The following is a 57671-nucleotide window of genomic DNA, read 5'->3' as shown; positions in this document are numbered from 1 at the left end:
GTCCACGAGTCCGGAGTCCTTGGTGCCGGTGCCTTCCTTGAAGATGCGGAAGTTGTCGCCGCCGGTGGCCAGGAAGTTGAATGTCCCGATCCGGTAGGGTTTCGCCGGGTCGATCAGTGCACCGTTGACCCGGATCGAGGTGATCCGGTCACCGGCGGCACGGGCGGCGTCGTAGGTGTAGTTCACGTTCTTGGACAGGCCCAGCTGCTGGTAGGCGCGGCTGGGGACCGTGCCGTCCGGGTTGGTCTGCCACTGCTGCTCCAGCAGGGTCTTGAACTGCGCGCCCGTGAGCGACGTGGTCCACAGATTGTTCACGAACGGCAGCACCGCGTTGGCCTCGGCGTACGTGATGGTGCCGTCAGGTGCGTAGTACAGCTCGTTGCGCAGGCCGCCCGGGTTGACGACGCCGATTTCGGCGGCGCCGAGGTCCGGAGCCTTCAGCGCATCCACCAGGGAGTCCGCCACCAGGTTGCCGAGGGTGGACTCGCTGGCCCGGTCATCGCGCACGGCCGGGGAACCGGCGAACGCCGTCGTGATGTCCGCGGTGACCTTGCCGACCGGCTGGTTGCCCACCACGGCGGCGTCGGCCAGGGCCTTGTCCACGATGGCCTTGACGGCCGCGACCCGCGGGTAGGCGGCCACGAGATCGGCCGCGGGCTGCGCGGCACTCGTGGTGCGCTGGACGTTGCCGGCCTTGTACCCGGTCACCGCCATGGTCTTGGTGTCGATGGTCAGCTGGATCTGGCCGATGAACTCGCCGTAGTTCCCGGTCTGGACGATCGGGCGGGTCTTGCCCGTGGGCTGGCCCGCCGCATCCAGGACGGGGGCGTCCCAGGCGTACTGCTTGTGGGTGTGGCCGTTGAAGATCGCCGCCACATCCGGGGTGACCTTCTGGACCATCTTGGCGAAGGGGCCGCCGGCGGCAATTTCCTGCTCCAAAGTGGCGCCTTCGGGTGCGCCTGACCCGGCGCCGTCGTGGTTCTCCACGATGATGACGTCGGCGAGCTTGTCCGCCTTGATCTTTGCCGCGACCCGGTTGATCGCGTCGACGGGGTCACCGAACTCAAGGTCCGCGATGCCCGACGGCGTGACCAGGGACGGCACTTCCTGCGTGACCGTGCCGATCACGGCGACTTTGACGCCGTTCATGTCCAGGACCGTGTATTCCGGCAGGACCGGCGTGGTGGTGCCCTTCGCATAGACGTTGGCGCCCAGGTACGGGAACTTGGCGTTGGTCCCGCCGGCGGTGACGCGGTCGCGCAGGTCAGCCCAGCCGCCGTCGAACTCGTGGTTGCCCACCGCGGAAGTGCGCAGCTCCAGCGCGTTCAGCACGTCGATGGTCGGCTGGTCCTTGGCGATGGCCGAGGCGAAAAGGGAGGCGCCGATGTTGTCGCCGGCCGAAATGAACGCAGTGGCGCCCGGGGCGGCAGCGGCGCGCAGCTTCTCGATGGTCCCCGCGAAGAACACGGTGTTGGAGTCGATGCGGCCGTGGAAGTCGTTGATGCCCAGGAAGTTCAGCTCCACGCTGGCCGGGGTGACGGGCAGGTCCAGGCCCACCACCACCGGATCGTGGTCGCTGGCCCGGAACTGGTCCGGAGCGTAGTAGTCGGTGACGTTGTTGTTGTAGCGGCTGTACTCCAGGGCCACGGACTCCACGGAGTTGATGTTCCAGATGTCCGCGCCGGTGACGGCGGCGTTGGCCGCCGGCGAGGCGAGGATGTGGTCCAGCGAGCCCACGAGGCCGCCGAACAGGTAGGAATGCTTGGCGGAACCGTCGGCGTTTGTCGCCTTCTCGTCCTGGTTGACGTACCCGGCGCCCGTGAGGACGTTGATCGGGTCCTCCTTGGCGTAGGAGTTGAAGTCGCCGATCAGGAAGACCTTGTCGGTGCCCTTGGACTTCTGCAGTTCGTCGGAAAACGCCAGCAGGGACTTGGCCTGGGCGGTGCGGGCGAGGTTAGAGGCGCCCTGGCCCTTGTCGGTGTCCTCCGGTGTGGCGGCGGAACCCTTGGACTTGAAGTGGTTGGCGATCGCAATGAATTTCTTGTCATCCGCGGCGCCCACGGGCTTGAAGACCTGGGCCATCGGCTTGCGGGCGCTCGCGAAAGCGACCGTGTCGTTGTGGATGACGGACTCGCCGATCGGTTCGGCGGCAGCCTTCTTATAGATAAACGCGGTGCGGATCATGTCCTCGTCGGCCAGCGGGGGTGCGTTGGCGGGCGTGCGGACGTAGTCCCAGATCCCCGGTGTGGCGATGTTCAGGGCATCCACCAGCTTGGCGAGCGCGTCGTCCCGGGTCTTGCCGAACTGGGCCGAGTTTTCGACCTCCATCAGGGTGACGACGTCGGCCCCGGACTTGGAGATGGCGGCGACGATCTTGTCCTGCTGCCGCTTGAGGTTCTCGGCGTTCGCGGCGCCGCGGACATCGCAACCGCCCTTGACCGTGATGGGGTTGCCGTCCCGGTCCGGGTAGAACGTGCAGCCGGCCACCTGGTCGCCGGTGGTGGGGAAGTAGTTCAGCACATTGAAGGAGGCGAGCTTGAGGTTCCCGCCAACGGGGGCCGGGGTCTCGGCCCGGGTGGCGCCGAAGCTGGCCGGCTGCACCGTGTCCGCGTTGGCCGCCGTCAGCTGGGTCAGGGGCTGGAACTTCCAGGCGCTGTTCGCGTAGCTGAGCACCACGTTCGTTTTGAACGTCACCGGCGCCCCGACCCGGACGTGATCGGCCGTGGTCAGGTACGGGAGCACCTGGGCCTTGGTGGCGGCGTCCTTGAGGAAGTTCGTGGTGGCGCCGTCGTCGAGCTTGATGCCGCGGGCGGTATTCGCCGCGACCGTGGCGGTGTACTCCGCGGAGCCGAAGGGCGCGACGGCGGTGGGCTGCTCCAGCGCGGTGGTGCCGCCAGCCAGGCCGATCTCGCCGTACTGGTTCAGCGAGAAGTTGTCAGCGACGGTAACCGGGCCCTGCGGGGCGAGCAGCATGCCCTCCAGGGATTCGCGGAACGCCTCGTCGGCGGGGAGGGCGAAGCCGGTGGCTTTGACCTCGGGGGCGGCCTCGGTGAGCTTCTTCAGATCGGCCGCCGCGGCGACGGTCAGCTGCGTCATGCCGAAGAATTCGCTGACGGCGCCGGTGAGTTCGACGTAGTCGCCGATCCTGACGGAGTCGACCGTGGACGGCGAGTAGACGAACACCGCGTCCGACGCCGCGTGGTTGGCGGGCGTGAGATCGCCGCCAGTGCCGGGGGTCTGGACGTAGTAGCCGGCGAAGCCGCCGGTGGGGAACGTCGCGGTGACGCGGCCACGCGTGGTGACGGAGGATCCTGCCAGCGGGCTCGCGGCGCCGGTGCCCTGGATTTCGGCGATGGTCTTGCTGGCGGGGGGAGTGCCCGGGTCCACGGGCGGGTCCAGGGGCGGATCCACGGGGCCCGCGGCGCCATTGGCGATCTTCGGCGTGATGGCTGCGTTAAGGGTGACGTCAGCGGCGTTGTTGTTGGTGTCCGCGCCGCTGCTGCGGTTCAGGCTCTTGACGTCGGTGTTGCCCGACGGCGCAGCGGCTGCCTGGGCCTCGAAGGTGTTGGAGGTGCCGTAGCCGAGGAGGTCCGCGACGTTGGCCGGTTCGATCACCGAGCCCGTCGGCAACGGGTTGAGCGCGGCGGCCTGTTTGGCCAGCACGATCGTGCCGCCGCCGCCGGCCGGGTTGAAGCCCGTGGCGGTGGCGTCGGCAGCCGGCAGTTCGGCGCCGGCCGTGCCGTTGCTGCCGCCCTTGAGCAGGTAGTAGCCCTTGGCGGGAATGCTGCCGGCCAGGGCTGCCACTGAACTCGGTGCCCCGGTGCCTGGGGCTGAGCGGTACTGGAGACTCCAGCCCTCCAGCGAGACCGGCGTGTCGGAGCCGTTGTACAGCTCGACAAACTTGTTCTTGAAGGCCGCGCCGGAACTGCCGCCGCTGAGGTAGGCCTCGTTGATGACCACCGGCGAGGTTCCGGTTGCCGCCGGCGAGGGTTCCGTGGCATTAGCCGGCACGGCCGCCAGTGGGGCTGCGATCAGCGCCGCCGCCAGTGCTGTGCCCAGCGCTGTTTTCCAGGGTGTTTGTTTCATCCGCTCTGACTCTCATTAGGGTGCCCCGGGTAAAGGGCGGTGCAGTTAATAGGCAGGGTGCAGGGCGTCCGCAGGGTGCAGCGGACAGTGGCCGGCCAGAACTCCTGGTCAAGTCGTGCCGGGCCGATCCAAACAGGGGTGAATGAACAACGTATGGACTACACGTGCATTCGGCGGGACGTCCCCCAGCGGGACGCGCCGCAGCCTTCCCGGAGCGGCTCGAAAGCCCCGGGAAATGGTGACTGGTGATGCGGGTGAGCGGTGTCCGGGTGCCTCCACCGGACGCTCCACAGCAGAATACCGGCCAGTAGCCCTTGGGGAAGGGTCTGGCCGGTATTTCCTACAACAATTTTTGTAATTAGGTGGGAAGAGCTTCGGGGCCTTTGCCGGTTAGGCAGTTAGGCGTCCGTGGCGGACTGCCCGCCCTGTCCGGTGTCAGCCACGATCTTGAACATCGCGCCGGTGGGGTCAGCCAGCGTCGCGAGCCTGCCGAACGGAGTGTCGTCCGGCCCGTCAATCACCTTGGCGCCGAGGGACACTGCCGTCTCGATGGAGGCATCGGCGTCGTCCACGGCGAAGTAGACCTGCCAGTTGGACGGGACCTCGGCGGGGAGGTAGGCCGACGCGTCCATGATCCCGGCCTTGGCCGCCGGGCCTGCGCCCAGGGTGGTGTAGCGGAACTCCGGGGTGTCGCTCATGACGTCGGTGTCCCAGCCGAACACGTCCTGGTAGAACTTGACGGCACCGGCGTAGTCCTTGGCGTGGAGCTCGTGCCACGCCGGGGCGCCGGGCTCGGCCGCCAGCTCATAGCCCTTCATCTCAGCCGGCTGCCACACGCCGACCGACGCGCCCGTGGCGTCGGCGATCATGGCCATGCTGCCCTGTTCGGGGACGTCCATGGGCGCCATGTAGACCTGGCCGCCGTGTTCCGTTGCAGCCTTGACGGTGGCAGCCGCGTCCTCCGAGCGCAGGTACGTGGACCACATGTCCGGCCAGGCGGCCTGATCCTCCTGCTTCTGCATCAGGCCGGCGACGGACTTGCCGTCCTTCCAGGCAGTGATGTAGCCACCATATTTTGCTTCGTCGCCGGTCTGGTACGTCCAGCCGAACAGCGCACCGTAGAACGACTTGGCCTTTTCAGCATCGGATGTCATGAGGTCGATCCAGCATGGTGCGCCGTTGGAGTGCTCGGGTGTGGGCATGGAAGCTCCTGCTCTCGGTGGCGGCCGTTGACGTGCGGCCGCCGGACTCTGGTTTGTGGTGGAGACGGGGTGGAGACACAGAGAGACTATGACGGGGCACCGACAGTTTCAATGCATAGCCGGTCAGAGCCGGCGCGGGAATGCCGAGCGCCGGCCGTACAGGGTGAGCAGCAGGGCAGTGATGCCGAGGGCGATCATGACGACCGGGAGCACCAGCCCGTCGAATGGCGTCAGGAGGAGCGCACCGAGAATGCCCGCGCCGAAGATGGCCAGGTTGAAGGCCACCGGGAGGAATGCATTCGCGACGTCGGCGTTGTCGCCTCCGGCGGTGGTGAGGGGTCCCTGGACTTGGGCTGAAGCGCCGCCGAAGGTAAGGCCCCAGAGCGCGGCGGCGATCAGGATGGCCATTGCCGATGCATGTCCGATCAGCAGAATGAGTCCGGAAGCGACGAACACGGTGACGCTGAGGTGAAGGAGGGGCCTCGGATGGCGGTCCAGCAGCGCGCCGGTGACGGCGACCCCGACGACGGACGCAATGCCGTAGACCAGCAGGACCAGGCTGGCGGAGAGGCCGGTGTCGGTGGCCCGGAGGTAGGGGGCGATGTAGGTGTAGATGGTGCTGTGGGCGAGCATCCAGGCGACGATGACGGCCAGGATGATGGCGACGCCGGGGATTCTGATCACCCGACCCAGCGGGAGCTGTGACGCTCGCGGTTGGCCGGCGGCGTCGGGGACGCATCCGAGGATCAGCGCAGCCACGATGACCCCGAGGACGGACAGGGCACCGAAAGACCAGCGCCAATCAAAAGCTGTTCCGATCCAGGCGCCGAGTGGGGTGCCGAACGCGAATCCGAGGGGCGCCCCGGTGGACACGATGGCCAAGGACAGCCCTGCGTGCCGGGGCGGGCTGATGCGGCGCCCGTAAGCGGCGAGCATTCCCCAGATGATTCCCGAGAACGCGCCCGCAACGAATCGTGACACCAGTGACAACGTCACATCGGGTGAGACTGCGGTGACCGTGGTGGCAAGCACGAGACCGGCGATACCGCCAAGCAGCAGCGGCTTTCTTCGCATGCCACGCGTCAGCATGATCGCGGGGATGGTGACGACGACCGTTCCAAGGGCGTACGCGCTGACCAGCAGACCCACCGTACCTTCGCCGGTGTGGAGGCCGGCGGCAATGACAGGAAGCAGGCCGGCGGGCATCGTCTCGGTGGCGACGAGGATAAATCCCATGGCGGCCAGGACCACGAGTGCGGTCAGGGGCAGTCTTTGCCGTGCATGGTCTTCTCGAGCGCTGTCCTCTGGTTCGCTGTCCTCTAGTATGCCGTCGCCTAATGCACTGGCTGCCTGTGCCGGTATCCGGGTGGGGGCGGTCGTCATGCGGTTCCTTTCGTGCGTGGCGGGAATGCCTCAGCGTTGGGGTTGGTCAAGCGCGGCTGCGCAGCCACAGGAAGTGGCGCCCCGCCCGACGGCGTCGACCGTTCCGCAGGCCGGGAAGCACTGCTCAACCCTCCGGCCAGTCAAGCCCGATTTCCGCGGGCGGGGGAGTCCCCGATGAGACGTGTACCGGGAGGGAACCCCTCGTTCGGCCGCAGCGATTTACCCTTGATGCATGGATAACCGGGGTGAAGTGCGTGAGTTCCTGATGTCGCGCCGTGCACGACTTACGCCGGAAGAAGCGGGCCTCGCGGCAGGCTCGAACCGACGGGTGGCCGGATTGAGGCGCAGCGAGGTTGCGGTCCTCGCCGACGTCAGCGTGGAGTATTACGCCAAGCTGGAGCGCGGTTCGATCGCCAGTGCGTCCTCGTCCGTGCTCGAATCCATCTCCCGTGCCCTCCGGCTTGACGACACCGAGCGTGCCCACTTGTTCGACCTGGCCCGCGCCGCAGACGGCGTCCCGACCTCTGGGCGGTCGCGCAAGCGCCCGACCGCCCAGTCCGGGGCGCGTCTGAGCCTGCAGTGGGCGCTGGAAGCGATCACCGAGGGCGTCGCATTCGTCCGCGACCCGTACCAGAACCTGCTCGCGACGAACGCGTTGGGCCGGGCGTTCTACTCCCCGGTGATCGGGGACGGCGGCCGAACCCCGAACCTGGCGCGGTTCCAGTTCCTCGACCCCGCCTCGCGCGATTTCTACCCCGATTGGGACTTGTTCGCTGAGATGTGCGTCGGCATCATGCGCGCTGAAGCCGGCCGCGACCCCCACGACCGCACCATGCAGGACCTGGTCGGCGAACTGTCGACCCGCAGTGAGACGTTTCGGACACTGTGGGGCGCCCATAATGTGCGCACCCACGGGTCCGGCACCAAACGCTTTCACCATCCCGTGGCCGGCGAACTCACGCTGGCATACGAGGAACTTGCGATCACCGCGGAGCCGGGACTGGTCCTCTTGGTCTACACCGCCGAGCCGGGCTCGCCCTCAGCCGAACGGCTGCACCTACTGGCCAGCTGGAGTGCAGGCGAAGACGCCACCACAGAACGGCGCCGGGCAACCAGCTGACGGGCGGGCACGTTCCGTGCCCGCCGGAGAGCGTGTTACCCGGCGCCGGAGTTGCCTTAAACGTAGTTCAGGCTGATGAGCAACGCCTTAAGCTGGGCGTATTGGTCGGTTGCCATCCAGGCTTTAGCGGCGGCCCGGGTCGGGAACGCGGGGTTGTTGAAAAGTACACTCGTGGTGAGCCCGCCGTTCCCCGTTGCCAGGAGCCCGCAGCTTGAGGTGACGCCTTTGCCGTGCTCCAGGTATCGAGGATCGCGGAGACCCATTCCGTAAAAATCGCGGGTCGACGAGGATTCCACGGCAAATCCAAAAACAGGTTTAGTGCCGTCCGGTGCGGTCATTCCCGGAGCCTGCACCGTGTCGAACACTTCGCGGGAGGTTGGCGCAGCTGCACAACCGGTTATGAAGCCATTTTGTAGTGAGAGCAGATCGTTGCCGGCGCCGTCGGAAACGATCGCTTCAACGCCGGGGACGGTTCGGGCAGGCGGGAGGACCGTGCGCACCGTCCAGGCCGACGGATACGAGAAGGAAATGTGGCCATCCGGGAAAGTGAACGTCTTCCGCGCGGCAGCTGCAGGCTTCGCTGACGGGGCGGACACCGCCACCGGGGGTGCCGTGCTGGCCGTCGGTGCCACCGGTGCCGCGCTGGCGGACGGTGCCGGCGTGGCGGCTGGTGCGGCCGTCACGGTCGGCGCGGATGCAGTCGTGGCCCCGGCGGTCGAGCGCGGAGCGGCAGCGGCTGGATCAGTTCCTGGCTGTGATGCACATCCGGCAAGGACGAGGCTGAGCGCAATGCCCGCCATTGTGACGTGCGAATAAGACCCGGTGCGGTTGAAACCCACTTTTTTGTTCCCCCAATATTTGCGACGGCGGGGTGAATATCCCGCTCGAGACCTCAGTATCAGGGACGCGGCCGGACATTACTGTCAGGCCTGAAAAGACGGTGCAGAACCGTTACATTGGGCTGCCATTCGGCCGCCAACACGGCCACCATTCACAGCTGATGATTCTGAACCCGGTCAGGAGTTTCACGCCGGGCCGGGAGACGAGTAAGGCCGGCCGGAACGATCTTTCGATCGCCCCGGGCCGGCCTCTAGAACCGCGCCAACTCGGCGCTCCCGCGGAAGGTAAGAGATTCGAACTCTTGGTACGGGGTCACCGCACACTGGTTTTCAAGACCAGCTCCATCGGCCGCTCGGACAACCTTCCCTAACGAGTAGTCTTTCATAGGCAGTCGGCTGCCACAAAAACCATAAACACGTCGCGCTTGCGGACGTGTGCAGCTCCCCGCCATATTCTGGGGAGTGATGTTGATCGGACCTGGCGATCGCGGCGAACGTGCGCGGAGCCAGTTAGGAATCGGGAGTGCTCCATGAAGGCTGTCTATATCTCAAAGCCCGGCGGACCCGAGGTCCTGGAAGTCCGTGAGGTCCAGGCCCCGGTGGCCGGCCCCGGCGAGGTGCTGATCGACGTCGTGGCCGCGGGACTTAACCGTGCCGACGTCCAGCAGCGCAGGGGCTTCTACCCGCCGCCCCCGGGCGCCTCCGAGATCCCCGGGTTGGAGGTCTCCGGCCGGATTGCAGGGTTCGGCCCGGGCGTGACCAAGGCGTTTTCCGTGGGGGACAAGGTGGTGGCGCTGCTCGCCGGCGGCGGCTATGCCCAGCAGGTGGCCGTGCCCGCGGGCCAGGTCCTGAGGATCCCCGACGGCGTGGATCTGGTCACGGCGGCATCGTTGCCCGAGGTCGCGGCGACGGTCTATTCCAACCTGATCATGACGGCGCAGCTGCAGCCGGGCGAAACGGTCCTCATCCACGGAGCCACGGGCGGCATCGGCACCATGGCCATCCAGCTTGCCAAGGCCATGGGCGCACGGGTTGCCACGACGGCCGGGAACGCGGAAAAAGTCGGCACCGCCAAGGCCTTCCTCGGGGCGGACATCGCGATCAACTACGCGGAGGAGAGTTTCCCGGCGAGCCTGCGCGCGCAAAACGGCGGCAAAGGCGCGGACGTCATCCTCGACGTCGTCGGGGCCAAGTACCTCGAACAGAACATCGATGCGCTCGCCGACTACGGACGCCTCGTGGTGATCGGGCTGCAGGGCGGCGCGAAGGCGGAACTGGACCTGGGCCAGCTGCTGCGGAAGCGGGCCGCCATCATCGCCACCGCGCTGCGTCCCCGCCCGGTCGAGGAAAAGACCGTGATCATGAACGCCGTCCGCGACGCCGTGTGGCCGATGCTGACCGACGGCAGGATCAGGCCCCTCGTGGCCAAGACCTTCCCGCTGGACCAGGTCGCCGCCGCACACGCCTATTTCGATTCCGGCGACCACGTGGGCAAGGTCTTGCTGGTCATGTAGCGGGAAGCCGGATCCGGCTGAAACCGCAGGTCGGGGCCTACTTATTCCGGTCGGAGCATGCAATGTTTTGCGGCCGGGGCAACAATGACGATAACGTAGGTCCATACGCGGTATACACGCGTCTTGGGGCGCGTGTATGCTGTGTGATTTCGTGAATTCGCGATTCCGGGGGGCGCCATGTCTATCCGTCACAGTCTCCTCGCCCTCTTGCAGGACCGCCCGCGCTACGGCTATCAGCTCAGGACCGAATTCGAGGACCGCACCGGATCCTCCTGGCCGCTGAACATCGGGCAGGTCTACACCACCCTGGACCGGCTGGAACGCGACGGGCTGGTCCGCAAAGACGGCGGCGACGGCGACGGGCATGTCATCTACAGCATCACGACGGCCGGCCGGACTGAAGTCGGCGCCTGGTTCATGGCCCCGGTGTCCCGCGCGAATCCGCCCCGGAATGAGCTGGCCATCAAGCTCGCCCTCGGCCTGACGATTCCCGGGACCGACGTCGGCGCCATCATCCAGGCACAGCGGGCGGTATCCATCCGGGCGCTGCAGGACTACACCAAGTCCCGTCGCGACACGGCCGCGCTCCAGCGCCCGGCCGACACCGCCCGGCTCCTCGTGCTGGACTCCCTCATCTTCCAGACCGAAGCCGAAGTGCGCTGGCTGGACCTCTGCGAGGCCCGCCTCATGCAGCTCAGCAACCTCCAGGCGTAGCCCGGCCGACCGTTCGTCGCGCAATCCCCACCGCCGGGCGCAGGACTGCCGCCCGGGGCCGCCCGCATTGGTAGGGTGCGGGGGGCAGTTCTGTACCGGTGGACTGCCCGTTGGGTTTCTCAAGGAGGAGACATGGGCACAATGCCAGATGGCACACAAGGCGACAGTACGCACGGGAGCATGCGAGGCGCCAGCACGCACGGCACCGCACAACTCGACGACGGGGTCGTTCCGGACCCGTCCCTCCCGCCGACGTCGGTGGATGAGTCCGTCCGCGACGCCGCGGACCGCACCTGGACGCCCGCCAAGATCGCGCTGTGGGCGGCCATCGCGCTGCTGGGCGGCGTCGCCTGGTTCATGCTCGCAATCGTCCGCGGCGAGACCGTCAACGCCATCTGGTTTGTTTTCGCGTCGGTCTGCACCTACCTGATCGGCTACCGCTTCTACTCCAAGGTCATTGAGCGTTACCTGACCAAGCCCAATGACCGCCGGGCCACCCCTGCCGAATACAAGGCCGACGGCAAGGACTACGTCCGCACGGACCGCAACGTCCTCTTCGGCCACCACTTCGCCGCCATCGCCGGCGCCGGCCCCTTGGTTGGCCCGGTCATCGCGGCCCAGATGGGCTACCTGCCCGGCACGATCTGGATCATCATCGGCGTCGTCCTTGCCGGTGCCGTCCAGGATTACCTCATCCTGTTCTTCTCCATGCGCCGCGGCGGCCGTTCCCTGGGCCAGATGGCCCGCGAGGAACTCGGCGTCATCGGCGGCACGGCCGCCCTCGTCGCGACCCTGCTCATCATGGTGATCATCGTCGCCATCCTGGCCCTGGTGGTTGTCAACGCCCTCGGCGAGAGCCCCTGGGGCGTCTTCTCGGTGGGCATGACCATCCCGATCGCCCTCTTCATGGGCGTGTACTTGCGCTTCATCCGGCCGGGCAAGGTCATGGAGGTGTCCCTGATCGGTTTCGTGCTGCTCATGGCCGCCATCATCGGCGGCGGTGCCGTGGCGGGCACCGAATGGGGTGCCGCGTTCTTCCACCTGGACAAGGTCACCATCGCGTGGGGCCTCATCGTCTACGGCTTCATCGCAGCAATCCTGCCCGTGTGGCTGCTCCTGGCCCCCCGCGACTATCTCTCCACGTTCATGAAGATCGGCGTGATCGTGATGCTGGCCCTGGCCATCATCGTGGTCCGCCCGGAAATCACCGTGCCGGCCTTCAGCGAGTTCGCCGGCCGGGACAACGGTCCGGTGTTCTCCGGCGCCCTCTTCCCGTTCCTGTTCGTCACAATCGCCTGCGGCGCACTGTCCGGGTTCCACGCACTGATCGCCTCCGGCACCACGCCGAAGCTGATCGAGAAGGAGCGCCAGACGCGCCTGATCGGCTACGGCGGCATGCTCATGGAGTCCTTCGTGGCCATCATGGCCCTCGTGGCCGCAATCTCCATTGACCGCGGCATCTACTTCGCCATGAACGCCCCTGTGGCGCTGACCGGCGGGACCGTCGAGACCGCGGCCGCGTGGGTCAACAGCCTGGGCCTGTCCGGCGTCAACATCACGGCCGGTGATCTCGCGCAGACGGCCAAGGACGTGGGGGAGCAAAGCATCGTTTCCCGCTCGGGCGGGGCGCCCACCCTCGCCGTCGGCCTTGCCCACATCATGCAGCAGTTCATCGGCGGCACCGCGATGATGGCTTTCTGGTACCACTTCGCCATCATGTTCGAGGCCCTCTTCATCCTCACGGCCGTCGACGCCGGCACCCGCGTTGCCCGCTTCATGCTCCAGGACTCGATCGGCAACTTCGTTCCGAAGTTCAAGGAGCACTCCTGGCGCCCGGGCGCCTGGCTCTGCACTGCCATCATGGTGGCCGCCTGGGGCGCGGTCCTGCTGATGGGCGTCACCGACCCGCTGGGCGGCATCAACACCCTGTTCCCGCTGTTCGGGATCGCCAACCAGCTGCTCGCGGCCATCGCCCTCTCGGTCTGCCTGGCCATTGCTGCCAAACGCACCGCCCCGAAGTACCTGTGGATTGTCGCGGCGCCGCTGGCGTTCGCCGCCGTCGTGACCATCACGGCGAGCTTCTACAAGATCTTCTCGCCCGTTCCGGCCGTGGGCTACTTCGCCAACAATGCTGCCTTCACCAAGGCGCTGGCGGACGGCAAGACGTCCTTCGGCACCGCCAAGACCCAGGCCGCCATGGAGGCCGTGGTCCGCAACACGATGATCCAGGGATGGCTCTCGATCGTCTTCGTGGTGCTGAGCATCATCGTCATCATTACGGCAGTAATGGCAACAATCAAGGCCCTGCGGAACACGGCCGCGGGGCTGCCCAACGCCGAGAACGAAGACCCCGCGCAGGCTTCCCGCGTCTTCGCCCCGGCAGGGTTTGTCCCCACGGCGGCGGAGCGTGACCTCGCGGCCGCGTGGAACCAGCTCCCGGCCGGAGAGCGGCTCGAAAAGTCCGGGCACCACTGATGCGGAGCCGGGCGTGAACGCGGTACTTGCCGGCTTCCGCGGGTTTGCCGGGTACCTCGGCGGGGTGCTGGGCGCCGACGCGTACAAGAAGTACCTGGAGCACCATGAGGCCTCTGGACACGCCGGCCCTCCCCTCACGGAGCGGGAGTTTTGGCGTGAGAAGACCGACCGGCAGGACACCAACCCGCAAGGGCGGTGCTGCTGAACTGTGTTGCGGAGCGGGTGCCGCTCGGGCCGGGGGAGGGGGCGGTGTTGGGCACGAGAGTGTCCGGCGCCGCCCCTTCTGCTTCCGGCGGACGCCGGGTCCGCGCCGCCGGGCGCGTGAGAGTATGAAGCCATGAGCGATCAGCACGACACTCAGTCCGGCGCCCAAACAGCGGACGACGTGCCCGTCGAAGGCACGCCCCTGGACGACGCCCTGCCCGGTACGCCCTTGGCCCCACCGGCTGCAGTGCCGTCCGGCCGCGCCGATGGATCCAGTGCCGGGCCCAGGCCGCCACGGGGGAGCGAACTTCAGGACCTCGTGGACCAACCCGCGAAGGTCATGCGGATCGGCACGATGGTCAAGCAGTTGCTGGACGAGGTGAGGTCCGCGCCGCTGGACGACGCGGCCCGCGTCCGGCTGGCTGAAATCCACGACCGTTCCATCAAGGAACTCGAGGATGGCCTGGCCCCGGAGCTCGTTGAGGAGCTCGAACGGATCAACCTTCCCTTTCCGGAGAACGCCACCCCCTCCGACGCGGAACTGAGGATAGCCCAGGCCCAGCTGGTCGGCTGGCTTGAGGGACTCTTCCACGGCATCCAGACGGCCATCGCGGCGCAACACGCCGCCAGGGAGCACGCCTACGCCCAGATGCAGCTGCGCCAGCTGCCCCCCGGAACAGTGATCGCGCCGGGCGTCATCATCGGGGAGAACGGCGAACCGGTCCGGGCCGCAGCACCGCGTCGCGGTGCTGATCCCTCGGAGCCGCCCGAACCCATGGACCCGGACCACGGTCCGGGCCAGTACCTTTAGCGCGACCTTGGGCTTCTTCAGCGCAGCACTGCAGGGCCGCAGGGACGACGCCGAACTCGGCAAAGGGCTCTGGCGGCGCGCCCATGACCGGTTCAACCGCGGACTTGACCGCTACCACCAGGTCCTCGAGGGGGTCGAGGACGAGGCGCTGTACGGCGAACTCGTCGAGATCGCCAACCAGCTCTCCACGCTCGCGCCCCGGGTCAGGGTGGTCTGCGTGGAGGCCCAGCGACGGTTTCCCAGCAACGGTTTGGATATCCCGGGACCACTGGCAGGCGTTCACCGGGCCCTGTCGACGGCAGGCAATTCGCTGGCCATGACGGCCGAGGCGGCCGCGATGCTCCGGCTCGCCGTGGGGCCGGTCCCGGCGGGTGCCGCGTCGGTGCGCCGGCGCGCCGAGTCCGTGCTGGAACAGGTCCACGACGCCGAGCGGCGGCTTGCCGAGGCCGACGGCAGCGGGCCGACGCCGGCCTGAGCCGCTTCACGGATTGGTCTTTGCGCAGGCCCGTCCCGGCGTGGCCGGCGTTCCCGATATTCCCTGGATTTGCCTGAAATCCCGGGTATTCCCGGTTACGCGCCTAGCTTAGCGGCGCCCTGTCGCTGGCCGGAGGGCGCCGAAGTTGGCAGGATACTTATATGACTTTTTCACCGGAACTGACTTTCAATGACGGCAACACCATCCCCCAGCTTGGCTACGGGGTGTGGCAGGTTGAAGATGACGTGGCCGAAAAGGTGGTTGTCCAGGCGTTTGAGGCCGGCTTCCGCCACATCGACACGGCAAAGATCTACGGCAACGAAGCAGGCGTGGGCCGCGCCATTGAGCGTTCCGGCCTTAAGCCCGAGGAAATTTTCATCACCACCAAGCTGTGGAACGCGGATCAGGGCTACGAGTCCACACTGAAGGCGTTCGAGGAGTCCATGGAGCGCCTCGGCCTCGAAACTCTGGACCTGTACCTGATCCACTGGATGCAGCCTAAGCAGGACAAATACGTTGACACCTGGAAGGCCCTCATCGAGCTGCAGAAGCAGGGCCGGGTCAAGACCATTGGCGTCTCCAACTTCACCAAGGAGGGCCTGCAGCGCCTGATCGATGAGACCGGCGTGGTTCCGGCCATCAACCAGGTCGAGCTGCACCCGTTCTTCAGCCAGGCCGACCTGCGCGAATTCAACGCGTCCAAGGGCATCCTCACCCAGGCGTGGTCGCCGCTGGGCCAGGGCGGCGAGCTCCTCGAGAGCCCTGTCATTGCCGAGATTGCCGCCAAGCACGGCGCCACCCCGGCCCAGGTTGTCATCGCGTGGCACCTGGCCATCGGCAACGTGGTCATTCCGAAGTCGGTGACCGAGTCCCGGATCCGCGAGAACTACGCGGCCCTGGACGTTAGCCTCGACGAGACCGACATCCAGGCCATCAACGGGCTTGACCGCTCCGCCGAAGACGCCGGCCGGATCGGTCCGGATCCGGCCGTCTCCGACTTCGCCTAAGCAACTCCCGCGACGCCGGCTGCCAGCCGGCGTTTGCGCAGGGCCTTCACCCCGCACGGGGTGGAGGCCCTTTGGGCGTCCGGCCCCCTCCCGCAGGCCGGGACCGTGACCGGCCAACCCTGCGCGCTCGGAAACTGAAGGCCCGGACCCAGGCGCCGGCCCGGAAGGACTACCGAGTCAGGCGGCGGCCCGGCGCTCTTTCGCCGGGATTGCATCGACCACGGCCCAGCCGTCTTCGCCGGCAACGCACCGGCTGGCGAAGCGGTCCGCGGCGGCAGCGTCATCGAAGCTCTCGGTGCGGATCCGGCCGCAGTCGGTGTCCAGGTAGGTGACCGCGAAATACAGAACGCCGTCCTGTGCGTCGTTGAAATCCGTCTCTTGGTGGAAACTCTGCTGGAAATTCTGGTTGTTCTCCATGATTCCAGTGTGCAACCGACCCCCGACACTAAGACTTCACTCCTCCGGCGTGTTGCCGAGCCGCAGCACCCGTTCCCGCGCCAGGACTTCCTTGCGGCGCTGCCGGTCGGCGGCCCGTGCCGTCTGCTGCGCCAGGGCCGCTGCCAGCTCGTGACGCTTCCGGGCCGTTTTGAGCCCGGCTTCTGCCGTGTCCAGACGCCGCCTGAGTTCGCGCACCTCATCGGCCAGCAGCGTGGTTTCCGCCGTCGCCTCGGCCAGCTCCGCGGCCGCGCGGCCTGCTTCCTCGTCGGCCTCCGCGGCGGCCACTTCGGCTGCCTCCAGGCCGGCCCGTGCCCGTTCCACCGCCGACGGCGTGGGCGTCACCCGGGCTGTCCCGACGGCCCGGAGGCGGGGCTGTTCCGTTGGCGGCTTTCCGCCGGCAGTTCCGCCGCCCTGTGCGGTCCGGTGCGCCGGTTCGGTCCCGCGGGCGGCGGACGCCGGTTGTGTCCCGCGGACGCCGGCCGTTGCCGGCACGGCTCCAGTACCGGCCGCCGCGGCGGCCTGGCTCCCCGGGACAGCCACGGCGCCGGTGAGATCAACGACGTCGACCCCGTCCGCCGAGAGCCCCCGGAGCAGCCAGCCGCTTTGCACAGCGGCTGCGGCGCCCGGGTCGGCGGTGGCGGCCCGCAGGGTCTGCTCCACTTCCGTCGCGACGGCGGCGCTGATGGCCCGTCCGTGCTGGGCCGCCAGGGCGTGCGCCGCCTTTACCGCGCTGGCGAGGAGTTGGCGCCGCTGCTGGGCGAGGAGGCGGAGGTCCGCTGCATTCAGGGCGTCCTGCGCCTCCTGCATCGACGTTCCCAGTCCAGCGACCTCGCGCAGGATTTCGGGGCTGTGCGCGGCCAGCATGTTCACCGCCCATGCCGCCAGAGACGGCTTGGGCAGGGCACGGACTTCGGCCGCCAAGGCACGCTGCTCGGCGGCGGTGACGCCCACGGAACTGACCTCTTTGGCCGCGGCCGTCCTTGCAGCCACGAACTCCCCGTAGGGCAATGCATAGAGCGGCCCGGCAATGCCCGCTAGTTCCCGCGATCCCATGCAAGAATCATAGGAGTCCGGCCCCGCCACGGGTTCGCGGCCCGTCATCAGACCCGGTGCCGTCACGTTCTGGAGGAGATTCACGTGATCGAAATTGGTGGGCTCCCGGCCCATGTCCTGCTGGTCCACGCCGTAGTGGTCCTTGCGCCGATCGCAGGTCTTGGTGCCATCATTTATGCCGTGGCACGGCGCTGGTGGGCTTACCTGGCCTGGCCCCTGGGCGTGTTGTCACTGGGGCTGGTGCCAGTGACGCTCCTGACCGCACAGGCAGGGGAGCAGTTGGAGAAAATCCGTCCGGCGTCGGCGCTGGTCCACGAGCACGCCCAGCAGGGTGACGTGCTCAAAGTGGTTTCCGTGATCTTTTTCATCCTGGTCGCGGCAATGTTGATAGTCACCTACGAGCCCTTTGGCCGGCGCTTGGCGTTCCTCGGCGGACTCCGGAACAACCGGATTGTCCGGGGAGTCGTCCTGGTTGCCGGCGCTCTGGCGGGGGCCTTCTTCATCTACCAGAGCATCATCACGGGACATTCCGGCGCGGCCTCGGTCTGGGCGCGTTAGCACCGCCCATCCGCGGGCCCGTGGCCAGGTGACGCGTGCCGGACCCGGTACAGCGTGACGAACAGCAGGACAAAGGCCGTCGCCTGGAGTGCGGCCACGGCAGTGATGAGCGCCGGCCGTGCGCCGTAGAGTGACCCGTACAGGGCCCCGCCCGCCAACGCGCCGGCCCCCTCGAACGCCGCGAACACCCCGTACGCCGTGCCCTGCCGGGGCTGGGGCACCAGATCGGCGACCAGCGCCTTGACCGTGGAGTCCTGGATGCCCGTGGCGGCGCCCCAGACCAGGACGCCAGCGAACACGAGCCCGGCGCTCGGTGCCAGGGCCAGCACCGGCACCGCCATAATCAGCACGGGCAGCGCCAGGAGCACGGCCGCCCCGGCGCGGTCGTAAATGACGCCACTGGCGAGAGCCCCGACGGCGGCAGTCCCCATGGCGCCGGCGTACAGCAGCGGAACCACCGAGACGGGGACCGCCACGTCGGCCGTCAGGTGATAGGAGATGACGCCGAAGGCCACCAGCCCGGCGCTCCAGAAGAATGCGGCCACGGCGAACAAGATGAAGACGCTGGAGAACGCCGACGGCGGCCGCCCGGCGGGCTTCCCGGGGGACGGCTCCGGCACGCCGGAGGCGTCGGGCGCGGGCTTGTCCGCGCCGGGATCCCGGACGCGGCGACGCAGCCAAACGAGAATCGCCACCGCCGCCGCCGCCGGAATGACAAGCACCGCAAAGGCTGCCGACAGTGAGCCGGTGGCAACCAGCACCGCCGAGACGAGCAACGGGCCCAAAAGCGCCCCGGCCAGATCGAGGGACTTGTGGACGGCGAAGCCGCGGCCCCGGCCAACCGGCCCGGCGACGGCGGCGAGCAGCACGGTTTTCGCCGGGCTGCGGACGGCTTTGCCAACCCTGTCCCCGATGATGAGCACGGCCGCCAGGGCCATCCCGGCGGTCCCGACGAACGGCGTCAACGCGAGCAGCGGGATGCACACCGCCGTCAGCACATAGCCGGCCATCGTGAAAGTCCAGTACTTCCCGGTGCGGTCCGCCCAGGGGCCGAACACCAGCCGGAGCCCCTGGGACGCGGCCTCCGCGGCGCCGGTCACGAGGCCGACGAAAAGCGCGGACGCACCGAGCTGGGCCAGCAGGGGACCTCCCAGCGGGCGGGCGCCGTCGGACACCATGTCCGCGGCCAGGCTGACCAGGCCGAAGCCGACAACGGGGCCCCACAGCCGGTGCCGCCAATTCTCGGTTTGGACTCCGGGCGGCGGCGCCGGGAGTTGCTGGCGGGCTGGCCGCCTGCGCCCGGGCCGTTCCATTCCCTAAGGCTGACGGACGGCCCGGAAAAAGACAATACGCAGGTCAGGGACCTGCGGCCGCGTGGAGGCGCACAAGGAAATATTGGCCAAAGGGGTTCTTTCTTGGCGGCAGCTTGGTACTTTTTGAGAGCCGATCCGCATTGTGCGGGACGGGGGGACCCACATTGACGGACTGAAAGGCAACACACCCATGAGTTCGGACGGCACCCGCCGGCACCGGCCGGAAGGTGCCCTCTGCATCCTTGCTGCAGCCCCGCGCGACAAGAGCCGCACCAATCCCAGGCCGCACCCGCACGCCATTCTTTCGGAGGAACTGTGAAACCGTTTTCGAATCCGCCACTCCACGCCGGGGGAAGGCGCCCGAGCGTGACCGCCACACTTCTGGGCATCGCTGTGGCTGCGGGACTGGCCCTCACCGGCGTCGCCGCGGCCTCGCTTCCCCTGGCCACCGCCGCCACAACGCCGCCGCCCACCGGCTGGCTGCACACCTCTGGCGGGAGGATCCTGGACTCGAACAACGCCCCGCACACCATCAAGGCCGCGTCCTGGTTCGGCATGGAAACCCCCGACTGCATGCCGCACGGTCTCTGGGGGACCCTGACCATCGACGAGGCCTTGGCCAACATCAAATCGATGGGATTCAACACCGTCCGCCTGCCGTTCTCCAACGAGTGCCTGGCCGCGACATCCATCAAGGGCAACCTGAACTACTGGGCCAACCGCGCCTACGCGCTGGAGGGCAAGACGCCCCTGGTCCTGATGGACACGGTGATCGCCCGCGCGAAGGCCAACGGCCTGCAGATCATCCTGGACCGGCACCGGCCGTCCTCTGCCGACCAGTCGCCGCTCTGGTATACCTCCGCCTACCCTGAGTCGAGGTGGATTGCTGACTGGAAAATGCTCGCCGCCCGCTACAAGAACGATCCCACTGTCATTGGCGCCGACCTTCACAATGAGCCGGCCGGGGCGGCGACGTGGGGTGGCGCCGCCGCCACCGACTGGCAGGCTGCGGCCACCCGCGGCGGCAACGCCGTCCTGGCCTCCAACCCCAATCTCCTGATCCTCGTTGAGGGCATCGAGAACCAGGGAAACGGCACCTCCACCTGGTGGGGCGGCGGCCTGGCCGACGTCAAGAACAAACCGGTCACCCTGGCCACGCCCAACCGGGTGGTCTATTCCCCGCACGACTACCCGGCGTCGTTGTTTGCGCAGAAGTGGTTCAGCGACCCCAGCTACCCCAACAACCTGCCGGCCGTGTGGGATGCCAACTGGGGTTACATCCAGAAGCAGGGCATCGCCCCGGTTCTGCTCGGGGAGTTCGGGACCGCGCTGCAAACCACGTCGGACAAGCAGTGGATGGAGAAAATCGTCTCCTACCTGGGGACCAATTCCATGAGCTTCGCGTATTGGTCGTTCAACCCGAACAGCGGCATCACCGGCGGCCTTGTCCAGGCGGACTGGCGCACCCCGGAGGCCGCCAAACTCGCCGCGCTCGCGCCCATCCTGACGGGCACCCCGACGCCGACCGTGACGCCGTCGCCGACTGCCACTGCGACCGCCACTGCCACTGCGACCGCCACTGCCACTGCGACGCCGACCCCCACGCCGTCGCCGACGGCGTCTCCCGCACCGACGTCGGGCGCGCCGATCAGCGCTGTCTGGAAGCTCGGCAGTTCGTGGACCGGCGGGTACGTGGCCAATATCGAGGTCACCGGGCTCCGGGCGGCGCCCGGCTGGAGCGTGAGCTGGCCCGATCCGAACGTCACCCGGGTGGCCAACTCCTGGGGCGTCACGTGCACAGTCCTCCCCAAGGTGTCGGTAACCTGCAGCGGCTCGGACTGGGCCACCAAGGTGGCCGCCGGCCAGAAACTGTCCGTGGGCCTGCAGGTGGATTCGCTGAAGGCTCCGGTCAACCCGGTGCTCACCCTGAAGTAGCCGGCCGCGCGAGGGCGCCCTCACCCCTCAACGTATTGACGAGAAGCAGCCTGGGGCCGCGGCCGTAGGTGCACGTGAGCGACTCCATGCTCGGCCTGCGCGGCCGCGAAACGGAATACGGGTAATCTGATCATTTTCGCCGCACTCATGATTGGCATGAACATCTCCCGCTCCGCCGCCACCAAGTCCCTGACCGTCCTTACCGGCCTGCTTCTCGCAGGCTCCCTCGCCGGCTGTGATGCCGCAGCCCACGCTGGCGCCAAAGTCGCAGACGCCGTGCACAGCGCAGCGGCGTCCCAAGCTCCCGCCATTGGTTCCGCGCACCCGGGCGAGGCCGCCGCGGCCGTAGCCCAGCTGGAGTCCATTCCGGTGAAAGGCAAGGCCCCGAAGACCGGTTACAGCCGCGGGCAGTTCGGTCCCGCCTGGTCAGATGTCGACCACAACGGCTGCGACACGCGCAACGACATGCTCCGCCGTGACCTCACCGAGGTGACGACCAAGCCGGGGACGAGGGATTGCGTCATCGCCTCCGGCAAACTTGCCGACAAATACACCGGCAAGACCATCAACTTCACCCGCGGCGAGAACTCTGCCGACGTCCAGATTGACCACATCATCCCACTGTCCCTGGCCTGGCAGACCGGCGCCCAGCAGATCAGCGCAAGCCAGCGCCTCCAGCTCGCCAACGATCCGCTGAACCTGATGGCCGCCGACGGGCCCGCGAATCAGCAGAAGTCAGATTCCTCGGCTGATGCCTGGCTCCCAGCCAACAAGGCGTTCCGGTGCGAATACGTCGCCCGCCAGACGGCTGTGAAGGCCAAGTACAAGTTGTGGATGACCCGTCCCGAGCACGACGCCATCGCCGGGATCCTCGCCGCCTGCAAGTAGCGAAGGCGCCCGCGCGGCAAAGCGAAGCACCCCGCACCGAAAGGCGCACCCGGCGACGGCTCGAGGCCCGGTTGCGGCCCGAATGGTCTCAGGCTGCCTGCGTTTTTATCCGCTGACTAGACAAAACGGGCATCCCTTTTCCGGAGCGGTCAGCGGTGCGGTTCGACCAGGAGGACCACGAAGTTCGTTTGATCGTTTTTGTCCGGGCTGGACACGTTGAACTTGTAGTCGTACTCCCCGTCAGTTCCCGAGGAGCTGCAGACTGTCGTTGTACCGCCGACGGTCGGCCGCCTGGTGCAGGTGCCCTCGATGTTCATGGGAACACCGGCTGTGGAGCTCACGGCTTTCAAGTCGTCGACGGTGAGGCTTTTGCCGGCGTCCCAGCGCTTGGCGATGCTGGGGCACGGGTTGGTTGACATGCACAGAAACATCTCCCGCCGCACCACGCTGTCCTCCAGCTTCCAGTCCGCGGGAATGACGATCCGCTCGGTACGGGAGACTACGTCGGCGGTGACCCTGTCTTCCGCGGACCGGGTCAAAAATAGCGCGACGGCGCCAGCGACCAACACCGCCGCAAGGATGATCCATGTCCTACGCTTCACTGTGTTCCCCCAAAACGGTCAGTGCCAACGCTTAACCCCGGGACACCCGGGAGGTGTTTGACTGCATCGTATCCGCAACCACGGAGTGTGCCATAGGTGTGCCCTAACCTCACAGCCATCTCGCCGAAACCAATAAAAACCCCGTATCCCCGCTGAGTCAGCGGCGATACGGGGTTCTTCCCGAGCTTCCTGCCAGAATCGAACTGGCGACCTTCTCATTACGAGTGGGTGTGTTTAGCCCCATGCAACAAGGGAAGGGCGGGGGAAAGGTGACGAAAAAGTGACATCCTACTTCCATCCAAGCCCTGTGAGCGTGCGGTTCAGGCGGTCCGCGCTGTCATGCAGATCGTCGTCGAAAAGACCTGCATAGGTGTCCACAGTGTCATTGTTGCCGAAACGTGCCCGGCGATCCTCTGCACTACAGTCGAGGAGTGCGTGAAGCCGGTCGGACGCATGACGTGGGAGGCATTGTTCATGCCCCTGCTGGGATGAGGCCGCTGGATCACGGCCTGCAGTTTCCATAACCGGAGCCCCTCAACCGGGGCCCTTCGCAAGCCGCCCGCTTGGCCCCGGGGCTGAGGCCCGAGCGCCGATGACTCTGCGCCGCCGTCCGGTGGCGGTTTTGCCACCACCTATTACTCCACGCCCGATGGCGTATGCCACCTTCCACCCCGAGTAGAGCCCATGTGCGGCACTGAGCCGATCGCCGACCCACAACTGGCCCTGAAGCCTCACTTAACCCGCCCACCATTGCGGAGTCGGATTCATGTTCAGCGAATCTGTTTTTCTTAGGCCCAGGGTGAGAAGATGACGCCATTCGTCAACTTTGCTGAAGGTGGGGAAATGGCTAGGAAGAAAAGTGGTTCCGCCGCAGGGCTGGTCGGGCTCGGGCTCGTCGGGGTGGGGCCCTGGGGGTTTCTCTTTGCGGCGGCCGTTGTCTACTATTTCTGGTGGTTCTTCCTGATCATCATCGGCATGGTGGCACTCACGGCCTGCTACATCGCGGTCCGCCGCGCCAGGGCCAAGGTGGAGTCGAAGCCGGTGCCCGCGGTGAAGCCGCCGAAGCCGCCGCGCGTGGAGCTTCCAAAGCCGCCTCTGCGGCTGCATCCGCGGACGTCGCCGCGGGCGAAGGCGCCCAAGCCGGCGGCGGAGAAGCCCAAGGAGCCAGCCCCGCCGGTGTACTGGCCGAAGTGGGATGGGACCCACAAGTGGGCCGTCGGACAGGACAAGGACGCCTGGGACCATGCTTTCGAGGAGATCATCAAGAACGCCGAGGAGCGGGCGGAGCGTCAGCCGAAGCCGCAGCCGGTCGAAGTGGATGACGTCTATGCCCAATTGAGAGCCAGGCTGGAGCAGCTCGGTGCGGAGACCGGCAGCGCGCCGGCGCCGCCGGCGGCCTCAGCGGAAGGCGATGTGTATGCCCGACTGAGATCCAGGCTGGGGCAGCTCGGTTAGGGCGCAGCTCCGCCGGGCCGGGGTCCACATAGCGTCGCATCCGCGTCATCGACGCCTTCGTCGCTGTGGCCAACGCGATCATCACCGTCCGCCGCCTGATCCGCGAGGCCTGGACCACCCACCGTTGGGACATCCGGACCCCACGCCGTCTCTGGCTTATGAGGGTCGCCACCAAGGGCAATAAACCTCAATCTCGGGGTGGTTCTTCGTGACCCATTCGGCCATCCGACGGCCCCGCCCTGCGATGAACTGCAGCGTGGCCTCCCGATACGTGATGTAGTCCGCCGGTATCCCGGAAGGCTCAAAGCCCTCAAAGGGCACGAAGAACCGAATGTCTTTGTAGTTTGGGGTCACGAGGTCTTGCAGGTGGAAGAAGTCCACGAACTCCACGAACCCATCGAAGATCTCGAAGAAGTCTTTGTAGGCCTTGATGACATTGGCGAGGGGGCTATCTGGCTCTCCTGCGTAGTGACGCCGGATGCACTCAAGGGTGAGGTCCATGCGGTCAGCGATCTGATGACCTTCAGCACCGAACCCCCGGGCCTGGTTCATCGTGGGTTTGTCCTTCGCCCTGACGGGCCAAATCATCGCACTGCCGATGGTGTACGGCGGGTTGAGGTAGCGGGCCCGCTGCTCCTCGTTCAGACCGGCCATCGCGTCAGCCAGGGATTTCGGGTTTGACCGGCCGGTGTAGGAGCTGGTGATGGCATCGCTGCCGTAGCAATGCCTTGCCCCGGAGTCGTCTGTATAAATGAGGTACTCGTTCCAGCGGGCCGCTGATGCGCTCGGGGCGAAAAGGGCGCCAGAGTTCAGCTTCTTGGTCCACAGCAGCTCATGGTTCGCCCGGAGCCTCAGGCTGTTCGAATCCGGGTCGCCCAGCTCTTGGGTGACTGAGGGCGAGTCCGGTGGTAAGCCGCCGGCGTTGCCTCGCTTGGCCTTCCGAGACTCGTCGGTCTTGTAGTCGAATGAAGTATCAAAGTCGCCCATGATCGCAGTGTATGCGCACGTCAGGTTCTTTTAGGCGGAGCAATCGTTGTTTTTTTGGTTACGAGGCCAGGGGTTCCTGACCGTCGGGGGGTGCCTCTATGGTTTTCGTCAAGCGGCTGAGGGTTGTCGTGGTTCGTAGAAGGTGCCGTCTCTGAGCATGGCGTAGAGGGTGTGGCATCGGCGGCGGGCGAGTGCGATGAGGGCCTGGTTGTGGCGTTTGCCCTCGGTTCGTTTCCGGTCGTAGTAGGCCCTCGACAGAGGATCCTTCAAGGCGGCGAACGCGGAGAGGAACAGGGCTCGCTTGAGAATCTTGTTTCCTTTCCGGGATAGGTGGTCACCGCGGATGGAGGACCCTGATCGCCAGGTCACCGGTGCCAGGCCTGCGTAGGACGCCAAATGCCCTGCAGAGGCGAAGTCTTTGCCGACGATCTCGGTGAGGATCCGTGCTGCGGTCCTGACGCCGACCGCCGGCAGAGACGTCAGGACCGGGTGAAGAGGGTGGGCCTCCACGAGGGCTTCGACCTGGGTGAAGACGGTGTCCCGGGACTCGCGGATGTCGGCGAGCATCCGGGCCAGCTGGGGCAGCACGATCGTGGCCGCGTTGGTCCCTCGTCGGAGGAATTATTCAAAACGGAATTAGTGCCGGGGATTCGTGCTCGTAGCATTCTCACTAGGAGGACAACCGTGAACAAAGAAGGAAAGCCAGACCCGACCGGAGTCTCCCCGGTCATATCGTGGATCCTGCTCCTGGGTGGTCTGGGGCTGGTAGCGCTTGGTGTGTTCCAGCTCGCAGCATAGGGCCGCCCCTTTCCAGGAACATACAACGTGGTAGCGGGAGCCCTTGCGGCTTCGGTCTCAGTTTGGATATTTCGACGGAGGCAGCGACTAAGAGATCTGATGTGAGCAACTCGGGAGAGGTCATACGTTGTGGCCGAGAGGGACGATGGTCCGAGCTGAAGGCAAGAGAAGCGCAGGGCGCTACTGGGCCATAGTCTTCGTCGCGTTCGTAGCGGCGTTCGTCGTCGGACTAGCGGTCGCATACCTGTCCGTGTGGGTCATGGGCGGCCAAGTGGGGGAGATCGAGGGAACTGGGAAGTACGTCTCGATCATCGTGTCACTCGCCTGCGCCTGCTCCGCTTACAACGGATGGAGGTATCCGCTACAGGGCGGATCTGTGGTTTTTCCCAGAATTTCACTGATTCCGGCGTATCCAGGCGGAATACTGGGCTTCATCTGGCAACCCCGACCGGCGTCGATCCGGTGCCCTTTCGATTTGAAGACGGCAGTCACTGTCGCACTGCCGCCCGATAACGGTGGGCCCGCTCACTGCACTGACGGCCACTCTATAGGCAATCCGGCATTCCGGTGCGAAGGTCCATCCACAAAGCACTCTACGGCGGAATTTAGAGCTATTGAGAGGCTGCCAGCCGTTAACACGACCGGCCCTGTTCCGTGCCAGACCGGAAGTCTGGAAGACCGGTCCGGCGCTCCGACGAGGTGACGAAAAAAGTACGGAGATGCCGGTAACCGATCGAAAATGGTGGGAATGCACAGGTGCGCCTCACTGTCAAGCAAAACGACAGAACCCCCGGAAATCATTGATTTCCGGGGGTTCTTCCCGAGCTTCCTGCCAGAATCGAACTGGCGACCTTCTCATTACGAGTGAGACGCTCTACCAACTGAGCTAAGGAAGCAACCACATGAATGCCCGGCGAACCGGGCGGATCATGCAAGAGACAACTGTAATAGAGTCCCGGCGTCCGGGTCAAAATGAGCGACGGAAGCCGCCTTGCGGCGCCGTCGCGGACCTAGCAGACGGTGTTGTCCGCCGGGACCTTTCCGTCCACCAGGTAGTCATCGACCGCGGTGCCGATGCAGCTGTTGGAGCGGCCGTAGGCCGTGTGGCCCTCGCCCTTCCAGGTCAGCAGCGAGGCGTTCCCAAGCTGCTTGCGCAGGGAGCTGGCCGATTCCACGGGGGTAGCCGGATCGCCGGTGGTTCCAATGACGACAATCGGGGCCGAGCCCTTGTACTCGACTGGGGCAGGGGTCCGGACGTTCTTGTACGGCCAGTCCTTGCAGTTGGTGCCGCCATAGGCGAAGTAGTAACCAAACGTGGGCGACAGCTGGCGCAGCTTCTGGTCCTCGGCCCGCATGGACGCGGTGTCGGACACCATCGGGTAGTCCAGGCAGTTGATGGCATTGAAGGCGAAGGTGCTGTTCGACGTGTAGGTGCCGCTGGGATCGCGGTCGGCGCCGAAGTCGGCCAGCTGCAGCATGCCCGTGCCGTCGCCGGCCAGGGCCGTGGCGAGCGCCCGGGTAAGGATCGGCCAGTTGTCATCGTTGTAGAGCGGGATGATAAGGCCGCTGACAAACGTGGAGCCCGAGACCTTCCGGCCGTCCTGGGCCGGCAACGGGTTGGCTTCCGCGGCAGCGATGGCATTGCGGATCTGCTGGATGCCTTCCTCGGTGCTTCCCGTGAGCGGGCATCCGGACGTCTGCTGGCATTTGGCGACGTAGGCGTGGAGGGCCTTTTCGAAGGCCACGGCCTGGCCGCTGGTCTGTTCCTCGGCGCTCAACGACGGGTCAACGGCGCCGTCGAGGACCAGCCGGCCCACATTGTCCGGAAACAGCGACGCGTAGGTGGAGCCCAGCAGGGTCCCGTAGGAGTAGCCGAGGTAGTTCAGCTTCGAGTCGTTGGCCACCCCGCGCAGGATATCGAGGTCCTTCGCGGCACTGGCGGTGTCGATGTGGGCCAAAACCGGGCCGGTCTTTTCCACGCACTTGGCGGCAATGGCTTTGTTGTCGGCCAGGGCAGCGTCCAGTCCGGCGTCGGTATCCAGGGCGTAGGTCTTGGCGCGGGACGCATCGCGTTCCTTGTCCGTCAGGCAGGTGACCGGGGCGGAGCGCTTCACCCCGCGCGGGTCGAATCCCACGATGTCGTAGGCGGACCGGACCTTGTCCGAAATGTTGGTGTTGGCCGCGTCCCTGACGAAGTCGTACCCCGAGCCGCCCGGGCCGCCCGGATTGACCATCAGGGTGCCCTTTTTGTCACCTGTTGTGGCGAGCTTGATGGCGGCCAGCTCGATGCGCTCGCCGTCGGGCTTGCTGTAGTCCAGCGGGACCTTGATCTTGGCACACTCGAAGCTGCCCTCACACGGTTTCCAGTCGACCTGCTGGGAGTAGTAGCTGCGCAGTTCGGCCGGCGCCGCCGCCACTATCGACGGGTCCGCCTGCCCCGCTGCCCCGGATGTCGGTGCACTGGACCCGCTCTCGCCCCCGCCGCCGAAAAGGGTGCACGAGGCCAGCGTAAGGACCAGGGCCACGGCGCCGACGGCCCGCATGCCGCTCGCCAGGGATCGGGATCTGGCGGGCTGGGGTCGAGCAGGCTTCATGCGGTTCTCCTTGGAGGCTAGGAACGAAAGCGAAGATGATCGTTTGAGCGGCAGGGACCGTCAAATAAGGCTGGACGCCATGGACTCGATCGTCAGCAGCGGGGCCACGTTGGTGGTGGTGATTCGCGTGCGGGCCTTGTTGATGGCGTCCATGCGGGCAAGGGTCACTTCGGCGGTGGAACGGGAGGCGAAGTCTTCGAGTTCGCTTCTGAGTTCAACGTTGACGAGTTCCACAGCGTTCCCCATCTGGATGATCAGGACATCCCGGTAAAAGGACAACAGGTCCGTCAGGGTGCGGTCAAGGGAATCGGTGACGGAACGCTTGGCGCGGCGCTTCTGGTCGTCCTCGAGTTGCTTGACCTGGCTCCGCATGGCCGGCGGCAGTGTGCCGCTTTCGGGGGCCCCGAGGGTGGCCAGAAGCGCGGTTTTCTCGGCGGCGTCGCGCTCGTCGTTGGAGCTGTTGGCTTCCTCGGTGGCGATCTTGACCAGTTTCTCGGCCATCATGACCGCCGCCGTGACGCCGCGAAGGGACAGCGGGAACCGCACCGTCTCGAGCCGGCGCTCCCGGGCCTCCGGGTCCCGGGCCAGACGGCGGGCGATCCCGACGTGGCTTTGCGCCGCACGGGCGGCACGCTCGGCAACCGCCGGGTCCACGCCGTCGCGCTTGACCAGCAGGGCCGCGACGGCGGCGGCGGGCGGAAGCCGCAACGCGACCGGGCGGCAGCGGGAGCGGATGGTCACGAGGACATCAGCGGGGGAGGGCGCGCAGAGCATCCAGACGGTGCGGGGCGTGGGTTCCTCGATGGCCTTGAGCAGCACGTTGGTGGTCCGCTCGGCCATCCGGTCCGCGTCCTCCACCACAATGATCCGCCACCGGCCGGACGAGGGCCGGTTCCCTGCGGTGGATACGAGCTCGCGGGCCTCATCGATGGTGATGGTGACCTTCTCCGTGCGCACGAACGCGACGTCGGAGTGGGTTTCTCCGAGGATGGTCAGGCACGCCGGGCATTCGCCGCAGCCGCGCAGGCTGACGTCCTCCTGGTCGCAGTTCAAGGCCGCAGCGAACGCCTTCGCGGCGTTGGAACGGCCGGAGCCGGGCGGGCCGGTGAAAAGCCACGCGTGCGTGAGCCCTTCGTTCTGGGCCGCCTGGCGCAGTTGGGCCACGACGGCGTCCTGGCCCTGGAGGTCGTCCCAGACGCTCATGCTGTGCTGCTTTGGGTGACGGCCAGCAGGGATTCGACGCGCTCGAGGATCCGGGCGGCGAGTTCGGCGACGGGCAGGCGGGCAGGCAGCACCAGATACGCCTCGGGCCGGGCGGAGGCCAGGTCCAGGAAGGCCGTCCGGATCTTAGCGTGGAATTCGTCGGCCTCGGACTCGAGGCGGTCTTCGGCGGCCTCGCCGGCGGTGCGCCGTTGCCGGCCGACGGCGGGTTCGACGTCGAGGAGTACGGTCAGGTCCGGCTGCAGGTCCGATGTTGCCCAGGCGTTGATGTCCCGGACCGCCTGCGTTCCGAGGCCTCGGCCGGCGCCCTGGTACGCGACCGAGGAGTCGATGTACCGGTCCGTGAGGACGATCTCGCCGCGTTCCAGGGCGGGCCGGATGACCTGGCTCGCGTGCGCGGCACGGGATGCCGCGAAAATCAGGGCCTCGGTATGGGCATCGATGTGGCCGTGGCCGTGATCGAGCACGAGGGAACGCAGCTTCTCGCCGATCGCGGTGCCGCCCGGTTCCCGGGTCCGCAGCACTGTGAAGCCGCCGGATTCCAGCGCTTTGGCGAGTTCAGCCGCCTGCGTGGACTTGCCGGCGCCGTCGCCGCCCTCGAAGGCAATAAACAGTCCAGGCAACTGACCGGACAACTGTAGAGGGGACGCTCCGGGGCTCTGGGTAGTCACGGTTCTAGACTACCGACAATCCCCGACACTCTAGTCTGCGCATCGTCTGCGGCGTAACGGCTTGGGTACCCTGCCGGGCGCCCACGTACCCTGTCCTCATGAGTCTTACTGAAGAACAGGCCGCCACGCTTTCGCCGGATTCCCTGGTTGTGGCGGTAGGGCGCCCGCCGCGCACCCGCGACGAACCGGTCAACCCACCGCTCGTGCTTTCCTCGACCTACTTCGGCACGGGTCCGCTGGGCGACGGCGACCGTGGCTACGGCCGGTATTCCAACCCCACGTGGGACCCCTTTGAAGAGGCTTTGGGCCAGTTGGAAGGCGCGGAATTGCCGGGTCTGCTCTACGCCTCGGGACTCGCCGCCGTGAGTTCGGCCCTGTCCCTGGTGCCCGCCCAGGGCGTGCTCGTGATGCCGTCGCACAGCTACGCGGGATCGGTCACGATGGCCACCGAGCTTGCGGCCAAGGGGTTCCTCGAGCTCCGGATGGTGGACATCGCGGACACCGACGCCGTACTTGCGGCGCTTGCCCCGACCGGCGGGCGCGCCGCCAGCATGCTCTGGCTGGAGAGCCCCACGAACCCCATGCTCGGCGTCGCGGACATGCGGGCCCTGACCGCCGCGGCGCACGAGGCCGGCGCCATCGTCGTCACGGACAACACCTTTTCCACGCCCCTGGTGCAGCAGCCCCTGAGCCTGGGATCCGACGTCGTGCTGCATTCGGTGACCAAATACCTCTCCGGCCACTCCGACGTCGTGCTCGGTGCGCTGGTGACCTCCGACGCCGGTCTCCGCGCCGCCCTGCTGCACCACCGCACCATCCACGGCGGGATCGCCGGACCGTTCGAGGCGTGGCTGGCGCTGCGCGGGCTCCGTACCCTGGCGCTGCGGATCGAGCGTTCGCAGGCCTCGGCCCAGATCCTGGCCGAGCGGCTCGACGGCCATCCGAAGGTAGCCGGAGTCCGCTTCCCCGGGCTGGCCTCGGACCCCGGCCACGCGCGGGCCAAGGCGCAGATGAAGGGGTTCGGTTCCGTCCTGTGCATCGAGGTGGCTCCGGTAGTGGGGCAGGACGGTGGCCTCAGCGGCGCGGAAGCCGCCGACCGCATGATCCGGGCCCTGCAGCTTTGGCTCCCCGCGACGTCCCTGGGTGGGGTGGAATCCCTGATCGAACGCCGGCGCCGGCACGCCGCCGAGCCGGAGAGCGTGCCGGACAACCTGGTCCGGATGAGCGTGGGCATTGAGAACGTGGAAGACCTTTGGGCCGATTTGGAGCAGGCATTGGGCACTCTGGACGGCTAGGCTGGGGGAGTGGACGGACGCATACTCATTTACTTTGTCGAATCCGGGGTTTACCTGGTCCTGGCTGTCGTGGCCTTTGCCTTGGAGGCATGGGCGTTTTTCGACTGCCTCCGGCACAAGGCCAACGCGTTCGAGGCCGTATCGAAGCGGACCAAGACCTTCTGGCTGGCCCTGACCGGCGGCGCGTTCGCCGTGGGCCTGTTCTCCCTGCTCGCGCAGCTGGGCAGCGGCGGCGGCGCCAGTTCGCTCGGGATTTTCGGCCTTGCAGCCGTGACGGCCGCGTCCGTGTACCTCGCCGACGTCCGCCCCGCGGTCAAAGACGCCGGCCGCGGCCGCAACATGGGCCCCTACGGCCCCTGGTAGTCCCCGCCGGCGCCCTAAGCTCGCAAGCTCGCTCAGGGAACCCCGCCGGCGTGGGCCCAACCGGCCCACCACCGGCCTGACCGCCTAAGGTCCCGGGGCCACGGCTTCCCAGTCGACCGTCACTTCGCCCATTCGCCAGCGGGACGGGCCGTCCTGGACCGGCCAGCCGGCGTCGAGCAGTGCGCGGCACATCGCCCCGAAGCGCTGCCGGTTTCCGAAGGCCGCCAGCGGCGCCGCTTCCAGCCAGGCTTTGTCCATCGCCTGCAGGTAGGCGTGGATTTTCTCGCCGGGGACGTTGCGGTGGATCAGGGCCTTCGGCAGCCTTTCGGCAACGTCGGAGGGCAGCGCGAAGGCGCCGAACCGCATGGACAGGCTCAGGCTCAGCGGCCGCTCGACGTCGAGCGCCACCCAGGCGGCGCGCCGCCCGATTTCATCGCACGTGCCGTCGATGAACAGCCCGCCCGGGGCCAGCCGGTCCTGCACCAGCCGCCAGATGCCCGCCACGTCGGCTTCCTCGTATTGCCGCAGCACGTTGAAGGCGCGGACCAGCACGGGTTTTCCGGTCACCGGCAGCTCGAAGCCGCCCAGCTGGAACTTCAGGCCCGGGCGCTCCAGGGCGTGGGCCTGCCGGACGCGCTCCGGTTCGATTTCGATCCCCACCATCTGTACGTCCGCGCGGACCGCGGCGAGGCGTTCGAAGAGTTCGACGGCGGTTGCCGGCGAGGCGCCGTAACCGAGGTCAACGGCGAGGGGATCGGCCGCGGCCCGCAGCCGCCAGCCCTGCGGCCCGGTCAGCCAGCGGTCCACGCGGCGCATCCGGTTGGGGTTCGTGGTTCCGCGGGTCACGTTGCCCACGGGCCTGCCGCCGCGCGCGCCGCTTCTCGTTCCGCCCTGGTTTCGGGGGGCCAGCACCCGTTCAGCCTTCTGCACCACCGCCCAAGCCTATCCTCCAACGCGGGGTCACTTATGTCCCGTAGTGGGCCGCGGGATGGGCCGGAAGTGACCCCGCGTTGCCCTTAAGCACGCTTTGAAACGCGCGCGGTGTAACGCTCGGCGCCGCCGCCAACCGCTCGGCTAGGATGAAAACCATGACTTACAAGCTGATTCTGCTGCGCCACGGCCACAGCGACTGGAATGCCAAGAACCTGTTCACCGGCTGGGTGGACGTTGACCTCAATGACCAGGGCCGTGCCGAGGCGGTGCGCGGCGGCGAGCTGCTCGTGGAGAACAACATCCTCCCCGACATCCTCTACACCTCGCGGTTGAAGCGGGCCATCAACACGGCAAACCTGGCCCTGGAAAAAGCCGACCGCGGCTGGATCGACGTCAAGCGCGACTGGCGGCTCAACGAGCGCCACTACGGCGCGCTGCAGGGCAAGGACAAGGCCCAGACCCTCGCCGAATTCGGCGAGGAGCAGTTCATGCTGTGGCGCCGGTCCTACGACACCCCGCCGCCGCCCCTGGCCGACGATTCCGAGTTCTCCCAGGTGGGGGACCCGCGCTACGCGGACCTCGGCGACGCCGTCCCGCGCACCGAATGCCTCAAGGATGTCCTGATCCGGCTCATGCCGTACTGGGAATCTGACATCAAGGAAGACCTCCGGGCCGGAAAGACCGTCCTGGTCACCGCCCACGGCAACTCGCTCCGCGCCCTCGTCAAGCACCTTGACGGGATCAGCGACGAGGACATCGCCGGCCTGAATATCCCCACCGGGATCCCGCTGGTCTACGAACTGGATGAGGACTTCAAGCCGCTGAACCCGGGCGGCACCTACCTCGATCCCGAGGCCGCCGCCGAGGCCATCAAGGCAGTAGCCAACCAGGGCAAGAAGTAGCCGGCTGCCGCCCGATTAGGCACTGAGCAGGGCACAGAGCAGAAACGACGGCGTCCGGCCACCCCCAAGGTGACCGGACGCCGTCGTTTTGTATCAGCGCCGTTGTGCCGGCGGCTGGATCAGCCGCGGTTGGCCGGAGTCAGTTGTGTTCGATCGTGCTCGGCTGCCACGCGCCGGTCACCAGGTACGTGACCTTCTGGGCCACGGAGACGCCGTGGTCCGCGAAGCGCTCGAAGTAGCGGCTGGCCAGGGCAACGTCCACCGTAGTGGCCGGCGACTCCTGCCAGTCGCTGCGGGCGATCGCCTGGAAAACGCTCAGGTGAAGGTCGTTGACGGCGCCGTTGGCCTTCATGATCTCCCGGGCCACGCCGAGGTCGCGGGTTGCCAGCAGCTCGGTGAGCTTCTGGGCGATCAGCAGGTCCTGTTCGGCGAAAGCCTTGAAGGTCTCCCGCAGCTGGTCCGGGACCACCGACGCCGGATAGCGCAGACGCGCCAGCTGCGCCAAGTGGCGGGCGAGGTCGCCCATGCGTTCGAGCGAGGCGCTCATCCGGAGCGAACCAACCAGCATGCGCAGATCGCTCGCCACCGGGCCCTGGAGGGCGAGGATGTCGATGGCACGCTCGTCGAGGCTGTTCTGCAGGAAGTCGATGCGGGCATCGGCGGCAATCACGTCCTCGGCGAGGTCGATATCGGCGCCCTGGAAAGCTGTCGTGGCCTTGTCGATGGCCTCTGTGACCAGCGTTGAGATCTCGACGAGCTGTTCCCTTACCTGGGCGAGCTCCTCCTGAAAAACCTTACGCACGTGTGCGTCCTTTCCTCGGAAATATTGCCTGCAATCGATGTGGCGGGCCTATTTCGGTTCACCTACCGGCGCTCCAACTGTCAACTCTTGCAGTGTCCGGTGAACTGTTACGCCCCAATAGGTGAACGTTAGCTGAACCGGCGCCCGAATCGCAGAAGATTTCGGTTTCGGCCACGTGGCAGAGCATAAGCTGGAGCCGTGGATCCAATGCTCATCGGCGTGATCGCCGGCCTGATCGGCCTCTCGTTTGGCATGTTCGGCGTACTCGCGTTCCGGGTGAGTGAGCAGCAGCGGCACATTGTCGACGTCGACGTCGAGGACCCTTCGCTGCCCGAGGGCGCCGCGGAGGTGCTCGCCGTCCTCGGCCGCGCTTTCGTTGTGGTGGATGCGATCGACGGCGTGGTCCGTGCCAGCCCGGCCGCCTACGCCTACGGCCTGGTCCGCGGGCACACGGTGGTGCACCAGCAGCTGCTGGACCTGACGGCAAAGGTGCGGCGGGACGGCGTCATCCTCGAAGAGCAGCTGGAGCTGCCGCGTGGCCCGCTCGGCCAGGGAACAATCGTTGTCCAGGTCCGGGCCGCCGTCATCACGGAGGAATATGTCCTCCTGCTGGCCGATGACCGGACGGAATTCACCCGCACCGAGGAAGTCCGCAACGACTTCGTCGCGAACGTGTCCCACGAGCTGAAGACCCCGGTCGGGGCGATCTCCCTCCTGGCCGAGGCCCTCGAGTCGTCCGCTGACGACCCCGAGGCGGTCAAGCGGTTCGCCAAGCGCATGCACAAGGAATCGACCCGGCTCGCGGCCCTGGTCCAGGACATCATCGAACTCTCCCGGCTCCAGGGCGCCAACGTCGCGCAGCAGGGCCGCCCGGTGGACATCAACACAGTGGTCAGCGAGGCCGTGGACCGCTCCGTGCTGCCGGCCGAGAGCAAGAACATCCAGCTGGTGGTCGGCGGACACGCCGATGCCATGGTCTACGGCGACCAGGACCTCCTCGTGACCGCCCTGCGCAACCTGATCGACAACGCCATTCGCTACTCGCCGGAGAACACCAAGGTGGGTGTGGGCATCCGGGCCAAGGACGGCCTCGTGGCGGTCTCGGTGACGGACCAGGGCGATGGGCTCAGCGCCGAGGACCAGGAACGTGTCTTCGAGCGCTTCTACCGTGTGGATGCTGCCCGTTCGCGGCAGACCGGAGGCACCGGACTTGGCCTGAGCATCGTCAAGCACGTCATTTCCAACCACGGCGGCGAGGTGACCTTATGGTCCCGGCTCGGGCAGGGTTCCACGTTCACCATTCGACTTCCCGAGATAGAAGGGCAGGACGACGGCGACGCCCCCGAAGCGGGCAAGCCCGCTGCCCAAAAGCCCAGCCGGGACCTCAGACCGCAACGACGTGACGCCGCAGGCGTCCATGAGCAAGGAGCTACCGCTTGAGCAGGATTCTGATTGTCGAGGACGAGGAGTCCTTCAGCGACCCCCTGTCCTACCTGTTGGGTAAAGAAGGGTTCGAGGTGGAGGTGGTGGACAACGGACTGGATGCCATCACCGAATTCGACCGCAACGGCGCCGACCTCGTGCTCCTGGACCTGCAGCTGCCCGGCCAGTCCGGCACGGAGGTCTGCCGCCAACTCCGGCAGCGCTCCGGGGTGCCCGTGATCATGCTGACGGCCAAGGACTCGGAAATCGACAAGGTGGTGGGGCTGGAACTGGGCGCCGACGACTATGTCACCAAGCCCTACTCCTCGCGGGAGCTCGTGGCCCGGGTCCGGGCCGTCCTGCGGCGCCAGAGCGAGCCGGAGGAGCTTGTCTCCACCACGGTGCAGGCCGGTCCCGTGCGGATGGACATCGAACGCCACGTGGTCAGCGTCGGAGGCGAGCAGATCGCTTTGCCGCTCAAAGAGTTTGAGCTGCTGGAAATGCTGCTGCGGAACTCCGGCCGGGTCCTGACCCGCGGCCAGCTGATCGACAGGGTCTGGGGCTCCGACTACGTGGGGGACACCAAGACCCTCGACGTCCACGTCAAGCGGCTGCGCAGCAAGATCGAGCCGGATGCCTCCGCGCCGCGGTACCTGATCACCGTCCGTGGGCTGGGCTACAAGTTCGAGCCCTAAGGGTCTGCAGAAGCTGCCCGGCCGCCAGTGCGCCGGGCAGCTGGAAGATCGGCGCAGTTGCACATCAGGGGACACGTAAAAGGAGGGGCACCTGCAGGTGCCCCCCCCTTTTTCGTGTGCTCAGGCGTTGAGGCTAGTGGCCGTCGGTGCTGCTTGGCGTCGGTGTGGCCGTCTCAGTCGAGGTTGCCGTCTCGGTGGACGTGGCCGTGCTGGAGTCGGTGGGCTCCGGCGTCGGCAGGTACGTCTTGTAGTCGACGATCGTGCCGTCCATGACCGGAACCGTGAACTTGGCGTCCTTGTTGGTGCCGTTCTCGGAGATGGTGACGTCGACGACGGCGCCCGGCTTGGCGCCGGCCGGGTCCAGGATCACCGCGTCGGAGGAGTCGTTGAGCATGGTGTAGGAGTTCTTCTTCACCGGAACCTGGGTCTGCGAGCCCTCCGCACCCTTGATGGTCAGCACCACGTCGTTGGAGGAGGTGTTGTACACGGCGCCGATCACGCGGCCCGGCTTGTCCTCGCCATCGGAGACGATGATGAAGTTGCGCAGCTGCAGCGCACCGAGATCAGTCCGGGTTCCGTCCGAGGACGAGTACTGCTCCGTGGTCTGCTGGGCGTTGATGTAGCCGCAGCCGGTCAGGGACAACAGGCCGATGCCAAGTGCAGCCGTTGCCATTGCCAGCTTGCCGCGCTGGCCCCGGTTCATCGCAGTGAAACGCACGTCACGCACTCCTTGAGAGTCTTGGAACATTATTCAGCCATAGCCTAGCCGCAATCGGCCGCAAACAAGGATTCGGCGACTACACACAAGTGCCGCCAAGCGTGCCCCTCCGGCGACGGGACCAGGCTTGGCGGGGGCCGGAAACCTCTTGGCAGTTAGGGCCGCAGGCACTATTATCCGCATTCGTCAAGGGGTTTGAGGGGGTGGATTGAGGCCATTTTCCCCGGATTCATGCGGTTCCGGGCACCTTTTGATGCCAGTTGTATGCCTTAATCGTGATAAACTGGTCTGCGGGAAAGGGGAATGTCCACATGGTTTTTGAGGTCGGCGAGACAGTAGTTTACCCTCACCACGGTGCAGCCAAAATTGAAGAAATCAAGATGCGCACCGTCAAGGGCGAAGAGAAGATGTATCTCAAGCTCAAGGTGGCTCAGGGTGATCTGACCATTGAAGTTCCAGCAGAAAACGTTGACCTGGTAGGGGTTCGGGACGTAGTGGGCAAGGAAGGTCTGGAGCACGTGTTCGACGTGCTGCGGGCCGAGTTCACTGAAGAACCCACCAACTGGTCGCGTCGTTACAAGGCAAACCTGGAAAAGCTTGCTTCCGGTGACGTCATCAAGGTAGCCGAGGTCGTCCGCGACCTCTGGCGCCGTGATCACGACCGGGGTCTCTCCGCGGGAGAGAAGCGCATGCTGGCCAAGGCCCGTCAGATCCTGATTTCGGAACTGGCACTGGCTGAAAAGACTGATGAAGAGAAGGCGGCAAGCGTTCTCGACGAGGTCCTGGCTTCCTAGCACAGGGCCGGCCCCCAGCAGGGCCGGCGCAGATAAGAATCGAACCCCGGTGGCGTCAGCCGCCGGGGCTTCTTTTTGCCCTCTTTCAGCCGCCGCCCCTCGGTTGCCCTATCATTTGTGGTCCCCTGAGTGCTCCAGGACAGCCACAACTGATAGTGCAACGGGATGGTCCGAGGCGCGGGGACGTAGTCTTGTGCCCATGGATACTGCACCGACGAATACGTCACCGGCCGGTCCCGCCACAGCGGTCATTGTTGTGGCCGCCGGCTCCGGCCAGCGCCTGGGCTACGGCATGCCGAAAGCAAAAGTTCCTCTTGGCGGGGACAGCATCCTCACCCACGCCCTTCGCGGCGTGGCGGCAGCCGGGATCGCACGGCAGATCTGCATTGCGCTCCCTCCGGGAGACGCCGAGTTGCGGGCGCTGTGCGAGGCCTTCACACAGGAACTCGCGGCCGGGCACGCCGGCGCGGCGTCGGGCCACGGCGTCCTGATTCCCGTCGTGACGGTCGTCGACGGCGGTGCGGACCGCGCCGATTCAGTCCGCGCCGCGATGGCGGCCCTCCTGCCCGATACCGAATCGGTGCTGGTCCACGACGCCGCCCGGGCACTGACGCCTGAAGCCGTCTTCCACCGCGTGGCAGCGGCGCTCGGCGCCGGCGCCTCGGCCGTCATTCCGGTGATACCGGTCGTCGACACCGTCAAGACGGTCGAACCGACCACCGGCGACGGCGCCGCGGTGGCCCCCGAACTGGTCACCGGGACGGCGCCCCGGGATTCGCTCCGCGCCGTGCAGACACCGCAGGGATTCGCCTTGAGCACCCTCAAGCGCGCCCACGAGGCTGCTGCCGGGTTCGACGCCGGCCAGGCCGCCCTCGTCACGGATGACGCGATGCTCGTGGAGCTCATCGGTGTCCCCGTCCACGCGGTGCGCGGCGCCAGCCAGTCCCTGAAGATCACCACGCCCCTGGACCTGATCCTGGCCGAAGGCCTCCTCGAAGGCCCCCTGGGCGCACGCTGGGTGGAGGGATGAGCATGTCCAGCAACCAGCCAGTCTTTCCCCCGGTCATTCCCAGGACCGGGATCGGAATCGATGTCCATGCCTTCGCCGCCGAGGACCAGCCGCAGCCGCTATGGCTCGGCGGCCTCTTCTGGGAGGGGGAACGGGGGCTGTCCGGCCATTCAGACGGCGACCCCGTGGCGCACGCCGCCGCCGACGCGCTCTTCTCGGCCTGCGGGATCGGGGATCTGGGCACACACTTCGGTACGGACCGGCCCGAATATGCCGGGGCGTCCGGCGTGACCCTGCTGGCCGAGGCCGCCCGGATAGTTCGCGCCCACGGATTCGAAATCGGCAATATCGCCGTCCAGTTCGTGGCCAACCGGCCAAAGTTCGGCCCGCGGCGGGAGGAATCCCAGCAGGTCCTCAGCGCCGCTGCCGCGGCGCCGGTGAGCGTCACGGCCACCACGAGCGACGGGCTCGGGTTCACCGGACGCGGCGAGGGGATCTCGGCCGTGGCAACGGCGCTCGTCTACCCGGCAGGCTAAGCACCGCAGGCCGCGTTCCCCTACGCTTGAGGGGAAGGCCAAGCCGAGACACCCGTTCCGAACCGCCAGGAGACCTCCCGTGAAGAAGCTGCTGACCGCCGTCGTACTCGTGGCAGGGACCATGCTGAGCGGCTGTGCCGCCTCCACGACGACGCCCCAGACGCCTAGCCCTACTCCGAGGCTCAGCGTTGAGGAAAGCTGTAAGTTCCTCAACACCGACACCTTTGTGCCCTCCGGGAGCGCGAAGGAGCAGGCAGGGCAGATTGGCCAGCACTACCAGGAGGTCGCGGACAAGGTGGCGCCGGAGGTGGGCGCCCCGATCCAGCAGATGGCCGAGATCATGAAGCAGGTTGCGGCGAGCCCCACGGGAACCAAGACGGACGAACAGACAGCCCAGCTCACCGAGCAGATCAACAAGATCGGGCAATACTGCAAGTAGGTCGCCGGGCCGGTGGTCCCCGGCGGCCGGCCTGCCGGCAACGCCTCGGGTCAGGCCGCGGAGCGCCATCGGCTAATCTGGAGCGGTGACCCTGCGCTTTTACGACACTGCATCCGCCGAAGTCCGCGACTTCGTCCCCCTGGTACCTGGCAAGGTGAGCCTGTACTACTGCGGAGCCACCGTGCAGGGCATGCCGCACGTCGGCCACATCCGCTCGGCCATCGCATTCGACCAGCTGACCCGCTGGTTGCAGTACCGCGGCTTCCGGGTGACGGCCGTCCGTAACGTCACGGACATCGATGACAAGATCCTGGCCAAGTCCGCCGCGTCCTTCGGCCCCGACTTCGAAGACGAGCCCGGGGCTCTCCGCAACGAGGAATGGTGGGCCTTGGCCTACCGCTACGAGCAGGAATTCCTGAAGGCCTACGACACCCTGGGCGTCTCCCGCCCCACCTATGAGCCCCGCGCCACCGGCCACATCCCGGAAATGCACGCCCTCATCCAGCAGCTGATCGACCGCGGCCACGCCTACCCTGCCCTCGACGACTCCGGCGACGTGTACTTCGATGTGCGCTCCTGGGCAAAGTACGGCTCCCTGACCCGGCAGAAGCTTGATGACATGCAGGGAGCTCCCGACGCCGACCCCCGGGGGAAGCGGGACCCCCGCGACTTCGCGCTGTGGAAGGGCTACAAGGACGGGGAGCCGACGACGGCGAGCTGGTCTTCGCCGTGGGGCGCCGGACGCCCGGGCTGGCACCTCGAATGCTCCGCGATGGTCACCAAATACCTCGGCACCGAGTTCGACATCCACGGCGGCGGCCTGGACCTGCGCTTCCCGCACCACGAAAACGAAATGGCGCAGTCCCAGGCGGCAGGCCACGGCTTCGCCAACTTCTGGATGCACAACGGCATGGTCACCTACGCCGGCGAGAAGATGTCCAAGTCCATCGGCAACACCGTCAGCCCGACGGAAATGCTCGAGATCGCCCCGCCTCGCGTTGTCCGGTACTACCTCGGACAAGCGCAGTACCGCTCGGTCCTGGACTACCAGCCGACGTCGCTGCAGGAAGCAGCCGCCGCCGTCGAGCGGATCGACGGCTTCCTCAGCCGCGCAAGCCGGGTCCTCCCTGACCCGGGGCCGGATGCATCCGCTGGTTCTGTCCCGGAGGCTTTTGGGGTGGCTATGGACGATGACCTTAACGTCCCGCAGGCGCTGGCAGTGCTTCACGAGACCGTACGGGCCGGCAACACGGCGCTCACCGACGGCGACCTCGACGCCGCGGGTCAGGCGCTGGCCAGCGTCACCGCCATGCTGGATGTCCTCGGCCTCAACGCCACGGCAACGCCGGCGGCCGACGAACAAGCCAACACCGCCCTTGGCGTCCTGGTCGAGGCCCAGCTGGAGGCGCGGGCCCACGCCCGGGCCGCCAAGGACTGGGCGGCGTCCGACGCCATCCGGGACACCCTCGCCGCGGCCGGCGTCGTCGTCGAGGACGGCCCGGACGGGGCGAGCTGGAGCCTCAAGCGCGGCTGAACGGAGCCTCCCACGCCGCCTGACGTCCCTCCCGGGCCACCCCGAAATCGTGGATTTTACTCGAGTCAGTAGACTGGAGGTCAGAGTTATCAACGAAGTACGTAACAAGCAGGGGTGGAAATCATGGCCAACAACGGTCGCCGGTCGGTCAAATTGAAGAAGGGCCCCACCGTCGGAACCGGCGGTCACGGCCGCAAGGCTCTGGAGGGCAAGGGCCCCACGCCGAAGGCGGAGGACCGCCCCTACCACAAGGCGTTCAAGAACAAGCAGCTCTCGGAACGCTCCGAGGCCAAGCGCGCCAGCGGAAGCCGCACCACCAGCGCCGCCGCCCGCACGGGCCGCTCCGGTCCCAAGGGCCGCGCCACCGAAGAGGTCGTCACCGGACGCAACTCGGTGGTCGAAGCCCTGCGCGCCGGCATCCCGGCCAAGGCCCTGCACGTCGCCGTCCGCATCGAAATGGACGACCGTGTCAAGGAATCCCTGAAGCTGGCCGCCGAACGCGGCATCCCGCTGATGGAAACCGGCAAACCCGAGCTCGACCGGATGACCGACGACGCCATCCACCAGGGCCTCGTGCTGCAGATCCCGCCGTACGAATACCAGGACGCGTACGAGCTCGCCGAAGAAACCCTCGAGGGTTGGAAGAAGGGCCACGTAGCCAACGCCCCGCTCTTCGTCGCACTCGACGGCATCACCGATCCCCGCAACCTCGGCGCGATCATCCGCTCCGTCTCGGCATTCAGCGGCCACGGCGTCGTCGTCCCGGAGCGCCGCTCCGTGGGCGTCACCGCCTCGGCTTGGAAGACCAGCGCCGGTGCAGCCGTCCGCGTCCCCGTGGCCCGCGCGGCCAACTTGAACAACACGCTCAAGGCGTTCAAGAACATGGGCATCTACGTCCTGGGGCTCGACGGCGACGGCGACGTCTCGCTGCCCGAGCTGACCCTGGCCACCGAACCGGTGTGCATCGTCGTCGGTTCCGAGGGCAAGGGCCTGAGCCGCCTGGTCCGCGAAAACTGCGACCAGATCGTCTCCATCCCGATCGACTCCGCCATGGAATCCCTCAACGCCTCCATGGCCGTCGGCATCTCCCTCTACGAAATCTCCCGCCAGCGCGCAGCTAAGTAGAACCCTCGGGGCCGGGTTCCGGCGGTGAGTCTCGCTCACCTTTGGTAGTAAACGGCGAAACGCCCTCTCACTTCTAGTGGGGGAGCGTTTCCGTTTAGCGCGCGAACGACCACAGCAACGCGGGGTCAGATCGCGCCCATCCGAGGCCCCACAATGGGCGCGAAGTGACCCCGCGTTGCTGTTGCTGAAGTAGGCGACGGGAGGTGTCTAAGCGACGGCAGGGCGCCGGTGCCCGCGGAGGGTGACCATGGAAAGGGCGCCGGTGCCCGCGGGATTTAACCACGGCAAACCTGACCAGGCCGAACCGTAGCCGAGGTCTTAGAACCTGTGGCGGTTGGCCAGGACCGGGAGTTTGGTGCGGGCTTCCCGGACGGCGGCGGTATCCAGGTCGGCGAAGAGGAGGCCGGGGGCGCCGTCGAGCTCTTCGAGGACGTCGCCCATGGGGGAGACCACCACGGAGTGCCCGACGCCGGTGGGGGCGGACCCCTTGACCGGGTGACCCACGCTGGCGGGGTCGCCCTGGCCGCAGGCGAGGACCACGGTGGTGGAGTCCAGGGCGCGGGCGCGGGCCAGGAGCTTCCACTGCTCTGCTTTGCCGGGGCCCGAGCCCCAGGAGGCGCACACAATGTTGACGTCGGCGCCGCGGTCGGCGTTTTCCGTGAACAGGTCCGGGAAACGGACGTCGTAGCACGTGGCGAGGCCGAACGTCACGCCGTCGAGCTCGAAGGTGACGGGGGAGGTACCGGCGTCAACCGTGTCCGACTCGGCGAAACCGAAAGCATCGAACAGGTGGATCTTGTCGTAGCTGGCCTCGAGGCCGCGGCCGGTGACCAGCAGGGTGTTGCGCACCTTGGCGCCGTTGCCGGCGGTGCCGGGAGTGAACATGCCGGCGACGATCACGATGCCGAGCTCCGCGGCGAGGGCGCGGACGCGGGATGCCCACGGGCCGTCCAGCGGCTCGGCGACATCCAGTAGCGAATTGCCGAAGGCCCGCATGGTGGCTTCCGGGAATACCACCAGGTCCGCGCCGCCGGCTTTGGCCTGGCGCGCGTAGGCGTCCACGAGGTCCAGGTTTGCGGCCAAGTCACGGCCGGTAATGATTTGGGCTAGTGCAACGCGCACAATTACCTCCAACTCGGCGCTCCATTACAGTATGCAGTGCGGCGGTCCGTACACTGCAAAACGTCATGAAAACGAAAACGGGGGCCATTTGTCTGGCCCGGCTAAGCTTTAAGCAATGGTTATGTCTTACATAGATACCGCTTCCACCGTAGACGCTTCGCGGGCGTTTCCGCTGGGGATCAGCGTTCCACATACCGGGTCGCCGGCAGTGGACGATCCCCGGGGCGCGTTCGCCAACGTGGCCGTCTACGCGCCCGGCGTGACCACCCTGGAGATCGCATATCAGCCGCCCGGGGGAACCTGGCAGGTGAAGACCCTGCCCAACCTCACGGACGGCGTCCACCACGGAATTGTTGAGGGCATCCCCGCCGGTTCGCGCTATGGCTTCCGGGCCTCCCCTGAACATGAGGCCCTCCCGCTGTCCATGCCCGGCACGGACTTCGATGCCGTCGGCGAGCAGCCGTTGCTGATGGACCCCTACGGCCGGGCCGTCGACGAACGCGAGGGTCTGATTACCAGCGTCCGGGTCGGCAACGATTTTGACTGGGGCCTGGACCGCAGCCCGCGGGTCCCGTGGCGCAACACCATCGTCTACGAGGCCCACGTGCGGGGGCAGACGAAGCTGCACCCGGATATTCCGGAGGACCTGCAGGGGACGTACGCCGGGATGGCCCACCCGGCCATGATCGAGCACCTGATCTCGCTGGGTGTCACGGCGGTCCAGCTCCTGCCCGTGCATTTCCACGTGGACGAGCCGCACCTGCAGCAGCTCGGGCTGACGAATTACTGGGGCTACAACACGGCCGCGTTCTTCGCCCCGCATCCCGGCTACGCCACCGAGGCCGCCCAGGCCGCCGGCGCCCACGCGGTCCAGGACGAGTTCAAGGGCATGGTCAAGCTGCTGCATGCCGCCGGGCTCGAGGTCATCCTCGACGTCGTCTACAACCACACCGCCGAGGGCGGCACGGACGGTCCCACCCTGAGCTTCCGCGGCCTGGGCGAGATGCAGTACTACCGCAACGACGGCCACGGCAGGTACGTGGACACCACGGGCTGCGGCAACAGCCTGAACTTCGGCGAACCGCGCGTGGTGCAGCTGGTGCTGGATTCCCTGCGCTACTGGGTGAGCGAGTTCCACATCGACGGGTTCCGCTTCGACCTTGCCGTCACGCTCTGCCGCAACAGCGTCAACGAATTCGATCCGCGGCACCCCTTCCTCGTCGCCGTGGGAGCCGATCCGGTCCTGTCCGGCGTCAAGCTGATTTCCGAACCCTGGGACGTGGGCTACGGCGGCTGGCAGACCGGCCGGTTTCCCGCCGGGTGGGTGGACTGGAACGATCATTTCCGCGATGCCGTCCGCAGCTTCTGGCTCGCCGACCGCGCCGCGATCGACGGCGGCGGCAGCGGCGGCCCGGTGGCCCGCCTCGCGGACGCTCTCTCCGGTTCCGCCCGGCTGTTCGAGTCCTCGGGCCGGTCCCGGCTGGCCTCGCTGAACCTGATCACGGCCCACGATGGCTTCACCCTGGCCGACCTGACGGCCTACGACCGCAAGCACAACGAGGCCAACGGCGAGCAGAACCGGGACGGCCACGGCGACAACCGCAGCTACAACCACGGCTTCGAGGGCCCCACCGAAGACGGCGACATCCTCGCCCGGCGCGCCCAAAGCAGGCGGAACCTGATGGCCTGCCTGATGATTTCCCAGGGCGTACCCATGATCACCGCCGGGGACGAGATCTGCCGGACCCAGCAGGGCAACAACAACGCCTACTGCCAGGACAATGCGATCGCGTGGATCGACTGGACCAGCACCACGGAATCCCATGCGATGCTGCGCACCACCAAGCGCGTCATCCGGCTGCGCAAGGAGTTTCTGGCCAGCCAGCCGCATGATTACCCGGCGCGTGACAACCAGTCCTACTTCCACTGGTTCGATGTGGACGGCAAGCCCATGTCAGCAGACACGTGGCATGACCCCGGCCACCGGGTGATCCAGCTCCTGCTCGGGTCCGACGACGGTCACGTCGACGGCCTCGTGGTGGTCAACGGAGGTGCCGACGACGTCAAGGTCACCTTGCCGCGGCTGAGCAACGAGGACGGCACCGGGCACCGGCTCTTCGAACTCCGGGTCACCACGTCCGAACTCCATGACCGGCGTCAGGGCGCCCGCGTCGCCTCCGGTGAGCGAGACCTCGTCCAGGCCAACACAATCAATATCTACCGCACCTAATTAATTCGAGACTAAGGACCCCATGAAGATTTACTCGGCAGAGACCTGGACCATCGACGAACTCACGGCGCAAATCGGCGACGCCGGCCGGCGCGCCCTGGTGGTTCCCGCCGCCGACACCAAGCAGGCGGTCCTGGACACGTTCGGCGAACTCCTGGACGTCCCCGAGGACTACGGCACGGACCTGGATGCCCTGCACGATTCGCTGCACGACGTCGCGGATGCCGTGACGGACGACGGCGAGGCTCCCGTCACCTTCATCTGGCAGGTGCCTGCCGCGCTCCGCGCGGACCGCTCCTTCGCCGTGATCTGCGAAACGCTGCAGGACGCCGAAGGCTACGCCGGCAAAAGCCTGGACGTCATTGCCGTCTGCCTCTAAAAAGGCGCTGGAACATCACGGCTGGAACATGACGGCAGGCGTTGACGGTCAGGCGTTGACGATCAGGCCCAGTTCCGCCTTGGAGGCCAGCGACTCGTTCTTGGGGAGCACGCGCACGGTGTAGCCGAAGGACCCCGAACGGTCGATCACCAGCGTGCCGCTGAAGAGATGCCGGCCCTTGCCGAGGTCCTCGGCGGCTTTCAGCTCCGCGACCGTGATGTCCGTCAGCTCGTCGGTGTCCTCGGCCCGGCCGTAGGCCACCTCAACATAGACGTCCTCCGGTGAGAGCTCACGCAGCGCCACGTACGCGTTGACCTGGAGCAGATCGCCGATCTGCGGGTCCTCGGAGACCCCCACCGAGTCGACGTGTTCGACCTGGATATGTGGCCACGCGGCCCGGACCCGTGAGCTCCACGCCGCCAGGGCCTTGGCCTGCGCATAGTTGTCCGCCACAGCGCGGCGTCCCGCGATCGCGGCGGGCCGGTAGAGGACGTTGACGTAGTCCCGGAGCATCCGTTCCGCGGAAACCGCCGGGCCCAGGTGGGACATGGTGTGCTTGATCATCGAGACCCAGTGCGTGGGAACCGCCTGCGGGCCGGGCTGGGACGGTCCGGCAGCGCCGGCGGCGTCGGACACGGTCAGGCCATAGAAGCGCGGTGACACCTGCGTTTCGAGCAGCTCATACAGTGCCGCCGCCTCGATGTCGTCGCGTTCTTCCGGGGAGGCATCGTTGTTGGCGGTCGGGATCGCCCAGCCGTTCTCGCCGTCGTACATCTCATCCCACCAGCCGTCCATGACCGAGAGGTTCAGCGAACCGTTCAGGGCAGCCTTCATGCCGGACGTACCGCAGGCCTCCAGCGGGCGCAACGGGTTGTTCAGCCACACGTCGCAGCCGGGGAACAGGGTCCGGGCCATGGCGATGTCGTAGTTGGGCAGGAACGCGATCCGGTGCCGCACGGCGGGGTCGTCGGTGAACCGGACGAGGTCCTGGATCATCTTCTTGCCGGCGTCGTCCGCCGGGTGCGACTTCCCGGCGATGACCAGCTGGATGGGGTGCGTCTTGTGCAGCAGCAGCGCCTTGAGCCGTTCCGGGTCGCGCAGCATCAGGGTCAGCCGCTTGTAGGTCGGCACGCGGCGGGCAAAGCCGATCGTCAGGATGTCCGGGTCCAGGACGGAGTCCGTCCACGCCAGCTCGGCGTCGGCCGCGCCGCGCTTCTTCCACGCGGCCCGGAGTCGGCGCCGGACATCCTCCACCAGGGACACCCGCATCTCGCGCCGCAACGCCCAGAGGTCCTCGTCGGTGACGTTGTAGGCCAGGTCCCACCGGCCCTGCGCCTCCGCCTCGGCGCCGAACTGGTCCCGCGCCAGCGCGGAGATGCGGGGGTCCACCCAGGTGGGGACGTGCACGCCGTTGGTGACGGAGGTGATGGGGATTTCGGAGTGGTCGAAGCCCGGCCAGAGGGCGGAGAACATCCCGCGTGAGACCACGCCGTGCAGTTTGGCCACACCGTTGGCCCGCTGGGCCAGCCGCAGCCCCATCACGGCCATGTTGAACACGAACGGGTTGCCGTCGGCGAAGTCCTCGCGGCCCAGGTCCAGGATCTTGGCCACCGGGACGTCCGGGGCGAGGCCGGCTTCGAAGAAGTGCTGAATCTGGGAGATTTCGAAGCGGTCGATCCCTGCCGGCACCGGCGTGTGGGTGGTGAACACCGTGGACGCCCGCCCGGCGGCCAGGGCTTCGTCCCAGCTCAGCGGCGCCGCGCCGGACATCAGTTCCTGGATCCGCTCGACGCCGAGGAACCCTGCGTGGCCCTCGTTGGTGTGGAAGACCTCCGGCGCGGGAACGCCCGTGAGCCGCTGGAACTCCCGCAGCGCCTTGACCCCGCCCATGCCGAGCAGGAGTTCCTGCTGCAGCCGGTGGTCGCCGCCGCCGCCGTAGAGGCGGTCGGTGATGCCGCGGGCGGCTTCGTCGTTGCCCGGAACGTTGGAATCCAGCAGCAGCAGCGGCACGCGTCCGACGTCGGCCCGCCACACGTGCGCCAGCAGGCGCCGGCCCTGGGGAAGCGGCAGCGAGATCTGGACCGGTTTGCCGTTGCCGTCCGGGGAGGCCTCGCGCAGCAGCGTCAGGGGCAGCCCGTCGGGGTCGAGGACAGGGTACGTTTCCTGCTGCCAGGCGTCCCGGGAGAGCGACTGCTTGAAGTAGCCGGCCTGGTACAGGAGGCCGACGCCGATCAGCGGCACGCCAAGGTCCGAGGCTGCTTTCAGGTGGTCCCCGGCCAGGATGCCCAGGCCGCCCGAGTATTGGGGCAGGACCTCGGTGATGCCGAATTCGGGCGAGAAGTACGCGATGCACGCCGGCGCGCCGTCGCCCAGGCTCTGGTACCAGCGCGGCTGTTCCAGGTACCGGTCGAGGTCGTCGGCTGCCGCGTGCACACGCCGCACCACGTCCTGGTCCGCGGCGAGGCGCTGCAGCTCTTCCCGGCTGACCAGGCCTAGGAAAGTCACGGGGTCGTGGGCGCTCTCCGCCCAGATCCCGGGGTTGAGCCCCTCAAAAAGCTCCCGGGTAGGCCGATGCCAGGACCACCGGAGATTGGTGGCGAGCCGGGCCAGCGGCCGGATCGACTCCGGAAGAACGGTTCGGACAGTAAATCTGCGGATTGCCTTCACCAGCGAAACACTAACGGACAAGTCGGTGCCCCGGAACCGCTTTAAGATTCTTTCCGGTAAATGACGAATATCGGTCCGCCAGAACCGGAAACCTCCGCAAAACGTTCGAGGCCTTAGCATTCTGGCCGTTTTGTAGATAACGTCGAGGCTGTGACGAATAACTCGCGAACCAGCGCCGTGTCCAAGCAAAAGCCCAAGGCCCTGATCACGGATGGCCTTCGATTTGGCCGCTTTCCGATCACCGCCGTGCAGCCTTCGGTGGAGGGCGGAAAGTTTCCCGCCAAAGCAGTCGAGGGCCAAACCATAGTCGTAGGAGCCACTGCGTTCCGGGAGGGACACGACCAGCTCGGCGTCAGCGCCGTCCTGCTCGACCCCCGCGGCAAAGAGCGGCAGCGGGTCCGCCTCGCCCCGCCGCGCGGACCCCGGGGTATGGGCACGGACCGCTGGGAAGGCCTCCTGACCCCGCCCGCCACCGGCAACTGGTCCTTCGTCATCGAGGCCTGGCACGACCGCTACGGCACATGGCACCACAACGCCGAGGTCAAGGTGGAGGCCGGCATCGACGTCGAGCTCATGCTGTCCGAAGGTGCCGCCCTGCTGGCGGAGGCCTCCGAAGACGCCTCCCGCCCCTCCGGTGACCGCAGGATGCTGCGGATGGCCGTCGTCGTCCTCTCAGACACCTCCCGGACACCCGAGGAACGCCTCGCCGCCGGCTTCGGCGCCGACGTCGCCGCCGTCGTCGAACGCCAGCCCATCCGCGAACTTGTGACGGTGTCCGAGCCCTACCCGCTGCTGGTGGAGCGAAAGCTTGCCGGGTCCGGCGCCTGGTACGAATTCTTCCCGCGCTCCGAAGGCGCCGTGCGCAACCACGACACGGGGGAATGGACCTCCGGCACCTTCCGCACCGCCGCTCAGCGCCTCGACGCCGTCGCCGCCATGGGCTTTGACATCATCTACATGCCGCCGATCCACCCGATCGGCGTCCAGCACCGCAAGGGACCGAACAACACCCTGATCGCCGGACCCCACGATCCCGGTTCGCCGTGGGCCATCGGATCCCACGAGGGCGGCCACGACGCCATCCACCCGGACCTGGGCACATTCGAGGACTTCGACGCCTTCGTGGCGCGGGCCGGCGAACTGGGACTCGAGGTGGCCTTGGACCTGGCCCTGCAGGCTGCGCCGGACCACCCGTGGGTGCAAAGCCACCCGGAATGGTTCACCACGCGCGTCGACGGCAGTATTGCCTACGCGGAGAATCCGCCAAAGAAATACCAGGATATTTTCCCGCTGAATTTCGACAACGACCCCGCGGGGCTGTCCAACGAAATTCTCCGGGTGGTGATGCTTTGGGTCAGCCACGGGGTCAAGGTGTTTCGGGTGGACAATCCGCACACCAAACCCGTGTGGTTCTGGGAGTGGCTGATCGGCAAGGTTAACAAGAAGCACCCCGACGTCGTCTTCCTCGCCGAGGCGTTCACCCGCCCGGCCATGATGCACGCCCTTGGCCGGGCCGGCTTCCAGCAGTCCTACACCTACTTCACCTGGCGGAACACCAAGGAAGAACTGGAGAAGTACTTCCAGGAGGTCAGCCACGAATCGGCGGCCTACTTCCGGCCGAATTTCTTCGTCAACACCCCGGACATCCTCACCGAATACCTGCAGTTCGGCGGCCCGGCGGCCTTCAAGATCCGTGCCGCCCTGGCCGCGACGGCAAGCCCCATCTGGGGCGTGTACGCCGGCTTTGAGCTCTACGAACACGTGGCGCGTCCCGGCGCCGAGGAATACATCGACAACGAGAAGTTTGAGTACAAATCCCGCGACTGGGACGCGGCGGCAGAATCGGGCCGTAGCCTGGCCCCGTACCTGACCCGGCTCAACGGGATCCGGCGCGCGCACCCGGCCCTGGGGGACCTGCAGAACCTGACGGTGCACCAGAGCTCGGACAGCTCCACCGTGGTGTACTCCAAGCACAAGACCCTCGCGGACGGGACCAAGGACACCCTGATCATCGTCGTCAACGTGGACCCGCACGGCACCCGGGAGAGCACGGTGTCCTTGGACCTGCCGGCGCTGGAACTGGACCCGGAGAACTTCACGCACAACGGCCGTTTCATGGTTGATGACCTGCTGACCGGCGAGAGTTGGGAATGGGGGGAATACAACTACGTCCGCCTGGACCCGCACGTCGAGCCCGTTCACATTCTTAGCATCCGGAGGTAGTGCCAGTGAGTTTCAGCCCGCAGAACCCGAGCCAGCACTTCAGCCCGAGGGGGAGCTTCGAACTGAACGCCCCGGGCCTCCAGCACGATCCCCTCTGGTACCGCAAGGCGGTCTTCTACGAGGTCCTCGTCCGGGGCTTCGCCGACGGCAACGGAGATGGCTCGGGCGACTTCCACGGCCTGATCGAGAAACTGGACTACCTGCAGTGGCTCGGGGTGGACTGCCTCTGGCTCCCGCCGTTCTTCCAGTCACCGCTGCGCGACGGCGGCTACGACATCTCGGACTACAATTCCGTGCTGGACGAGTTCGGCACCATCAGCGACTTCAAACGGCTCGTGGCCGAGGCCCATGCCAGGGGCGTCCGGGTGATCATCGACCTTCCGCTGAACCACACCTCCGATCAGCACCCGTGGTTCCAGGAGTCGCGGAAGGACCCCGACGGTCCGTTCGGCGACTTCTACGTGTGGAGCGACACGGACGAGAAGTACGAAGACGCCCGCATCATCTTCGTGGACACGGAGGAATCCAACTGGACCTTCGACCCCATCCGCCGGCAGTTCTTCTGGCACCGGTTCTTCAGCCACCAGCCCGACCTCAACTTCGAGAACCCCAAGGTCATTGACGCGCTCTTCGACGTCGTGCGGTTCTGGCTGGACCAGGGCATCGACGGCTTCCGGGCCGACGCCATCCCGTACCTGTTCGAGGAGGAGGGCACCAACTGCGAGAACCTGCCGCAGACCCACGAATTCCTCCGCCAGCTGCGCCGGATGGTCGATGAAAGCTACCCGGGCCGCGTGATCATCGCCGAGGCCAACCAGCCGCCCGCCGAAGTGGTGGAGTACTTCGGTACCGAAGAGGAACCGGAGTGCCACATGGCCTTCCACTTCCCGATCATGCCGCGCCTGTACTACGCGCTGCGGGACCAGAAGGCGTCCCCCATCATCGAGACGATGAAGGACACGCCGGACATCCCCGAAGGCGCCCAGTGGGGCACGTTCCTGCGCAACCACGATGAACTGACGCTGGAAATGGTCACCTCCGACGAACGCGCCGCGATGCTCGGCTGGTACGCGCCGGATCCGCGCATGCGCGCCAACATCGGCATCCGCCGCCGGCTGGCCCCGCTGCTGGATAACTCCCGCTCCGAGATCGAGCTCATCAACGCCCTGCTGCTGTCCCTGCCGGGCAGCCCGTTCCTGTACTACGGGGACGAGATCGGCATGGGGGACAACATCTGGCTCGAGGACCGTGACGCGGTCCGCACCCCGATGCAATGGAACCCGGACCGGAACGCCGGGTTCTCCAGCGCCGACCCGGGCAAGCTATACCTGCCGGTGATCCAGTCGCTGGTCTACAACTACAGCATGGCGAACGTAGAGGCCGAGGCCGCACATTCGGGGTCCCTGCTGCGCTGGACCCGCCAGATCTTGAGCGTCCGCAAAAACCACCCCGCCTTCGGGCTTGGCGGATTCAAGCATGTGGAGGCTGACCACGACGTCGTTCTCGCTTACCTGCGTGAACTCCCGGAAGGCAACGCCGCCGGCGAGGACGCCGAGACCATCCTCTGCGCCTTCAACCTCTCACAGCACCCCGTGGCGGCCACGCTGCGGGTGCCGAACTTCGCCGGCCGTGGCCTCCGGGACGTCTTTGGCGGCCAGGCCTTCCCGGCCATCGGCGATGACGGAACGCTGACGCTGACCCTGGGCAGCCACGATTTCTTCTGGTTGCGGATCCGTTCCGCCGCCTCCAACCCGGCATCCCCGTTCACGCAGGCGATGCCCGTCCTGTCCATCGAGGGCTGAGATGACTCGACCAGCCCTTGCCCCGGCCTTGAGCGGACTGCTCGGCGCATGGCTGCCGCGCCAGCGGTGGTTCCCTGTCAAGACCGCCGAGTTCACCTTCGAACCAGCGGGCGGCCTGCGCCTGGAACCCGCCGGCGGGGCAGCCGGTGCGGCCACGTTCGAGGTGTTGCTGCTCGCGGTGTCCTACCCCACGCCCGGCGGCAGCCGCACCGACGTCGTCCAGGTGCCGCTCAGTTTCCGGCCAGAACCCCTGCCGGGGGCAGAGCGCGCGCTGATCGGCGAACTGCCCGGCACCCGCGCTGATGCCGCCCACCAGTGGGTCTACGACGGCGTCCATGACGCCTCATTCGTCGCCGCCTGGCTGGAGCTCATGCGACACGGCGGAACGACGCCCTCCGGCAACGCCACCGGCCACCTGGTGGAGTCCGGCTACCGCCTGCCGTCCGGAACAGGCAAGGTCAAGGTCCTCTCCGGCGAGCAATCGAACAGCTCGGTGATCGTGGACGACGACGACGGCGGCACAGTCGCCATCGTGAAGTTCTTCCGGGTGCTGTCCGAGGGCCACAATCCCGAGGTTGAAATCGGCGCGGCGCTGACTGCAGGACACACCTCGGAGGTTCCGGCAACCCTGGGCTGGGTGTCCGGCGAGTGGGAGACGCCGGCGGCTGCAGCCGGAGCGGGCCAGCCCGGTACCGCCGGTCCTGCCACTGTCCGTCCCGCCACTGTCCGTCTCGCCTCCGGCGAGCTTGCTGTGGCGCACGAATTCCTCGCCGGCGGACTCGATGCCTGGCGGCTCGCCGTGGACGCGGCCAGCCGGGGGATCGGGTTCACTGCCGAAGCCCACGCGCTGGGCGCGGCGACGGCCACCGTGCACCGCAGGCTCGCCGAGGCCCTGGGCACAGCCGCCGAATCTGCGCCGGGGCAGGACATCGCGCCGGGAGTAGCCGAGCGCGTCCGCCAGTCCTGGGCCCAGGCCGGCCAGGCCGTCGGGCCTTACGAGGAAGCGCTGGACGGTCTCCTCGGCCGGCTCGAGGGAACCAGTGCAGGGCCGCTCCAGCGTATCCACGGCGACCTCCATCTCGGGCAGATCCTGCAGGTTCCCGGCAGCATGGTCCCGGGCGAGCCGGGGGTCCCCCCGCGCTGGGCCATCCTCGACTTCGAGGGCGAGCCCCTGCGCCCCATCTCCGAGCGCAACTTCCCCGACGTCGCCCTTCGCGACGTTGTTGGAATGCTGCGGTCCTTCGACTACGCCGCCGGCGCCGCCGTGCGCGAAAACCCCGGTGCCGTGGTGCCCGGAACCTGGGTGGACGACTGCGCTGAGGCCTTCCTGGCCGGCTACGCCGACGTCATTCCCGGCAGCATCGACCGGGACTCGCCGCTCTTTGTGGCGCTGTGGCTCGACAAAGCCCTCTACGAAGTCATCTACGAACTACGGAACAGGCCGGACTGGCTCTCCATCCCGGTGAACGCATCGCGTCGTCTCCTCGGCAGTACAGGTTCCGGCGTCGCCGCCGAAGCCGCAGCGGAAGGTATAAAAATGACAGGATCAGCACGTATCGATCGGCCGGGCACGCCACTGCCTGTGGATGGCGAGACCCTTGCGAGGGTCTCCAGCGGCGAACACCACGCGCCCCACTCGGTCCTGGGCGCCCACCTTGATGACCACGGCCACGTCACCATCCGGACGGTCAAGCACCTGGCGGAAGCGGTGTCGGTCGTGACGACCGCAGGCTCGACGCCCATGACGCACGAAGCGAGCGGCGTCTGGGTGGCCGTGATGGAGCCGCTCGAGCGCGGCCATGTGCCGGACTACCGGCTCGAGGTGACCTACAAGGACCACGAGCCCCAGGTCATGGACGACCCCTACCGTTACCTGCCGACCGTCGGTGAAGTGGACCTGCACCTGATCGGTGAGGGCCGGCACGAGCGCCTGTGGGATGTGCTGGGCGCGCATGTGCAGCACTACAAGTCCTCGCTGGGCGACGTCGACGGCGTGTCCTTCGCCGTCTGGGCCCCGAATGCGCAGGCAGTGCGCGTCAAGGGTGACTTCAACGGCTGGGACGGCCGCGAACACTCCATGCGCTCCCTCGGTTCCACCGGTGTGTGGGAAGTCTTCATCCCAGGGGTTGTAGCAGGGGCGTGCTACAAGTTTGAACTCAGGACCCGGCACGGATACTGGGTGGAAAAGGCGGACCCGCTGGCCTTCGGCACCGAGGTCCCGCCGCTGACGGCATCCCGGGTGGTGGAGCCCTCGTATGTCTTCAAGGATGCCGAGTGGATGCAGGCCCGCGCCGCCCGCGATCCGCACAACTCGGCCATGAGCGTCTACGAGGTCCACCTCGGCTCCTGGAAGGTGGGGCTGGGTTACCGCGAACTGGCCAAGGAACTCGTGGAATACGTCAAGTGGCTCGGCTTCACCCACGTGGAGTTCATGCCCGTGGCCGAGCACCCCTTCGGCGGCTCGTGGGGCTACCAGGTCACCTCGTACTTCGCGCCGACCTCGCGCTTCGGGCACCCGGACGAATTCCGCCACCTCGTCGACGAACTCCACCAAGCCGGGATCGGCGTCCTCCTGGACTGGGTCCCGGCGCACTTCCCCAAGGACGAGTGGGCCCTGGCCCGGTTTGACGGCGAAGCCCTGTACGAGCACGCCGATCCGAACCTGGGCGAACACCCGGACTGGGGAACACTGATCTTCGACTTCGGCCGCAGGGAGGTGCGCAACTTTCTGGTTGCCAACGCGCTGTACTGGCTCGATGAGTTCCACATCGACGGGCTCCGCGTGGACGCGGTCGCCTCCATGCTCTACCTCGACTACTCCCGCGAAGAGGGCCAGTGGCAGCCAAACCGTTTTGGCGGCCGCGAAAACCTCGAAGCGATCTCCTTCCTCCAGGAGGTCAACGCCACGGTCTACAAAACCCACCCCGGCGCGGTCATGATCGCCGAGGAATCCACCGCATTCCCGGGCGTCACGGCGCCCACGAGCGGCGGCGGCCTGGGCTTCGGCCTCAAATGGAACATGGGCTGGATGCACGACTCGCTCAAGTACATGGCCGAGGACCCGTACAACCGGCGGTGGCACCACGGCACCATCACGTTCTCCATGGTCTACGCCTTCACCGAAAACTTCCTGCTGCCGATCAGCCACGATGAAGTTGTGCACGGCAAGGGCTCCATGCTGCGCAAGATGCCCGGGGACCGGTGGCAGCAACTGGCAAACCTACGCGCGTTCCTGGGATATCAGTGGGCCCACCCGGGCAAGCAGCTGATCTTCATGGGCACCGAATTCGGCCAGGAAGCGGAGTGGTCGGAGCAGTATGGCCTGGACTGGTGGCTCGCGGACATCCCGGCGCACAACGGCATGCAGCTCCTGACCAAGGACCTCAATGAGCTGTACCGTTCCACGCCGGCGCTGTACGAGCAGGACAACCAGCCCGAAGGTTTCCAATGGATCAACGGGGGAGACTCCGACCGCAACGTGCTGACGTTCATCCGCCGCGACGCCGACGGCAACCCGCTGGTCTGCGCCGTGAACTTCTCCGGCGGCCCGCACACGGACTACCTCCTCGGTGTCCCGTCGGCCGGTGAGTGGCAGGAAGTGCTCAACACCGACGCCGCCACCTACGGCGGTTCCGGGGTGGAGAACACCGGAACCCTGATCGCGACGAAGGAAGGCCTGGACGGACAGCCGGCCATGCTTACCGTCACCCTGCCTCCGCTCGGGGCCGCGTACTTCAAGCCGCTGGGCTAGGCGCAACGCCCGGACACCTCACCGGGCGCGCGTCGAGGGGTGTCTGCGAGAGGCCCGGAATCCCCGTGATTCCGGGCTTTTCTGCACCGCCTTCAGGGCGGCTTTGTCAGCCGGGCCAAGTGGTGGTAGAGTTTATTTCCGCGCTGCTCCCCGGAGTTGAACGGCCACCAAGACCCAGAAGCCAATGGCAAGACTGAGTTTGGATCGCCGATTTGACTAGGGTGAAGCGGCCGGGTAAGTTTGAAAAGTTGCTCCGGAGCGATCCTCGACCGAAATGGTTGTGGTGGTGCCGGGTGTGTCTGTTGTTTGAGAACTCAATAGTGTGCCAAGTTTGTTGATACCAATTTATTGTATTGAATTGGTTGAATTTGCCGGACACCGCCACCCCGTGGTGTGGTCTGGTTTTTACAGCTGGTTTCAAATTTTGTGCAGCGTGTGCATCCCGTTTTCCCGGGGGCGCATGTTGTGTCTGTTTTTCTTCAACGGAGAGTTTGATCCTGGCTCAGGATGAACGCTGGCGGCGTGCTTAACACATGCAAGTCGAACGATGATCCGGTGCTTGCACCGGGGATTAGTGGCGAACGGGT

General features: G+C 66.8%; 46 protein-coding genes, 3 tRNA genes, 1 rRNA gene and 2 pseudogenes (1 of these 52 running past the window's edge). 31 read left to right on the top strand and 21 right to left on the bottom strand.

Annotated elements, in window-relative coordinates; all coding sequences use genetic code 11:
• The 3 genes from C560_RS0117690 to C560_RS0117680 all read right to left on the bottom strand — a co-directional run.
• Nucleotides 1-4086, bottom strand: partial view of an ExeM/NucH family extracellular endonuclease gene (locus C560_RS0117690; RefSeq protein ID WP_026539194.1) — the 5' portion only. 477 nt of this gene lie to the left of the window's left edge; only the first 4086 of its 4563 coding nucleotides appear in the window; its start codon is at nt 4084-4086; its stop codon lies beyond the left edge, outside the window.
• 398 nt (nt 4087-4484) lie between these two features.
• Nucleotides 4485-5288, bottom strand: coding sequence for a VOC family protein (locus C560_RS0117685; protein WP_026266575.1), 804 nt, complete (start codon nt 5286-5288; stop codon nt 4485-4487).
• 123 nt (nt 5289-5411) lie between these two features.
• On the bottom strand, nt 5412-6671 hold the full coding sequence (locus C560_RS0117680; RefSeq protein WP_231494387.1) for an MFS transporter: 1260 nt from the start codon (nt 6669-6671) through the stop codon (nt 5412-5414).
• A 232-nt stretch (nt 6672-6903) separates the two neighbouring features.
• Here C560_RS0117680 and C560_RS0117675 point away from each other — a divergent pair, with 232 nt between their 5' ends.
• Nucleotides 6904-7791 (top strand): helix-turn-helix transcriptional regulator, encoded by an 888-nt coding sequence (locus tag C560_RS0117675; protein ID WP_026539192.1) that lies wholly within the window; start codon nt 6904-6906, stop codon nt 7789-7791.
• A gap of 56 nt (nt 7792-7847) precedes the next feature.
• On the opposite strand, the gene C560_RS23460 is transcribed toward C560_RS0117675, so the two are convergent.
• Nucleotides 7848-8291, bottom strand: a complete 444-nt coding sequence (locus tag C560_RS23460) for a hypothetical protein (RefSeq protein ID WP_155855821.1) — start codon at nt 8289-8291, stop codon at nt 7848-7850.
• Between C560_RS23460 and C560_RS22780 the strand changes: the two genes are divergently transcribed.
• Nucleotides 8284-8607, top strand: a complete 324-nt coding sequence (locus tag C560_RS22780; protein ID WP_026539190.1) for a hypothetical protein — start codon at nt 8284-8286, stop codon at nt 8605-8607. The genes C560_RS23460 and C560_RS22780 overlap by 8 nt on opposite strands.
• A gap of 302 nt (nt 8608-8909) precedes the next feature.
• Here the strand turns inward: C560_RS22780 and C560_RS0117660 are convergent.
• Nucleotides 8910-8997, bottom strand: a tRNA-Ser gene (locus C560_RS0117660).
• Between the two features lie 163 nt (nt 8998-9160).
• On the opposite strand from C560_RS0117660, the gene C560_RS0117655 reads away from it, so the two are divergent.
• The 7 genes from C560_RS0117655 to C560_RS0117625 all read left to right on the top strand — a co-directional run bounded on the left by C560_RS0117655 (nt 9161) and on the right by C560_RS0117625 (nt 15830).
• Nucleotides 9161-10144 (top strand): NAD(P)H-quinone oxidoreductase, encoded by a 984-nt coding sequence (locus C560_RS0117655; RefSeq protein ID WP_026539189.1) that lies wholly within the window; start codon nt 9161-9163, stop codon nt 10142-10144.
• Nucleotides 10145-10321: 177 nt separating this feature from the next.
• Entirely contained in the window at nt 10322-10858 is a 537-nt protein-coding gene (locus tag C560_RS0117650) for a PadR family transcriptional regulator (protein ID WP_018774236.1), read from the top strand.
• A gap of 180 nt (nt 10859-11038) precedes the next feature.
• Nucleotides 11039-13333, top strand: coding sequence for a carbon starvation CstA family protein (locus C560_RS0117645; protein WP_026539188.1), 2295 nt, complete (start codon nt 11039-11041; stop codon nt 13331-13333).
• A gap of 13 nt (nt 13334-13346) precedes the next feature.
• A complete protein-coding gene (locus C560_RS0117640) occupies nt 13347-13538 on the top strand; it encodes a YbdD/YjiX family protein (protein WP_026539187.1) in 192 nt (63 codons plus the stop codon).
• A 132-nt stretch (nt 13539-13670) separates the two neighbouring features.
• Complete coding sequence (locus tag C560_RS0117635; RefSeq protein WP_026539186.1) at nt 13671-14348, top strand: bacterial proteasome activator family protein; 678 nt, start codon at nt 13671-13673, stop codon at nt 14346-14348.
• Between the two features lie 7 nt (nt 14349-14355).
• Nucleotides 14356-14823: a hypothetical protein gene (locus C560_RS0117630; RefSeq protein WP_026539185.1), complete on the top strand. Its 468-nt coding sequence runs from the start codon at nt 14356-14358 to the stop codon at nt 14821-14823.
• A 161-nt stretch (nt 14824-14984) separates the two neighbouring features.
• Nucleotides 14985-15830, top strand: coding sequence for an aldo/keto reductase (locus C560_RS0117625; protein WP_026539184.1), 846 nt, complete (start codon nt 14985-14987; stop codon nt 15828-15830).
• Nucleotides 15831-16007: 177 nt separating this feature from the next.
• On the opposite strand, the gene C560_RS22330 is transcribed toward C560_RS0117625, so the two are convergent.
• Nucleotides 16008-16247, bottom strand: coding sequence for a hypothetical protein (locus C560_RS22330; protein ID WP_043423394.1), 240 nt, complete (start codon nt 16245-16247; stop codon nt 16008-16010).
• 36 nt (nt 16248-16283) lie between these two features.
• Nucleotides 16284-17321 (bottom strand): hypothetical protein, encoded by a 1038-nt coding sequence (locus C560_RS0117615; RefSeq protein WP_026539183.1) that lies wholly within the window; start codon nt 17319-17321, stop codon nt 16284-16286.
• 84 nt (nt 17322-17405) lie between these two features.
• Between C560_RS0117615 and C560_RS0117610 the strand changes: the two genes are divergently transcribed.
• Entirely contained in the window at nt 17406-17879 is a 474-nt protein-coding gene (locus C560_RS0117610) for a DUF2231 domain-containing protein (protein WP_026539182.1), read from the top strand.
• Here C560_RS0117610 and C560_RS0117605 read toward each other — a convergent pair.
• Nucleotides 17876-19192: an MFS transporter gene (locus C560_RS0117605; protein WP_026539181.1), complete on the bottom strand. Its 1317-nt coding sequence runs from the start codon at nt 19190-19192 to the stop codon at nt 17876-17878. The two genes, C560_RS0117610 and C560_RS0117605, sit on opposite strands and share 4 nt — an antisense overlap.
• A 366-nt stretch (nt 19193-19558) precedes the next feature.
• On the opposite strand from C560_RS0117605, the gene C560_RS0117595 reads away from it, so the two are divergent.
• On the top strand, nt 19559-21127 hold the full coding sequence (locus tag C560_RS0117595) for a cellulase family glycosylhydrolase (RefSeq protein ID WP_026539180.1): 1569 nt from the start codon (nt 19559-19561) through the stop codon (nt 21125-21127).
• Nucleotides 21128-21274: 147 nt separating this feature from the next.
• Complete coding sequence (locus C560_RS0117590) at nt 21275-22015, top strand: HNH endonuclease family protein (protein WP_026539179.1); 741 nt, start codon at nt 21275-21277, stop codon at nt 22013-22015.
• Nucleotides 22016-22164: 149 nt separating this feature from the next.
• Here C560_RS0117590 and C560_RS0117585 read toward each other — a convergent pair whose 3' ends face one another.
• Both C560_RS0117585 and C560_RS23455 read right to left on the bottom strand, forming a co-directional pair.
• Nucleotides 22165-22617, bottom strand: a complete 453-nt coding sequence (locus tag C560_RS0117585; RefSeq protein WP_155855820.1) for a hypothetical protein — start codon at nt 22615-22617, stop codon at nt 22165-22167.
• Nucleotides 22618-22800: 183 nt separating this feature from the next.
• Nucleotides 22801-22874, bottom strand: a tRNA-Thr gene (locus tag C560_RS23455).
• 550 nt (nt 22875-23424) lie between these two features.
• Between C560_RS23455 and C560_RS0117575 the strand changes: the two genes are divergently transcribed.
• Both C560_RS0117575 and C560_RS23910 read left to right on the top strand, forming a co-directional pair.
• Nucleotides 23425-24072, top strand: a complete 648-nt coding sequence (locus C560_RS0117575) for a hypothetical protein (protein ID WP_155855819.1) — start codon at nt 23425-23427, stop codon at nt 24070-24072.
• Nucleotides 24073-24104: 32 nt separating this feature from the next.
• Nucleotides 24105-24221, top strand: a pseudogene (locus C560_RS23910) (IS5/IS1182 family transposase); the annotation flags it as partial.
• 7 nt (nt 24222-24228) lie between these two features.
• Here the strand turns inward: C560_RS23910 and C560_RS22325 are convergent.
• The 6 genes and pseudogenes from C560_RS22325 to tmk form a co-directional block, all read right to left on the bottom strand.
• A complete protein-coding gene (locus C560_RS22325; RefSeq protein ID WP_051533262.1) occupies nt 24229-25059 on the bottom strand; it encodes a DUF6994 family protein in 831 nt (276 codons plus the stop codon).
• Nucleotides 25060-25167: 108 nt separating this feature from the next.
• Nucleotides 25168-25668, bottom strand: a pseudogene (locus C560_RS22320) (IS110 family transposase); the annotation flags it as partial.
• Nucleotides 25669-26680: 1012 nt separating this feature from the next.
• Nucleotides 26681-26753, bottom strand: a tRNA-Thr gene (locus tag C560_RS0117560).
• 114 nt (nt 26754-26867) lie between these two features.
• Nucleotides 26868-28451 carry an alpha/beta hydrolase gene (locus C560_RS0117555; protein ID WP_026539176.1) on the bottom strand — a complete coding sequence of 528 codons (1584 nt, stop codon included), beginning with the start codon at nt 28449-28451 and terminating at the stop codon, nt 26868-26870.
• 60 nt (nt 28452-28511) lie between these two features.
• Nucleotides 28512-29654 (bottom strand): DNA polymerase III subunit delta', encoded by a 1143-nt coding sequence (locus C560_RS0117550; protein WP_026539175.1) that lies wholly within the window; start codon nt 29652-29654, stop codon nt 28512-28514.
• On the bottom strand, nt 29651-30307 hold the full coding sequence (gene tmk, locus C560_RS0117545; RefSeq protein WP_026539174.1) for a dTMP kinase: 657 nt from the start codon (nt 30305-30307) through the stop codon (nt 29651-29653). Before tmk ends, C560_RS0117550 begins: the two co-directional genes overlap by 4 nt.
• A 134-nt stretch (nt 30308-30441) precedes the next feature.
• On the opposite strand from tmk, the gene C560_RS0117540 reads away from it, so the two are divergent.
• Nucleotides 30442-31638, top strand: a complete 1197-nt coding sequence (locus C560_RS0117540) for a trans-sulfuration enzyme family protein (RefSeq protein ID WP_026539173.1) — start codon at nt 30442-30444, stop codon at nt 31636-31638.
• Between the two features lie 9 nt (nt 31639-31647).
• A complete protein-coding gene (locus C560_RS0117535; protein WP_018774218.1) occupies nt 31648-32001 on the top strand; it encodes a DUF2516 family protein in 354 nt (117 codons plus the stop codon).
• Between the two features lie 84 nt (nt 32002-32085).
• Here the strand turns inward: C560_RS0117535 and C560_RS0117530 are convergent, their stop codons facing one another.
• Nucleotides 32086-32934 carry a hypothetical protein gene (locus C560_RS0117530; RefSeq protein WP_026539172.1) on the bottom strand — a complete coding sequence of 283 codons (849 nt, stop codon included), beginning with the start codon at nt 32932-32934 and terminating at the stop codon, nt 32086-32088.
• 155 nt (nt 32935-33089) lie between these two features.
• On the opposite strand from C560_RS0117530, the gene C560_RS0117525 reads away from it, so the two are divergent.
• Nucleotides 33090-33836: a phosphoglyceromutase gene (locus C560_RS0117525; protein ID WP_018774216.1), complete on the top strand. Its 747-nt coding sequence runs from the start codon at nt 33090-33092 to the stop codon at nt 33834-33836.
• A gap of 139 nt (nt 33837-33975) precedes the next feature.
• Here the strand turns inward: C560_RS0117525 and phoU are convergent, their stop codons facing one another.
• Nucleotides 33976-34638: a phosphate signaling complex protein PhoU gene (gene phoU / locus C560_RS0117520; RefSeq protein ID WP_018774215.1), complete on the bottom strand. Its 663-nt coding sequence runs from the start codon at nt 34636-34638 to the stop codon at nt 33976-33978.
• Between the two features lie 207 nt (nt 34639-34845).
• On the opposite strand from phoU, the gene C560_RS0117515 reads away from it, so the two are divergent.
• Nucleotides 34846-36078 (top strand): sensor histidine kinase, encoded by a 1233-nt coding sequence (locus tag C560_RS0117515; RefSeq protein WP_026539171.1) that lies wholly within the window; start codon nt 34846-34848, stop codon nt 36076-36078.
• The gene (locus C560_RS0117510; protein WP_018774213.1) at nt 36075-36755 is read left to right on the top strand and encodes a response regulator transcription factor; all 681 of its coding nucleotides are present in this window, start codon (nt 36075-36077) and stop codon (nt 36753-36755) included. The genes C560_RS0117515 and C560_RS0117510 overlap by 4 nt, the downstream gene beginning before the upstream one ends.
• Before the next feature lie 133 nt (nt 36756-36888).
• On the opposite strand, the gene C560_RS0117505 is transcribed toward C560_RS0117510, so the two are convergent.
• Nucleotides 36889-37458: a hypothetical protein gene (locus tag C560_RS0117505; protein ID WP_026539170.1), complete on the bottom strand. Its 570-nt coding sequence runs from the start codon at nt 37456-37458 to the stop codon at nt 36889-36891.
• Between the two features lie 326 nt (nt 37459-37784).
• Here C560_RS0117505 and C560_RS0117500 point away from each other — a divergent pair, with 326 nt between their 5' ends.
• The 6 genes from C560_RS0117500 (at nt 37785) to rlmB (ending at nt 42910) form a co-directional block, all read left to right on the top strand.
• Complete coding sequence (locus C560_RS0117500) at nt 37785-38267, top strand: CarD family transcriptional regulator (RefSeq protein WP_026266570.1); 483 nt, start codon at nt 37785-37787, stop codon at nt 38265-38267.
• A gap of 199 nt (nt 38268-38466) precedes the next feature.
• A complete protein-coding gene (ispD, locus tag C560_RS0117495; protein ID WP_026539169.1) occupies nt 38467-39297 on the top strand; it encodes a 2-C-methyl-D-erythritol 4-phosphate cytidylyltransferase in 831 nt (276 codons plus the stop codon).
• On the top strand, nt 39294-39812 hold the full coding sequence (ispF, locus tag C560_RS0117490; protein ID WP_442853171.1) for a 2-C-methyl-D-erythritol 2,4-cyclodiphosphate synthase: 519 nt from the start codon (nt 39294-39296) through the stop codon (nt 39810-39812). Before ispD ends, ispF begins: the two co-directional genes overlap by 4 nt.
• A gap of 79 nt (nt 39813-39891) precedes the next feature.
• Nucleotides 39892-40251, top strand: a complete 360-nt coding sequence (locus C560_RS0117485; protein WP_018774208.1) for a hypothetical protein — start codon at nt 39892-39894, stop codon at nt 40249-40251.
• Nucleotides 40252-40336: 85 nt separating this feature from the next.
• On the top strand, nt 40337-41785 hold the full coding sequence (cysS, locus tag C560_RS0117480) for a cysteine--tRNA ligase (protein WP_026539167.1): 1449 nt from the start codon (nt 40337-40339) through the stop codon (nt 41783-41785).
• 123 nt (nt 41786-41908) lie between these two features.
• Nucleotides 41909-42910, top strand: a complete 1002-nt coding sequence (rlmB, locus tag C560_RS0117475) for a 23S rRNA (guanosine(2251)-2'-O)-methyltransferase RlmB (RefSeq protein ID WP_026539166.1) — start codon at nt 41909-41911, stop codon at nt 42908-42910.
• A gap of 318 nt (nt 42911-43228) precedes the next feature.
• Here rlmB and C560_RS0117470 read toward each other — a convergent pair whose 3' ends face one another.
• Complete coding sequence (locus C560_RS0117470; protein ID WP_026539165.1) at nt 43229-44032, bottom strand: carbon-nitrogen hydrolase family protein; 804 nt, start codon at nt 44030-44032, stop codon at nt 43229-43231.
• Between the two features lie 115 nt (nt 44033-44147).
• Between C560_RS0117470 and glgX the strand changes: the two genes are divergently transcribed.
• The gene (glgX, locus tag C560_RS0117465) at nt 44148-46262 is read left to right on the top strand and encodes a glycogen debranching protein GlgX (protein WP_026539164.1); all 2115 of its coding nucleotides are present in this window, start codon (nt 44148-44150) and stop codon (nt 46260-46262) included.
• 22 nt (nt 46263-46284) lie between these two features.
• Nucleotides 46285-46641: a barstar family protein gene (locus tag C560_RS0117460; RefSeq protein WP_026539163.1), complete on the top strand. Its 357-nt coding sequence runs from the start codon at nt 46285-46287 to the stop codon at nt 46639-46641.
• 48 nt (nt 46642-46689) lie between these two features.
• Here the strand turns inward: C560_RS0117460 and glgP are convergent, their stop codons facing one another.
• Nucleotides 46690-49308, bottom strand: coding sequence for an alpha-glucan family phosphorylase (gene glgP / locus C560_RS0117455; protein WP_026539162.1), 2619 nt, complete (start codon nt 49306-49308; stop codon nt 46690-46692).
• Between the two features lie 150 nt (nt 49309-49458).
• Here glgP and C560_RS0117450 point away from each other — a divergent pair, with 150 nt between their 5' ends.
• The 4 genes from C560_RS0117450 to C560_RS0117435 form a co-directional block, all read left to right on the top strand.
• The gene (locus tag C560_RS0117450) at nt 49459-51531 is read left to right on the top strand and encodes an alpha-1,4-glucan--maltose-1-phosphate maltosyltransferase (RefSeq protein WP_269320034.1); all 2073 of its coding nucleotides are present in this window, start codon (nt 49459-49461) and stop codon (nt 51529-51531) included.
• Between the two features lie 5 nt (nt 51532-51536).
• Complete coding sequence (gene treS / locus C560_RS0117445) at nt 51537-53333, top strand: maltose alpha-D-glucosyltransferase (protein ID WP_018774200.1); 1797 nt, start codon at nt 51537-51539, stop codon at nt 53331-53333.
• 1 nt (nt 53334) lies between these two features.
• Entirely contained in the window at nt 53335-57084 is a 3750-nt protein-coding gene (locus C560_RS0117440; protein WP_026539160.1) for a 1,4-alpha-glucan branching enzyme, read from the top strand.
• Nucleotides 57085-57563: 479 nt separating this feature from the next.
• A 16S ribosomal RNA gene (locus C560_RS0117435) occupies nt 57564-57671 on the top strand; the annotation flags it as partial.

This window comes from Arthrobacter sp. 9MFCol3.1 (assembly GCF_000620385.1).
Classification (GTDB): Bacteria; Actinomycetota; Actinomycetes; order Actinomycetales; family Micrococcaceae; genus Arthrobacter.
This window is presented reverse-complemented; position numbering and strand designations above follow the sequence as displayed.

Coding starts and splice junctions, on each gene's coding strand:
- C560_RS0117645 (WP_026539188.1), top strand. CDS start 11,039: ATGCGAGGCGCCAGCACGCACGGCACCGCACAACTCGACGACGGGGTC.
- C560_RS0117625 (WP_026539184.1), top strand. CDS start 14,985: ATGACTTTTTCACCGGAACTGACTTTCAATGACGGCAACACCATCCCC.
- C560_RS22325 (WP_051533262.1), bottom strand. CDS start 25,059: ATGGGCGACTTTGATACTTCATTCGACTACAAGACCGACGAGTCTCGG.
- C560_RS0117505 (WP_026539170.1), bottom strand. CDS start 37,458: ATGAACCGGGGCCAGCGCGGCAAGCTGGCAATGGCAACGGCTGCACTT.
- C560_RS0117500 (WP_026266570.1), top strand. CDS start 37,785: ATGGTTTTTGAGGTCGGCGAGACAGTAGTTTACCCTCACCACGGTGCA.
- rlmB (WP_026539166.1), top strand. CDS start 41,909: ATGGCCAACAACGGTCGCCGGTCGGTCAAATTGAAGAAGGGCCCCACC.
- C560_RS0117515 (WP_026539171.1), top strand. CDS start 34,846: ATGCTCATCGGCGTGATCGCCGGCCTGATCGGCCTCTCGTTTGGCATG.
- glgX (WP_026539164.1), top strand. CDS start 44,148: ATGGTTATGTCTTACATAGATACCGCTTCCACCGTAGACGCTTCGCGG.
- C560_RS0117680 (WP_231494387.1), bottom strand. CDS start 6,671: ATGACGACCGCCCCCACCCGGATACCGGCACAGGCAGCCAGTGCATTA.
- C560_RS0117615 (WP_026539183.1), bottom strand. CDS start 17,321: ATGGGATCGCGGGAACTAGCGGGCATTGCCGGGCCGCTCTATGCATTG.
- C560_RS0117575 (WP_155855819.1), top strand. CDS start 23,425: ATGACGCCATTCGTCAACTTTGCTGAAGGTGGGGAAATGGCTAGGAAG.
- C560_RS0117655 (WP_026539189.1), top strand. CDS start 9,161: ATGAAGGCTGTCTATATCTCAAAGCCCGGCGGACCCGAGGTCCTGGAA.
- C560_RS0117460 (WP_026539163.1), top strand. CDS start 46,285: ATGAAGATTTACTCGGCAGAGACCTGGACCATCGACGAACTCACGGCG.
- C560_RS22330 (WP_043423394.1), bottom strand. CDS start 16,247: ATGGAGAACAACCAGAATTTCCAGCAGAGTTTCCACCAAGAGACGGAT.
- C560_RS0117440 (WP_026539160.1), top strand. CDS start 53,335: ATGACTCGACCAGCCCTTGCCCCGGCCTTGAGCGGACTGCTCGGCGCA.
- C560_RS0117605 (WP_026539181.1), bottom strand. CDS start 19,192: ATGGAACGGCCCGGGCGCAGGCGGCCAGCCCGCCAGCAACTCCCGGCG.
- C560_RS0117685 (WP_026266575.1), bottom strand. CDS start 5,288: ATGCCCACACCCGAGCACTCCAACGGCGCACCATGCTGGATCGACCTC.
- C560_RS0117525 (WP_018774216.1), top strand. CDS start 33,090: ATGACTTACAAGCTGATTCTGCTGCGCCACGGCCACAGCGACTGGAAT.
- C560_RS0117555 (WP_026539176.1), bottom strand. CDS start 28,451: ATGAAGCCTGCTCGACCCCAGCCCGCCAGATCCCGATCCCTGGCGAGC.
- C560_RS0117590 (WP_026539179.1), top strand. CDS start 21,275: ATGATTGGCATGAACATCTCCCGCTCCGCCGCCACCAAGTCCCTGACC.
- C560_RS0117650 (WP_018774236.1), top strand. CDS start 10,322: ATGTCTATCCGTCACAGTCTCCTCGCCCTCTTGCAGGACCGCCCGCGC.
- C560_RS0117550 (WP_026539175.1), bottom strand. CDS start 29,654: ATGAGCGTCTGGGACGACCTCCAGGGCCAGGACGCCGTCGTGGCCCAA.
- C560_RS0117540 (WP_026539173.1), top strand. CDS start 30,442: ATGAGTCTTACTGAAGAACAGGCCGCCACGCTTTCGCCGGATTCCCTG.
- ispF (WP_442853171.1), top strand. CDS start 39,294: ATGAGCATGTCCAGCAACCAGCCAGTCTTTCCCCCGGTCATTCCCAGG.
- C560_RS0117635 (WP_026539186.1), top strand. CDS start 13,671: ATGAGCGATCAGCACGACACTCAGTCCGGCGCCCAAACAGCGGACGAC.
- C560_RS0117675 (WP_026539192.1), top strand. CDS start 6,904: ATGGATAACCGGGGTGAAGTGCGTGAGTTCCTGATGTCGCGCCGTGCA.
- ispD (WP_026539169.1), top strand. CDS start 38,467: ATGGATACTGCACCGACGAATACGTCACCGGCCGGTCCCGCCACAGCG.